The organism is Arthrobacter sp. 05T442, from assembly GCF_056395945.1.
Genome location: NZ_JBFTKM010000024.1, coordinates 1 through 42,607 on the forward strand (window position 1 = coordinate 1; position 42,607 = coordinate 42,607).

Consider the following 42,607-nt stretch of genomic DNA (forward strand, 5'->3'; position numbering starts at 1 on the left):
GATTCACCCTCAGGCGCCGTGCCCGGCGCCTGCGCGTTGCCGGTGCGGGGGTTGGTGGCGGTGTTCATGACCGTGAGGAGGTGCTCGAACTGGTCGGGGGTCGCGAAGATCTCCAGGCGGTGCAGGCCGTGGCGGTTCCGGCGGATGAAGGCGCCCTGGAGCTGGCGCAGCAGTTCCTCGGAGGGTTCGGCGCCGTCCTGGTCCATCGCGTCCGCCCAGCGGCGTGCGACCCGGACCAGGAAGTCCGCGTCGTTCCCGGCCGCGGTGCTCGTCAGGGCGTGCTCCATCCGGGCCGCGGCGTCCCCGTCGCAGGCGTGCCGGACCCGGTCCAGCGCGAGCGTGATGATCGTGGCGGCCCGGGACGCGACTTCCCCGGCCGCGACCGCGGCCCCGAGTTCCCCGCGCACGGCAGGCAGCGTCTCCCCGGCGAATCCCTGTCGGGGCAGGATGCTCTCGGCGAGGGAGAGCCGGCGCCGGGCCTCGGACGCTGCGATCAACAGCCGTGCCCGCAGGAACTCCACGGTGTTCCGGTACCCGTCATCCACCGGTTCCACCGGTTCCGCCGCACCCGACCGGGACGCCGCCCCGCCCCTAGAGACTCCGGCCGCCGTAACGGGCGAAGCACCATCCCCGGCCCGTGTCCCGCCAGCCGCGGTGGCCACAGCCGCCAACGTCGCCCCGCTCCCGCCGGAATCGTCCCGCCAGCCCGTCGTCCACGAGGCAGCACACTTCGCGGCGTCCGCCGCAGCCTGGCTCCGGGTCCGGTCCACCGCCGCGGCCGCCACGAGCTGGAGATACTCCACATGCCGCGACAGTTCCTCCACGCCGCCGGCGAACTCCGACGCCGCCCGGAAACCAAACAAAGCCGCGTCCTGCACCGCCGTCGAGCCCACGCGTTGGAGTGCAGCGAGAGCGCTGTCCAGGCCGGACGGTCCGGCAGGCGCGGTGCCCTGCATCGGGCCACGGTCCGCACCCTGCCCCTCGTCCTCAAAAGGAATGAAATCCCCGACGGCTTCCACAATCACAGTCTGCCAGTGGGCTCTGACAATAATGATGAAATGGCCGCTGTTGCGGCGTGACCGGCCGGCCTGACAGCAAAGAGACGGCCGTCAAGCGGGAAGCACCTTTGGGTGCAAGACACCCCGAGGCAATCGTCCAGGGCTTCGGCGCCAGACTGCCAGGCCGTGGGGCCGCACGGAGGGCCGCGGAAGCCCACACCCAGGCGAGGCCGGCCAGCCCCACCCTGACGGATCCGATGGCGAAAGCGGACCGGCCCTCAGGTGCAACTAAACTGGACTCGATTCCCTAGCCATCCACCGTGAGGACAGACTGCACATGGCCATTTTGAATATCCGCATCATCGGAGATCCTGTGCTGCGCACAGTCGCCGATCCCGTGACGGAATTCGGGCCTGAACTGGCGAAACTCGTAGCGGACATGACCGAAACCATGGAGGACGTCGACGGGGCAGGGCTGGCCGCGCCCCAGGTCGGCGTGAGCAAGCGCGTCTTCACCTACCGGATCGGCGGCGTAGAGGGTCACATCATCAACCCTGTGCTGGTGAGCAGCGAGGACTTCCAGCCGGACCAGGTCGAGGGCTGCCTCTCCATCCCTGGCCTCGGCTTCCCGGTCCGCCGTTACCGGCACACGACCGTCACCGGCGTCGACCTTCACGGTGATCCCGTCACGATCGAGGGGGAGGGCATGCTGGCGCGCTGTTTCCAGCATGAAACCGACCACCTGGACGGGATCCTGTTCACAGACCGGCTGGAAGGCGAGGACCGGAAGACCGCGTTGCGGGCCATCCGGAATGCCAACTACGACTCCATCACCGAGCAGACGACGGCGAAGCGCGCCAGGACAGTTGGATCGAGCTTCGGTTCCGGCGGCGCCGGGACGGGGAGTTTCGGCTCCTTCGGAAACTCACAGTGAGGGTACTCTTCGCCGGCACGCCGGCTGTCGCCGTGCCCTCCCTGGACGCCCTGGTCGACGCCGGCTTCGACGTCGTCGCCGTCCTCACCCGCCCGGATGCGCCGCTGGGCCGCAAGCGCATCCTCACGCCGTCGCCCGTCGCGGCCCGCGCCGCAGAGCTCGGTATCGACGTCATCCGGGCGTCCAAGGTCGACGCCGACGTGACGGCCAGGATTGCCGCAACGGCCCCGGATGTCGCCGCGATCGTGGCCTACGGGGGGCTTATTCCGCGCCCGGCCCTGGACGTTCCCCGCCACGGCTGGATCAACCTGCACTTCTCCCTCCTGCCGGCCTGGCGGGGAGCGGCGCCCGTCCAGCGGGCGCTCATCGCCGGTGACGACATCACCGGCGCTGTTACGTTCCTGCTCGAGGAAGGGCTGGACACTGGCCCCGTTTTCGGCACGCTCACAGAAACCGTCCGCTCCGATGACACTGCGGGGGCGGTGCTCGAGCGGCTCTCGCACAGCGGAGCCGTGCTGCTGACCCAGACGCTGTCCGCCGTCGACGCCGGCAAAGCTGCGGCCGTGCCGCAGCAAGGGGACGTGAGCCTGGCCCCGAAGCTGACCCTGGACGACGGCCGGCTCGACTGGCGGCAGCCGGCCTTGGCGATCGGACGGCGGGCCCGCGGGGTCACCCCTGAGCCCGGCGCCTGGACCACACTGGACGGGCAGCGCGTCAAACTGGAACCGGTCCTGCTCCGGCCCGAGGCGCCCGCCCTGAAGCCCGGCCAGTTGGAGATGGACGGGAAGAGCGTACTGGTGGGAACCGGCTCGCACCCGGTGGAACTCACCCGGATCCAGCCCTCGGGCAAGAAAATGATGACCGCAGCTGATTGGGCGCGCGGACAGGCAACACTTGAAAGCATGGTATTCGAATGAGCGAGTCGGGAACTAGTGGCAGCGACCGCGGCCGGGGCCCCCAGCGCGGAGGCGCCGGAGGCCAGCGCGGCGGCCAGGCCAGCCGCGGCCGGGATGGCAGCCAGCGCGATGCCAAGGGTCGGGAGCGCAACCGCGGCCAGCAGCGCGGATTCTCCGAGAGCGCCCCATCACAGCGCACCCGCAGCGCGGACCCTGCCAGGCTCGTGGCGTTCGAGGTCCTCCGCGCCGTCGCCGCCGAGGACGCCTACGCGAACCTCGTGCTTCCGGCCCGGATCCGGCATCACGGACTGGACAAACGCGATGCCGGCTTCGCGACCGAACTGAGCTACGGCGCCCTCCGCGGCCAGGGCACCTACGACGCGATCCTGGCACGCTGCGTGGACCGGCCGCTGGACCAGCTGGATCCCGCCATCCTCGATGCGCTCCGGATCGGCGTCCACCAACTGCTCGCCATGCGCGTCCCCGCGCATGCCGCCCTGGACCAGACGGTCGGCCTGGCCCGCGCAGTGATCGGGGCCGGGCCCTCGGCGCTCATCAATGCTGTGCTGCGCAAGGTCTCCGCCCGCACCCTGGCGGAATGGCTGGACCTGCTGACCGGCGAGGAGACAGACGAGACAAAGATCGCTGCCATCCGTTTCGCCCACCCGGAGTGGATTGTCCGCGCCATGCGGCAGTCCCTCGTGGCCCACGGCCGGCCTGTCGCCGAGATCGACGAGCTTTTGGAAGCGGACAATGCCGCACCGGTGGTCAACCTCGTGGCGCTGCCCGGACTCGGCAGCCTCGACGAGGCGCTGGAAGGCGGTGCCACCCCCGGGGAACTCGTCGAGGGCTCGGCACTTTCCAGTGGCGGAGACCTCGGCCGGCTCGCCTCCGTTCGGGAAGGCACCACCCGCATCCAGGACGTCGGATCGCAGCTCGTGGCCCGCGCGCTGGCCGCCGTCGACCTTGGAACCGGGGACGCTGGAAGCTCCAGCCCGGCCGGCGAACGATGGCTCGACCTGTGCGCCGGACCCGGCGGCAAGGCTGCCCTGTTGGGCGCACTCGCCCGGCAACACGGCGCCACGCTGCTGGCCAACGAACCGGCTCCGCACCGCGCCAAGCTGGTCCGGCAAGCCCTCGCCGCGGTGCCCCACGACGTCTGGCACGTGCGGACCGGAGACGGCCGCGAGATTGGCACGGAGATGGCGGAAAGCTTCGACCGTGTCCTTGTCGATGCGCCCTGCACCGGTCTCGGTGCACTGCGCCGGCGACCGGAGGCACGCTGGCGTCGCACGCCCAAGGACCTGACGGACCTCGGCCCGCTGCAGCGCGAACTGCTCAAATCCGCGCTGGCAGCCGTGAAGCCGGGCGGCGTCGTGGCCTACGTGACCTGCTCCCCGCACCCGGCCGAGACGACCGCCGTCGTGAGCGATGCGCTGCGCAAACGCGAGGACCTCGAGCTCCTCGACGCCGGGGCCGTACTGGACAGCGTCAGCCTCACCGGCCATCTGGAGGCGGGGCACGAACTCACCGCCCAGCTTTGGCCGCATGTGCACCGCACGGATGCCATGTTCCTGGCCCTCATCCACAAAAAGGCCTGATCAACAGGTGATACTGGGGTGCGAGTTGCCCGCGCCTTCAGCAGAACTTTCAGCAGAACGACAAGGAATTCTTATGACCCAGTGCTGCATCAACCCGAGCATCCTTTCCGCCGACTTCGCCAACCTTGAGGCCGAACTGCTCAGAATAAGCAACGCGGATGCCGTGCACGTGGATGTCATGGACAACCACTTTGTGCCCAACCTCTCGCTCGGGCTTCCCGTGGTCCAGCGGCTGCAGGAAATCAGCCCGGTGCCGTTGGACGCGCACTTGATGATCGAGCACGCCGACCGCTGGGCGCCCGCCTACGCCGACGCCGGTGTGGCCTCGGTGACCTTTCACGCCGAGGCATCGATCGCACCGATCAAACTGGCCCGCGAACTGCGGGCCCGCGGCGCCAAGGCGGGCCTTGCGCTCCGGCCGGGAAGCGCCGTGGAGCCTTTCCTGGACATGCTCGGTGAGCTGGACCTGCTGCTGATCATGACGGTGGAGCCTGGCTTCGGCGGCCAGGAATTCCTCGAGCTCACGCTGCCCAAGATCCGGCGGGCCCGCGCGGCAATCGACGCTTCCGGCTTCGACGTGGCGCTGCAGGTGGACGGCGGCATCACCGAGGAGACCATCTGGCGTGCCGCCGAGGCCGGCGCCGACGTCTTTGTGGCAGGATCCGCGGTCTACGGCGCCGCAGACCCGGCCAAGGCTATCGAGAGGCTCCGGGAGGCCGGCCGCCGCTCGTTCTGAGCCCGCTCCCGCGGCCTCGCTGGCGCGGCCAGTCCGCCGCGTCCTGTGCCAGGCGCCGTATTCACTGCGCCGCTCCTCGACATGACGCAGACCGTAACCTCCGGCAGCGGGAATAGCCTGGTGCGGCCTGAGGTTGTGTCAGAATAACAACACACATACGTGCTCCGGGGTCGGTGTAAGTCCGAACCGGCGGTTATAGTCCGCGACCCGCGCGCCGGCGCTTCCCCCAGGGGAAATGCCGGCAGACGGTTGAACTGGTGGAATTCCGGTACCGACAGTTAAAGTCTGGATGAGAGAAGCACGTACAGCTGTTACTGCGGCGTCCTATTGGCGCCGCAGTATTGTGCTGTCGTCTACCCCCGGAGCCATCGCGGTTCGTGAGGGAAGGAACGACACACACATATGAACTTTCTGCGATGGCTCTTCACCGACGCTGCTGGCGCCGGAGGCCCGGTGACGGGCAGATGAGCTTTGAACAACAACATGATGCCAGCCCTATGGGGGACGCCGGCACGGGTTTGTCCGGCGCCGGATTCAGCGCCGCCGAAACCGCAGCCATGGAGGCGGCACTGCTCGTCGCCGCAGAGGGCCCCCGCGGAGCGAACCCGCTCGTGGGCGCCGTCGTCATCGCCGCCGACGGAACGCAGCTGGTGTCCGGCCGCCACCGCGGGGCCGGCACCGCACACGCCGAAGCCGACGCGATCGCACAGGCGAAGGCCGCCGGTCATGACCTCCGCGGTGCCACGATCGTGGTGACCCTGGAGCCGTGCAACCACTGCGGACGCACGGGCCCCTGCGCGCAGGCCATCATCGACGCCGGAATCAGCGACGTCATCTACGCCGTCGACGACCCCCATGACCCGGCGGCAGGCGGCGCAGAGACGCTGCGTGCCGCGGGAGTCCGCGTCAGGTCCGGCCTGGCCGCCGACGCTGCGCTGGACCTCAACAGGCGCTGGTTCGCCGCAGTCGCCGCCCAGCGGCCGTTCGTCACGCTGCATATCGCGCAGACCCTCGACAGCCGCATCGCAGCCAGCGACGGGACCAGCCAGTGGATCTCCAGCCCGGAATCCCTCGCGGACAACCACGCGCTGCGCGGCCGGATCGACGCCATCCTCGTGGGCACCCAGACGGTCCTCGTGGACAATCCGCGGCTCACGGCACGCAATGCCGCGGGCGAAACGGCCGGCAAACAGCCGTTGCGCGCCGTCATGGGCTACCGCGAAATCCCCGAGGGTGCGGCCATCAATGGCGAGGACGGCAAGGTTCTGCACCTTGCCACGCGCGATCCCCGGGAGGCCCTGGACCAGCTGTTTGCCGCCGGCGTGCGGCATCTCATGGTGGAGGGCGGCTCCCGGATCCTGAGCGCGTTCCTTGCGGCCGGCCTCGTGGACGAGCTCATCGTGTATCTGGCCCCGACGCTCCTCGGCTCGGGCACCCCCGCCCTGGAGGACCTGGGCATCACCACCCTGGCCGATGCCCAGGAGTGGGAGTGGGATCCGGCGTCCGGGGGCGCGGTCAGGATGCTCGGCCGCGACCTGCGGCTGCACCTCCGCCCGGCCGGCCTCACGGCCAGCGGACCGGAGGGCCACCCCCAGAGCGGGCCCGCGAGCAGCCCTGACACCCGCGCCGGCATGCCCGCCGGCACCATAACTTCACCCGATTCCACCCCGCACCGCACTGGCGCGGACACCGCCGCAGGAGGCAACTGATGTTCACCGGAATTATCGCCGAGCAGGGAAAGGTGCTGTCCGTTGAGCGCAACGGCAACGCCAGCGCCACCGTTCGGCTGCACGCCCCCGGAACCACCGACGGGCTCGCCCTCGGCGGTTCCATCGCCGTCAACGGCGTCTGCCTGACCGCAACGCAGATCGACGGCAAGGACTTCAGCGTCGACGTCATGGGCGAAACACTCAACCGCAGCACTATCGGTGAACTCCTGGCAGGTGACCCGGTCAACCTGGAACGCTGTGTCCCGGCCGGCGGCCGGCTGGACGGCCACGTCGTCCAGGGCCACGTCGACGGCGTCGGCGAACTGCTGGAGCGGGAGGCGCTCGGCAACTGGGACCGGCTCCGCTTCGGCGTGCCGGCCGGGCTGGCACGCTACATCGCGGAAAAGGGCTCCATCGCCGTCGACGGCGTATCCCTGACGGTGACCGCCGTCAGCCCGGCGCCGGAACAGGCACCGTGGTTCGAAGTGGGACTCATTCCCACCACGCTGGCCGAGACCGGCCTGGGCGCGAAACCCCTTGGCGGCCGGGTCAACCTCGAGGTGGACGTGCTGGCGAAGTACACTGAGCGCCTGCTTGCCTTTGCGGGCGGCCCGGCACGGGCAGCCGGCACCCGGGCAGCAGCTCACGTGGAGGGAGGCGCCGAATGAACCAGATCAAGAACCTGTCCGGACACATCCTGGACGACGGCGCCCTGAACGGCGCCGCCTCGCACGAGGCCGCCGCCCAGAACGGCGCCGCCCACGAGGCCGCCCTGCCTGCCGCGGGGCTGAACCCGCGGACGGGTCTGGATCCCATCGAAGAGGCCATCAGTGCCATGGCGGCAGGACGCCCGGTCCTGGTCGTGGACAACGAGGACCGCGAAAACGAAGGCGACATCATTTTCGCCGCGCAGCACGCCACGGCCGCGTTGATGGGCTGGACAGTGCGGTACAGCTCCGGCGTGATCTGCGTACCGCTCGCCGCCGAACGGGCGGACGCCCTCGCGCTGCCGCCGATGGTGGATATCAATGAGGACGCCAAGGGCACTGCCTACACGGTGTCCTGCGACGCAGCCGTGGGAGTCAGCACCGGAATATCCGCCACGGACCGGGCCCTGACCGCCCGGATCCTGGCGGACCCCGGGAGCCAGCCGAATTCCTTGACCCGACCCGGGCATGTTTTCCCCCTTCGCGCCGTTAAGGGGGGAGTGCGGCAACGCCCCGGCCACACCGAGGCGGCAGTGGATCTCTGCCGGCTGGCAGGCCTGGAGCCTGTGGGAGTGATTGCAGAGCTGGTGTACGACAACGGAGAGATGATGCGGCTGGACGGACTTCGCAGCTTCGCTATCGAGCATGGCTGCCCCCTGATTTCGATTACGGATCTGGTGGCCTACCTGGATGCGGGACAGCATGCCGGCCACGCAGCGGATCCGGCCTGATGGAGGAGATACAAATGACGACGTCCGAGACACGAGAAGAGATGTCCATGGCACGCCAGCCGCATCCGGTCAGCGCGGGACCGATCGTCCAGCTGCCCACGGCTTTCGGCGATTTTGTGGCCCAGGCCTGGACCGATCTGGCCACCGGAGCCGAGCACCTCGCGGTCAGTTCACCGATGCTGCCGGTCGACGGCAAGGCGCCGCTGGTGCGCCTGCATTCCGAGTGCCTCACCGGCGACGTGTTCGGCTCCTACCGCTGCGACTGCGGCGAGCAACTGGCCTACGCGCTGGAGATGATCAATGAGTTCGGTGGCACGCTGCTCTACTTGCGCGGCCAGGAAGGCCGCGGGATCGGCCTGGCGAACAAGATGAAGGCGTACGCACTCCAGGAAGCGGGCTTCGACACCGTGGAGGCAAATGAGCAACTGGGACTGCCCGTCGACGCCCGTTGCTACAAGGCAGCGGCCCAGATCCTGGCGGAGATGGGACTCCATGAGGTGCGGCTCCTGAGCAACAACCCGGACAAACAGGACAGGCTCGCGCTGGCCGGAGTCCGGGTGGTGGAAATGGTTCCGACCGAGGTGCCGTCGCGGGAGCAGAATATCCGCTACCTGCAGACCAAGAAGGACCGGATGGACCATCTGCTGGTCCTCGACGTCCAGCCTGCGGCGCCGGCGGCGGGCCAGCGCGGTTTTGAACACGAACAAGACTGACCGCGGCCCGGCCACGTAGAGCAACACCCACAGCACCGCCCCGCAGACCGAAAACTACAGCAAGGATTCACGCATGAGTGGACACGGCGCACCCCAGATTGACCTCACCACGTTCCAGCCCGAAGAAACGTCCCGGCTGAAACTGGCCATTGTGGCCGCAAGCTGGCACACCAAGATCATGGACGGCCTGCTTGACGGCGCCCTGCGCGCGGCAAAGGACGCCGGCATCAGCGAACCGACGGTTCTGCGCGTTCCCGGCACCTTTGAGCTCCCCGTGGCCGCCGCCCGGCTGGCACCGCACTTCGACGCCGTCGTGGCGCTCGGCGTCGTGATCCGGGGCGGAACCCCGCACTTTGAATACGTCTGCGAGGCCGCCACCCTGGGCCTCACCGAGGTCAGCGTGCGCACTGGCGTGCCCGTGGGCTTCGGCGTGCTCACGTGTGACACGGAGCAGCAGGGAATCGACCGCGCCGGGCTTCCGGGCTCCACCGAGGACAAGGGGCACGAGGCCGTCACGGCCGCCCTGGCCACCGCCGTGACGCTCAGGCAGTTCAGCTAGCCGCATGTGTCTTCACTCACATCCTGCCCGTCATGCAAGGGGCCGGCAGGCACGGTCCCGCCCCGAACAAGTAGGCTGGAGCGTGTGAAGAATTTCGAGTCGCTGTTCGCAGAACTGAGTGAGAAGGCAGCCGCACGCCCGGACGGCTCCCGCACCGTCGCAGAACTGGATTCCGGAGTCCACGGCATTGGCAAGAAGGTCGTGGAGGAAGCAGCCGAGGTCTGGATGGCTGCCGAGTATGAATCCGATGAAGCCGCCGCGGAAGAAATTTCGCAGCTGCTCTACCACCTGCAGGTTCTCATGCTCGCCAAAGGACTCAGCCTGGAAGACGTCTACAAGCATCTCTAGCCACGTCAGCGGCGGACGCCGCCTGGACCATTCCGGGCAGAACCGTCGTGTTGCGTGGCCCGGTTTGCCTGCGTAGCCACTTCCTAACCCAAGAAAGACCCCCCAATGCTGAGAGTTGCCGTCCCGAACAAGGGATCCCTGTCCGAAGCCGCCTCCGCCATGCTCGCCGAGGCCGGCTACCGCCAGCGCCGCGACACCCGCGAACTGGTCATGGTTGACCCTGACAACGACATCGAGTTCTTCTTCCTCCGCCCACGTGACATCGCCGTGTACGTCGGCCAGGGAACGCTCGACGTCGGCATCACCGGCCGCGACCTGCTCCTGGACGCTGAGGTTGAGGCGGAGGAGCTGCTGCCGCTGGGCTTCGCGGCCTCGACGTTCCGCTTCGCCGGCCCGGTGGGTGACTTTGAGTCCGTCGAACAGCTCGAAGGGAAACGGCTCGCCACGAGCTACGACGGCCTGCTCCGCGGCTACCTCGCCGAGCGCGGCATCAAGGCCAAAGTGGTCCGCCTCGACGGGGCCGTCGAATCCTCCGTGCGCCTCGGCGTCGCGGACGCGATCGCCGACGTCGTCGAGACCGGCAACACCCTCAAGGCCGCCGGCATGGAGATTTTCGGCGAGCCGATCCTGCGCTCCGAGTCGGTGCTGATCGGCCGCAAGGGCGAGCAGAACCCGGCCGCCGAAGTGCTCATCCGCCGGCTCCAGGGCGTCCTCGTGGCCCGGCAGTACGTGCTCATGGATTACGACATCCGCAAGGAACTCATGGAACAGGCCGCCGCGTTGACGCCCGGCCTGGAATCGCCCACGGTCTCGCCGCTGCGCGATTCGGACTGGGTGGCCGTCCGGTCGATGGTCCCCAAGAAGGACACCAACCGGATCATGGACGAGCTCTACGACCTCGGAGCCCGCGCCATCCTGGTCAGCAGCATCCATGCCTGCCGGATCTGAGCCCAGCACCCCACCGGAGTTCCTTCAGCAAACATCAGGAGAAGTCATGACTGTTGCCGTGCGCGTCATCCCGTGCCTCGACGTCGATGCCGGCCGCGTGGTCAAAGGCATCAACTTTGAAGGACTCCGCGACGCCGGGGACCCCGTGGAGCTGGCCCATCGCTACGACAACGGCGGCGCCGACGAGCTCACCTTCCTCGACGTCACCGCCTCCTCGGGTAACCGGGAAACCACCTTCGACGTCGTCCGCCGCACCGCAGAGGAAGTCTTCATTCCCCTGACCGTCGGCGGCGGCGTCCGGGGCGTGGCGGAAGTAGACAGGCTTCTGCGCTGCGGCGCGGACAAGGCGGCCATCAACACCGCCGCCGTGGCCCGGCCGGACGTGATCGACGAGATCACCCGGCACTTCGGCTCCCAGGTCCTCGTGCTGTCCGTCGACGCGCGGCGCACCCGCCCCGGCTCCGAACCCACGGCTTCCGGCTTCGAGGTCACCACGCACGGCGGACGCCAGGGCACAGGGATCGACGCGATCGCGTGGGCGCGCGAAGCGGCCGACCGCGGGGTGGGGGAGATCCTGCTCAACTCGATCGACGCCGACGGCACCAAGGACGGCTTCGACCTCGAACTCATCCGCCTGGCCCGGGCCGCGGTCAAAGTTCCCATCATCGCGTCCGGCGGTGCGGGCAAGCCCGAGCACTTCCCGCCGGCCGTGGCCGCCGGTGCTGATGCCGTCCTGGCGGCGTCGGTGTTCCACTTCGGGCCCTTCGATATGATTGCCCAGGTCAAGGCCGCGATCCGCGAAGCCGGCTTCGTCGTCCGCTAATCCCCACCGGCCCTCAATCGGGCGTTGCTCTTGCTGGGGGAGGGTTTTAGAGTCCGACTTCTGCGGACTGCAGGAGCGCGACGGCGTCCGGCTGGCCTTCGAACGTCACGAGCGCGTGGCGGGTGCGGCCATGGGCGTGCATCAGGAGTTCGCCGGGCTCACCGACGATCGCCACCGAGACCGGTGCGCGTTTGGCCACATGCCGGGGACCGGAGGGGCGCACCAGTACGATGCCCAGGTCCACACCGCGGTAAAGGATGGCGGCACGCTTGATGAGCTCAGCCCACAAGGCGTCCGAGTAGGCCTCGTCCAGGGCCCTTGGCGCCCAGCGTTCCACTGCGCGGCGGACGTCTTCGGTGTGCACGAAGTACTCGATCAGGTTGGAGCTTTCGTCCAGGGCCTTGATCTTCAGGGGGGAGAGCGCCGGGGGGCCGGCACGGAAAGCGTTCACCAGCCGGGCGTAGTCTTCGGGGGTTTTGAGCTTTGCGGCCAGTTTTGCCGTGGCGGCGTCGGACGCCTTGGACAGCCGCTTGATCAGCAGGCCCAGACCGACGGCGGCTTTCCGCTCACGAAGGTAGAGGTGGGCGGCGAGGTCCCGGGTCAGCCACCCTTGGCAGAGCGTGGCGGAATCAGGGCCGGCTGCCAGCAGTGTTTCGGCCAAAACTTCTCGGGACGGATCGACGAAATGCATCACTTGTGAAACTAGCACGAGACGGCGGCGCCTGCGCACACGAACCCCGGCCGTTTTGCCCGCCGCGGCCCACCAGCCGGGATGTCTATCCGCATGTTACGTCCCGGCGTCACCGACCATGGCGGGCGGACAGACCGTCGCAGTGCCGGTAGGCACTAGACTTGACCTGATGTCTGAGCAGCCCGCCCCCGCCCCTGTTAATGGACCCGCCGTCAACGGACCCGCCGTCAACGGACCCGCCGTCAACGGACCCGCCGCTGGCGAAAGCACCGCCGGCGGAAAGGCCGTCCCCGTTCCGGCCGCGCCCTCGGGCCCCCTTCCGGCCGCACTTGGCGACGCCCTGAAGCGGGACAGCGCCGGCCTGGTGGCCGCGATCGTCCAGCAGTTCGACACAAACGAGGTCCTGATGCTGGGTTGGATGGATGATGAGGCACTTCACCGGACCATGACGACCGGACGCGTGACGTTCTATTCCAGGTCCCGCCAGGAGTACTGGCGCAAGGGGGACACCTCAGGCCATGTGCAATGGGTGAAGTCACTGGCCATGGACTGCGACGGCGATGCGCTGCTGGTCCGTGTCGACCAAGTCGGCGCAGCCTGCCACACCGGCACCCGGACCTGCTTCGACGGGCGCGATCTCGACGCCGTCATCGGCCAGGGCTAGCGCGCCGGCCCGCGGCTCCACACGCTGGAGCTGCAACCCCGCGGCCGATCGCCACTCAGCCACCCCCCACCTTCAGAACTGAAAGAACAGGCGGAAACCACAGCCATGCAGGACCTTGGAATCATCAGCCCGGGCCTGGAAGAGTTCCGTGAACTCGCAGGCCACAGCCGCGTCATCCCCGTCCGGCTGAAGGTGCTCGCTGACGCCGAAACCCCGATCGGGCTCTACCGCAAGCTCGCCCACGGCCAGCCCGGAACCTTCCTGATGGAATCCGCGGCTGTCGGCGGTTCCTGGTCCCGCTACTCCTTCATCGGCGCACGCTCCCGGGCCACGCTGACCACCAAAGACGGCCAGGCGCGCTGGCTCGGCGAACCTCCGGTCGGCGTCCCGCTGGACGGCAGCCCGGTCGACGCCGTCCGCGACACCATCGAGGCGCTCCGCACGGACCGCTTCGATGGGCTGCCGCCGTTCACGTCCGGCCTGGTCGGATTCCTCGGCTGGGAAACGGTCCGTCACTGGGAGAAGCTGACCAGCCCGCCGGAAGACGATCTTGAGCTGCCCGAAATGGCCCTGAACCTCGTGACGGACATGGCCGTGCACGACAACATGGACGGCACCGTCCTGCTGATCGCCAACGCCATCAACTTCGACAACAGCTCCGAACGCGTCGACGACGCCTGGCACGACGCCGTCGCCCGCGTCAGGGCGCTGCTGGCGAAGGTCAGCGCCCCCGTGGAGCAGCCCATCTCCGTCCTCGAAACCGCCGCCCTGGATTTCGCCTCGAGCGTGCAGGAACGCTGGGACGAGAGCGGGTACCTGGCCGCCCTGGACCGCGGCAAAGAGGCCATCATCGACGGCGAGGTCTTCCAGGTGGTGATTTCGCGCCGGTTCGAAATGGAATGCGGCGCCGACCCCCTGGACGTCTACCGGGTGCTGCGGAACACGAACCCCAGCCCGTACATGTACATCTTCAGCCTCGAGGACGCCGCCGGCCGTCAGTACTCGATCGTCGGCTCCTCGCCGGAGGCCCTCGTGACCGTGACGGGCGAGGAAGTCATCACCCACCCCATCGCCGGGTCCCGTCCGCGCGGCAAGACCGTCGAAGCGGACAAGGCCCTCGCCGAGGAACTGCTCGCTGACGAGAAGGAACGCGCCGAGCACCTGATGCTGGTCGATCTTTCCCGCAATGACCTCTCCAAGGTCTGCGTTGCCGGCTCCGTGGATGTCACGCAGTTCATGGAAGTGGAACGCTTCAGCCACATCATGCACCTCGTCTCCACCGTCGTCGGGAAACTGGCGCCGGGCGCCAAAGCCTATGACGTCCTCAAGGCCACCTTCCCGGCGGGGACGCTCTCGGGCGCCCCCAAGCCGCGGGCGCTGCGGCTGCTGGACGAGCTCGAACCGCACCGCCGCGGCATCTACGGCGGCGTCGTGGGCTACCTTGACTTCGCCGGGGACATGGACATGGCGATCGCGATCCGCTCGGCCCTCCTCCGGGAAGGCCGCGCCTACGTGCAGGCCGGCGGCGGCATCGTCGCCGATTCCGTCAACCCCACGGAAGCCCAGGAAACAGTCAACAAGGCCGCTGCCCCGCTCCGGGCCGTGCACACCGCCGGCTCCCTGCACAACATCACGGCCGACGCCGTTCCCGACGCCCGCCCCAGCGCCGGCCCCAGCGCCACCCCCTCCGGGGCGGACAACTGATGGCGGCCGAGGACAACTCCGCGGACTCCGGCCCGGGGATCGTGCCGGAGTCCATGGTCAAGAGCAGCAAGCCCCCCGCCGTCCCGCGCTGGGCCCGAAAAGGCACTCTCGTTCTTGCGATCGCCGCCCTCGCGCTGGCCGTGTTCGGCACCACCACGCAGACCTGGCTCACGGTCCACCTGGATCCCGGCCAGCTGGGCCAGGCCGTCAGCGGCCAGGACGGCCTGCAGGTCCAGGGCAGCAAGGCAGCCACCACCGTGACGGCGCTGGCCCTCGTGGCCCTCGCCGGGGGACTCGCCGCCTCGATTGCCGGCCGCATCGCCCGCTGGGTCATCACTGTGATCATCCTCCTGGCGGCCGCCGGCATCGTCGGCGCGGCTGCGGTGGTGCTGGCCGATCCGCTGGCCGCGTCGCAGGGCTCCATCGCCGCCGCCACCGGGATCAGCGGCAGCAGCGTTCAGGTGGACGTCACGGCGTTCCCCGTCCTCGCCGTCGTCGCCGGTTCCCTGCTGGGGCTCGGCGCACTGCTGATCGTGCCGGCGGGACGCTACTGGCGGAGCCGCACCAAGTATGACGCCGCACCCGCCGGCACCCCCGCGGGCAGTGCCTCCGCGCACGCCGGGCCGCCGGACGACATTGAGAGCTGGGACCGGCTCTCGCGCGGGGACGATCCCACCTGAGCCAACGCCGCGGACGCGACCAATAGCGCGGCCAAATAACGCCGCCAAAAAATGGCAGAATGTAAGCAGTATTCATCCTGAGGAGATTTCAATGAGCAAAGCCACTGTTTCCGCAACCACGCCCGCCGCGCCGGCAGGCGTCTACGACGACGTCGACCACAGCGAAGCCCCGGGTCACGGCAACAGCCCGGCCGCGTGGACGTGCGTGATCATCATGCTGGTCGGCGCGCTCATCGCCGCGATCGCCTTCGTCATCGCCAGCACTCCCATCTTCATCGCCGGCGCCGTTGTCATGGTGATCGGCCTGCTCGCCGGCTGGGTCATGCGCAAGGCCGGCTACGGCGTCGGCGGCAGCAAGCTGAAGAACTCCGGCCACTAAGGGTGAGCGTTCTCGACGACATCAACGCCGGTGTCAGGGAGGATATGGAGGCCCGCCAGCGGCTCGTCACGCTCGCAGAGCTGAAGGAGCGAGCCGCGGCGGCCGCTCCCGCCCGCGACGCCTGGGCCGCCCTCGGCGGCGCCTCCGCCCGGCGGGACCAGCTGAAGGTCATTGCCGAGATCAAGCGCCGCAGCCCCTCCAAGGGCGACCTCGCCAGCATTGTGGACCCCGCGTCCCTTGCCGTGCAGTACGCCGACGGCGGCGCCGCCGTGATCAGCGTCCTGACCGAACAGCGCCGCTTCAACGGTTCGCTGGCCGACCTCGACGCCGTCCGGGCCGCTGTGGACATCCCGCTGCTGCGCAAGGACTTCATGCTCGATGAGTACCAGATCTGGGAGGCCCGCGCCCACGGGGCCGACCTCATCCTGCTGATCGTGGCCGCCCTCTCCGACGCACAGCTGCGCGAGTTCACGGCCCTCAGCCGCGAGCTCGGCATGAATGTGCTCGTGGAGACGCATACAGCTGAAGAAATCCGGCGCGCCATCGCCGCCGGTGCGCGGATCATCGGCGTCAACGTGCGCAACCTCAAGACGCTCGACGTCGACCGCTCGGTCTTCGCCGAGCTCGCCGGAGGTATGCCGGCCGGGGCGCTCGTTGTCGCCGAGTCCGGCGTGCGGGATATCGAGGACGTCCGGCACTACGCGGCCAACGGCGCCAACGCGGTCCTGGTCGGGGAGGCGCTCGTCAGCGATTCGACGCCCCGCGAGCGGATCGCCGAATTCATGGCCGCCGGAGCGACGGCAATCGCCGCACGCGCCTGACATACCCGTCCGGCACGGGCCGGCCGTGGCTCTGCCGCTCCGGCGGCGGGCACCGGACCTCGGCACCGGACCGCAGGGCACAGGATTATCAGCGGGGCACAGGATTATTAGCGGATCTGCCCGGCAGATCCTCATAGCTAGCAGTGGAACAGGATGGTGAGACTGATGGTCGATGCGCCAGCAGCCGGCTCAGACGAAAATGCCGTGGACGCGTTTCTGCAGGGCGGACAGTCCTTGCGGCATGCCCCGGGACCGTACTTCGGCTCCTACGGCGGCCGGTGGATGCCCGAGTCGCTCATCGCGGCCCTGGACGAGCTTGAGGACACGTTCGAGAAAGCCAAAGCCGATCCCGGGTTCGTCGCGCAGATCGCCGATCTGAACAAGAACTACTCCGGCAGGCCCTCCCTGCTGACCGAGGCGAAGCGCTTCTCAGAACACGCCGGGGGAGTCCGGATCTTCCTCAAACGCGAAGATCTCAACCACACGGGCTCGCACAAAATCAACAACGTCCTCGGCCAGGCGCTCCTCGCCAAGCGGATGGGCAAGACCCGCATCATCGCCGAGACCGGCGCAGGCCAGCACGGCGTCGCCAGCGCCACTGCCGCCGCCCTGCTGGGCCTGGAATGCGTCGTATACATGGGCGCCGAGGACTGCCGCCGTCAGGCCCTCAACGTGGCCCGCATGGAACTCCTCGGCGCGACCGTCATCCCCGTGACCAACGGTTCCCAGACGCTCAAGGACGCCATCAACGAGGCCCTCCGCGACTGGGTCGCCAACGTGGACAACACCCACTACCTGCTCGGCACCGCCGCCGGCGCCCACCCGTTCCCCGCTATGGTCCGGTACTTCCACGAGGTCATCGGCGAGGAGGCCCGCGCCCAGATCCTGGAACAGACCGGCAGGCTGCCCGACGCCGTCTGCGCCTGCATCGGCGGCGGCTCGAACGCTATCGGCATCTTCCACGGCTTCCTGGATGACCCCGCCGTGAAGATCTACGGTTTCGAGGCCGGCGGCGACGGCGTCGAAACCGGACGCCACGCCGCCACCATCACGCTCGGCAAGCCCGGCGTGCTGCACGGCGCCCGCTCCTACCTGATGCAGGACGACGACGGCCAGACCATCGAGTCGCACTCCATCTCGGCAGGCCTGGACTACCCCGGGGTCGGCCCGGAGCACTCCTACCTCGCCGACATCGGACGCGTCAGCTACGAGCCCATCACTGACAGTGAAGCCATGGAAGCTTTCCGGCTGCTTTGCCGCACCGAGGGCATCATCCCGGCCATCGAATCCGCCCACGCCCTTGCCGGCGCCATCAAGGTGGGCCAGCGTCTTGCCGCCGAAGGTAACGGGGCAGGCAACGCAGCCGAGAAGATCGTGCTCGTGAACCTGTCCGGGCGCGGCGACAAGGACGTGGCCACGGCCGCGGAATGGTTCAACCTGCTGGACAAGGACTCGCCCGAAGCCGAAATCGCCAAAGAGGGGGAACAATTGTGAGCACCGTTGAATCCGGCACCAGCCAGACCGCATCCAGCCAGGCCAGCAAATCGGCGGCGGCCATCGACCGCGCCAAAGCGCAGGGCCGCGCTGCCCTGATCGGCTACCTTCCCGCCGGCTACCCGAGCGTTGAAGACACGATCGCCGCCGGCATCGCACTGGCCGAAAACGGCGCCGACCTCATCGAGATCGGGATCCCGTATTCCGATCCCGTCATGGACGGCCCGGTCATCCAGGCAGCGACCACCGAGGCCCTGACCAACGGCTTCCACGTCCGCCAGGTGTTCGACGTCGTGCGCGGCATCACGAGCAAGACCGATGCCGCCGTCCTTGTCATGACCTACTGGAACCCCGTTGTCCGGATGGGCGTAGACGAGTTCTCGCGCAGCCTGGCCGAGGCCGGGGGAGCCGGGCTCATCACCCCGGACCTGATTCCGGATGAAGCCGCCGAATGGATGGCGGCCTCGGACAAGTACGGCCTGGACCGGGTGTTCCTTGTGGCACCGTCGTCCTCAGCGGAGCGCATGAAGCGCACCGTCCTGGCCAGCCGCGGCTTCGTCTACGCCGTCTCCATCATGGGCGTAACCGGTGCGCGCACGTCCGTCAGCACCGCGGCCAAGGATGTCGTCGCCGCCGCGCACGCAGCCGGCGCCGAGCGTGTCTGCGTCGGCCTTGGCGTTTCCAACGCCGGCCACGTCCGGGAGATCGCCGCCTATGCGGACGGCGTGATCGTGGGCACCGCCCTCGTCGCGGCCATCCGCGACGGCGGCGTGGATGCGGTAGCGTCCTTGACCAAAGACCTCAGCACCGGCCTTACCAGGGAAGAAGCGTAAGCAATGCAGTCACTCCTCCACGCGGCGGCGATGATTCCCGCGAGCATTCCGAGCCCCAGCTGGTCCGGATTCGACATCCCGCTGCCGTGGGGGTCCGTGCGCATCCATGCTTACGCCCTGTGCATCCTGGCCGGCATCATCGCCGGCCTCTGGCTCACCTCCGTCCGATGGGCGAAGCGCGGGGCCCCGGAGGGCAGCGTCTGGGACATCGCGATCTGGGCGATCCCCTTCGGCATCATCGGCGGCCGGCTCTACCACGTGGTGTCCTCGCCGGACGCCTACTTCGGCCCCGGCTTCAACGGCACAGGTGACCTGTCCCTGATCCCGCAAATCCAGCGCGGCGGCCTGGGCATCTGGGGCGCCGTCCTCCTGGGCGCCGTCGGGGCCTGGATCGGCTGCCGCCGCGCCGGGGTCAAGCTGAGCGCCTTCATGGACGCCGCGGCGCCCGGGCTGTTGCTGGCCCAGGCGATCGGCCGGTGGGGCAACTACTTCAACCAGGAACTGTTCGGCGGCCCCACCACGCTGCCGTGGGGGCTGCAGATCGATCCCAACAGCCCGAACTTCCCCGCAGGCATGCCGGCGGACACGCTATTCCACCCGACGTTCCTCTACGAGTCCCTGTGGAACCTGGCCGGCGTCGTGATCCTGCTGGCCCTGGACCGCAAGTTCAACTTCCGGCGCAGCCGCCTCTTCTGGCTCTACGCCATCTACTACACGCTGGGCAGGGTGTGGATCGAGGCCATGCGCATCGACGACGCCGAACAGATCAGTCTCTTCGGCATCACCACGCGGCTCAACGTCTGGACCAGCATCTTCGTCCTCCTCGGCGCCGTCATCATCTTCGTTGTCCTTGGACTGCGCAAGCGCGCCGAACTGGACACCGTGTACCTGCCCGGACGCGAACCGGCAGCGGACGCGGAGGGCGCCGCAGCCACGACGGATGCCCCCGCCGAGGACACCGTCGAGGACGACGCCGAGGATGCCACCAAGCACGACGGCGCCGACGGCGTCGACGCCGCTGCCGAGAGGGTCGCGGTCCCTGTCCGCCATGCGGACTCCGCTGTCTCAGATAGTGAATCCCGTGATAATCTCCGAACTAACCAAAGCGGACCAGGCCACGCTTCCGCGCCAGCGGAAGCGTCACAGGAATCCACCGGCGGAGACAACCCCGCCACCGGAGTACCGGAGGCCGGAGTATCCGGCCACCAGGCCACCGGATCCGCGCCGGAGGCTGACGGCACCAAGTAGGTCAGCGCCGGCATCCGGGGCTGCGGAGCCACCGCTCGCAGCGCCCGTTTCCACAGCGTCGTGGCAGGAGGGCTTGTTACGGAAGCAGACAGCTGCCTTCCGCGCAAGCCGGGCCGGCGGCCCGCGTAACTGTTAGTTCAGCAGGCCGGGCTGGCCTACAATTCCAGTAAGTAAAACACTCTGTTGCGCCCGTCACGCCGGCGCCCTGAGTGGGGCCAATGTTGTCCCTCCCATACGCACGATCAGGAGGAAGGACGTCTCCCATGACCCAAACTCTTCACAGCCCCAGCTGGTCCGAGCCGGACCAGCCCGCGTCTGCCATGTCACCGTTCCAGCGCTTCGCGGCGATGCCGGCAGCAGCGGGGCTCTACAACCCGGAGAATGAGAAGGACGCCTGCGGTCTGGCCATCATCGCCACCCTCCGCGGCGAACCGGGCTACGACATCGTCGATGCGGCCCTGACAGCACTCCGCAACCTCGAGCACCGCGGCGCCGTAGGCGCCGACGAAGGAACCGGCGACGGTGCCGGCCTCCTCATGCAGGTGCCCGACGAGTTCTTCCGCGCAGTCACCGACTTCGAACTGCCGGCCCCCGGCCAGTACGTGGTAGGCACCGCATTCCTCCCGGCCGAGCAGCGCGAATCCGACGCCGCGAGGGCCGGCATCGAGGGGCTCGCCGCCGACGAAGGCCTCACGGTCCTCGGCTGGCGCGAGGTCCCTATCGTGGCGGACCTCGTCGGTGCCATGGCGCGGGCTTGCATGCCGCACTTCTCCCAGCCGTTCTTCGCCTCGAGCACCGGGGAAACCCTCGAGCGCAACGAGCTCGATTCGCGGGCCTGGCGGATCCGCAAGCGCGCCCAGAACAAGTTCGGCGTGTACTTCCCTTCCCTCTCCTCACGGACCATCGTCTATAAAGGCATGCTCACTACGGCCCAGCTGGAGCCGTTCTACCCGGACCTCTCGGACAAGCGCTTCAAGACCAAGCTCGCGATCGTCCACTCGCGTTTCTCCACCAACACCTTCCCGTCCTGGCCGCTGGCCCAGCCTTTCCGCACCATCGCCCACAACGGCGAAATCAACACCGTCAAGGGCAACCGCAACTGGATGCGGGCGAGGCAGTCGCAGCTGGCCAACCCGCTGCTGGGGGATTCCCCGGAAGAGCTCTACCCCATCTGCACCCCGGGCGCCTCTGACTCCGCGTCCTTCGACGAGGTGGCGGAGCTGCTCTGGCTTTCCGGCCGGCCGATCACACACTCGATCATGATGATGATCCCGGAGGCGTGGGAGAACCACGCCACCATGGATCCGGCCCGCCGTGCGTTCTACGAGTACCACTCCATGCTGATGGAGCCGTGGGACGGCCCCGCCGCCGTCTCCTTCACGGACGGCAACCTCGTCGGCGCCACCCTGGACCGCAACGGCCTGCGCCCCGGCCGGTTCTGGATCACCGAGGACGGGCTCATCATCTTCGCCTCCGAGGTCGGCGTGATCGACGTCGAACCTTCCAAGGTGGTCAAGAAGGGCCGCGTTTCGCCCGGCAAGATGTTCCTCGTGGACACCGAGGCCGGCCGGATCATCGATGACGCCGAGGTCAAGGCCGAGGTCGCCGCCGCCAACCCGTGGGCAGAGTGGGTCAAGGACAACCTGATCGACCTCAAGGACCTGCCGGAGCGCGAGCACGTCATGCACACCGCCGCGTCGGTGAACATCCGCCAGCGGACCTTCGGCTACACCACCGAGGAACTGAAGATCCTGCTCGGTCCGATGGCCCGCACCGGCGCCGAGCCGCTCGGCGCCATGGGGTCCGACACCCCGGTGGCCGTTCTGTCCAAACGCCCCCGGCTGCTCTTCGACTACTTCGTGCAGTCCTTCGCCCAGGTCACCAACCCGCCGCTGGACGCCATCCGCGAGGAGCTCGTCACCTCCCTGACCTGTGCGATCGGCCCCAACGGCAACCTGCTGGACACCAAACAGGTCCGCCAGCCCCAGGTTTCGCTGCCGTTCCCCGTGATCAACAATGACCAGCTCGCCAAGATCGCCAACATCGAGTCCGCCGAGGGCGACAGGGTCGCCATGAAGGTCCGCGGGCTGTACCGTCCCGAAGGCGGCGAGCACGCCCTCCGGGCCCGGCTCACCGAAATCTGCGAGCAGGTCTCCGGTGCCATCAACCGGGGTATCCAGTACATCGTGCTCTCGGACCGTGACTCGAACGCCCAGTGGGCGCCGATCCCGTCGCTGCTGCTCGTCAGTGCCGTGCACCACCACCTGCTGCGCAGCGCCAACCGCACCAAGACGGCGCTCGTCGTCGAGGCCGGCGACGTCCGCGAGACACACCACGTGGCCGTGCTTATCGGCTACGGCGCCTCCGCCGTGAACCCGTACCTGGCTATGGAGTCCGTCGAGCAGCTCATCAGCAGCGGCGACGTTGTCGGTGTCACCCCGCAGGACGGCGTCTACAACCTCATCAAGGGCCTCGGCAAGGGCGTCCTGAAGATCATGTCCAAGATGGGCATCTCCACAGTTGCCTCCTACACGGGTGCGCAGACCTTCGAAGCCCTCGGCCTTGGCCAGGACCTCGTGGACGAGTTCTTTTCCGGAACCCACTCCCAGCTCGGCGGCGTCGGGCTCGACGTCATCGCCGCGGAAGTCTCGGCACGGCACCGCATGGCCTATCCGGAGGGCGGCATCGAACTGCCGCACCAGCCCCTGATGGGCGGCGGCGAGTACCAGTGGCGCCGCGACGGGGAACCCCACCTGTTCAACCCGGAGACCGTGTTCCGGCTGCAGCACGCCACGCGTGAGCGCCGCTACGACATCTTCAAGTCCTACACCCGCGGCGTCGACGACCAGTCCGAGAACCTCATGACCCTCCGCGGGCTCCTGAAGTTCAAGTCCGGGCTCCGTCCCGCGGTGCCGCTGGAGGACGTGGAGTCCGTCTCCAGCATCGTCAAGCGCTTCTCCACCGGTGCCATGAGCTACGGCTCGATCTCGCAGGAAGCGCACGAGACCCTCGCGATCGCCATGAACCGGCTGGGCGGCAAGTCCAACACCGGCGAGGGCGGCGAGGACGTGGACCGCCTGCTCGATCCCGCCCGCCGTTCCGCGGTCAAGCAGATCGCCTCGGGCCGCTTCGGCGTCACGAGCCTGTACCTGTCCAACGCCGACGACATCCAGATCAAGATGGCGCAGGGTGCCAAGCCCGGCGAAGGCGGCCAGCTCATGGCGCAGAAGGTCTACCCGTGGGTCGCTCGTACACGGCACTCAACCCCCGGCGTCGGGCTTATCTCCCCGCCCCCGCACCACGACATCTACTCGATCGAGGACCTCGCGCAGCTGATCTACGACGCCAAGCGGGCTAACCCCTCGGCCCGGGTGCACGTCAAGCTCGTCTCCGAAGTGGGGATCGGCACAGTCGCCGCCGGCGTCACGAAAGCCAAGGCCGACGTCGTCCTGGTCTCCGGGCACGACGGCGGCACCGGCGCCTCGCCGCTGAACTCGCTCAAGCACGCCGGTGTCCCGTGGGAGTTGGGTCTCGCCGAGACGCAGCAGACCCTCATGCTCAACGGCCTGCGCGACCGTGTGGTGGTGCAGGTCGACGGCCAGCTCAAGACCGGACGCGACGTCGTGATTGCCGCGCTGCTCGGCGGCGAGGAGTTCGGTTTCGCCACGGCCCCGCTCGTGGTCTCGGGTTGCATCATGATGCGCGTCTGCCACCTCGACACCTGTCCGGTAGGCGTCGCGACGCAGAACCCCGAGCTGCGGTCCCGCTTCAGCGGCAAGCCGGAATTCGTGGTCAACTTCTTTGAGTTCCTTGCCGAGGAGGTCCGCGAGATCCTGGCGGAGCTCGGTTTCCGGAGCATCGAGGAAGCGATCGGCCACGCCGAGATGGTCGACACCCGTGGGGCGATCAACCACTGGAAGGCCGACGGGCTGGACCTGGACCCGATCCTGCACGGACTCGAGTTCGACGACGACGCCCCGCTGCGCAACCTCACGAGCCAGAACCACGAGCTCGACAAGCACTTCGACCAGCGGCTGATCGCCATGGCCGCCGAGGCCCTGAGCGACCGGACGCCGGTGAAGATCGCCGTCGACGTCATCAACACGGACCGCTCGGTCGGCACCATGCTGGGACACGTCGTCACCAAGACGTTCAGCACCGATGTACTTGCGACGGACACGATCGACATCACGCTGACCGGTACGGCCGGGCAGTCGCTCGGTGCGTTCCTGCCGGCCGGCATAACGCTGCGCATGTTCGGCGACTCCAACGACTACGTCGGCAAGGGGCTCTCCGGCGGGCGGATCATCGTACGGCCGGACCGCACCAACGTCTTCGCGGCGGAGCGCAACGTGATCGCCGGAAACGTGATCGGCTACGGCGCCACAAGCGGCGAGCTGTTCCTCCGCGGTCAGGTGGGCGAACGCTTCATGGTCCGCAACTCCGGTGCCACCGCCGTGGCCGAAGGAATCGGCGACCACGGCTGCGAGTATATGACCGGTGGCCAGGCGCTCATCATCGGACGCACCGGCCGCAACTTCGGTGCCGGCATGTCCGGCGGCACGGCCTACGTCCTGGACCTGCAGACCACCCGCGTCAACAAGCAGGCCCTCGAATCCGGCGAGCTGCAGCTGCGCGAGCTCGACGCCGAGGACCGCGAAATCGTCCACGGGCTGCTCGTCAAGCACCGCGAGGAGACGGAGTCGCTCCTCGCGGCCCGCCTGCTCGAGAACTTCGATGACACCGCAGCCCGCATTACCAAGGTCCTGCCGCGCGACTATGCGGCCGTCCTGCAAACCCGTCTTGACGCCATCGAAGAGGGCCTGGACCCTGACGGCGAAGAAGTTTGGTCTCGAATCCTGGAGGTGACCGGTGGCTGACCCACGCGGATTTCTGAAAGTACGCCAGCGTGAAACCCAGCCACGCCGCCCCGTTCCGGTCCGGATCATGGACTGGAAGGAAGTCTACGAGGCCCAGGAAAAGGGTGTCCTGAAGAGCCAGGCCGGCCGCTGCATGGATTGCGGTGTCCCGTTCTGCCACCAGGGCTGCCCGCTGGGCAACCTCATTCCGGAATGGAACGACCTCATCTGGCGGGACAAAGGCGAGGAAGCAATGGAGCGGCTGCATGCCACCAACAACTTCCCCGAGTTCACGGGCCGCCTGTGCCCTGCGCCGTGCGAGTCGTCCTGCGTGCTGGGCATCAACCAGCCTGCCGTGACTATCAAGCAGGTCGAGGTTTCCATCGTGGACCAGGCCTTCGAGAACGGCTGGGTCAACCCGCTGCCGCCCGCGCGCCTCACCGGCAAGACAGTCGCCGTCGTCGGATCCGGCCCCGCCGGGCTCGCCGTCGCACAGCAGCTGACCCGGGTGGGCCACACGGTCGCCGTCTATGAGCGCGACGACAAGATCGGCGGGCTCCTGCGGTACGGGATCCCCGACTTCAAGATGGAAAAAGAGCACGTGGACCGCCGGCTCGAGCAGATGAAGGCCGAAGGCACCCGCTTCCGGACCGGCGTCGCCGTCGGCACCGATGTGACCTGGGAGCAGCTCCGCCGCCGGTACGACGCCGTCGTGGTCGCCACCGGCGCCACCGTCCCGCGTGACCTCCCGATCCCGGGCCGGGAATTCGAGGGCGTCCACTACGCGATGGACTACCTCGTGCCGGCCAACAGGGTCGTGGCGGGGGAGAGCGTGGAGAACCAGATCCACGCCGCGGGCAAGCACGTGGTGATCCTTGGCGGCGGTGACACCGGAGCGGACTGCCTTGGCACCGCGCACCGGCACCAGGCCGCCTCCGTGACCACGCTGGCCATCGGCAAGCAGCCGCCGGTCGAGCGGGCCGGCCACCAGCCGTGGCCCACGTTCCCCACGTTGTTCGAGGTCGCCAGCGCGCACGAGGAAGGCGGCGAACGCACCTATCTCGCCTCCACCGTGGAGTTTGTCGGCGACAACGGCAAGGTTACCGGCGTGAAGGTTGCCGAAACCGAATTCGTGGACGGCAAGCGCCTCCCGAAGGCCGGAACCGAGCGGATCATCCCCGCCGACCTCGTCCTGCTCTCGCTGGGGTTCACCGGCCCCGAGCCCGCCGGCATTGCCGAGCAGGTCAGCGCCGAATTCGACGGCCGCGGCAACGTGGCCCGCGACGGCTACTACATGACCAACACGGAGGGCATCTTCGTCGCCGGAGATGCCGGCCGGGGCCAGTCGCTCATTGTCTGGGCCATCGCGGAGGGGCGCGCCTGCGCCGCCGCGGTGGATAAGTTCCTGATGGGCAGCACCATCCTTCCGGCCCCCGTGGCCCCGACCGACCGGGCGATGGCCGTCCTGTAGTCCTTCCGGTCACTGGTTTCTTCAGGCCATCAGGGATTCACACTCGCTTCAACTCAATCCAAGCAACAGACCACTAGGGTAGGTATATGAGACGCGCTAAGATCGTGGCCACTTTCGGACCGGCAATCGCAAGCTTTGACAACACGCTTGCCGTGCTGGAAGCCGGAGTCGACGTGGCACGCATGAACATGAGCCACGGCGATTATGCCGTGCACGACAACACCTACGAGAACGTCCGCAAGGCTGCCGGACAGCTCGGCAAGGCCGTGGCCATCATGGCCGACCTGCAGGGCCCGAAGATCCGCCTCGGCCGCTTCGTCGACGGCCCGCACCTCCTCTCCGTCGGTGACACCTTCACCATCACCACCGAGGACGTTCCGGGCACCAAGGACATCTGCTCCACGACCCTCAAGAGCCTCACCGAGGACGTCAACCCGGGCGACGCCCTGCTGATCGACGACGGTAAGGTTGCCCTGCGCGCCATCGAGGTCGACGACGTCAAGGTGGTCACCCAGGTGATCGTCGGCGGCATGGTGTCCAACAACAAGGGCATCAACCTGCCCGGCGTCGCCGTCAACGTGCCCGCGCTGAGCGAAAAGGACGAGGACGATCTGCGCTGGGCCATGCGCCGCGGCGTGGACATGGTTGCCCTGTCCTTCGTCCGAGACGCCTCCGACATCAAACGCGTACACGAAATCATGGACGAGGAAGGCCGCCGCGTCCCGGTGATCGCGAAGATCGAAAAGCCGCAGGCCGTGGAGCAGCTGCCCGAGATCATCGACGCCTTCGACGCCATCATGGTGGCCCGTGGCGACCTCGGCGTGGAACTTCCCCTCGAGGAAGTGCCGATCGTGCAGAAACGCGCCATCGAACTGGCCCGCCGCTGGGCCAAGCCGGTCATTGTGGCCACCCAGGTGCTCGAGTCCATGATCGACAACCCGCGTCCGACGCGCGCCGAGGCTTCAGACTGCGCCAACGCGGTGCTCGACGGCGCCGACGCAGTCATGCTTTCCGGCGAGACCAGCGTGGGCAAGTACCCGATCGAGACCGTCAAGGTCATGGCCCGGATCATCGAATCCACCGAGGTCCACGGCCTGGAGCGCGTACCGCCACTGGGCACCAAGCCCAAGACCCGCGGCGGCGCCATTACCCGTGCCGCCGTCGAGATCGCCGACCAGCTGGAAGCGAAGTACATCTGTACCTTCACCCAGTCCGGTGACTCGGCCCGGCGCCTGTCGCGACTGCGCCCGATCCGGCCGGTGTTCGCCTTCACCCCGGTGGAGCACGTCTGGAACCAGCTTGCCCTGACCTGGGGCATCCAGCCGGTCCTGGTCCCGATGGTGGGCCACACCGACGAGATGACCGCCCAAGTGGACCGCAGCCTGCTGGAAATGGACCTCGTGGAAGATGGGGACATGGTGGTCATCGCCGCCGGTTCGCCTCCCGGGAAGGCAGGTTCCACGAACCTGCTCAAGGTCCACAAGGTCGGCGACCTGGCTGACGCCGGCAGCCACGGCGAGGCCGCCGTGACCAAGGACAAGCTCGGCCCGTGGCCGGAAAAGAAGAAGAAGAACAGGGTCCAGCCCTCGTTCTGAGCCGTTGAACGCAAAAGGGAGGATCCCCGCCGGTGGGCGGGGATCTTCCCTTTTTTGGCTAGTTTAGTTTTTTTGCTGCGGCCGGGCCGCGGCCAAAATGGCGGCTATCCGGTCCGGGAGACGCTAGTTGACCTGGTTGATGATGGTCTCGGCGACCTCGCGCATGCTGAGGCGGCGGTCCATGGACGTCTTCTGGATCCAGCGGAAGGCCTCCGGTTCCGTGAGGCCCATTTTGGTGGTCAGGAGGCTCTTGGCGCGCTCCACGAGCTTGCGGGTGGCGAACTGCTCCTGGAGGTCGGTGACCTCGCTCTCGAGAGCCTTGATTTCCTCGTGACGGGAGAGCGCGATTTCAAGTGCGGGGATGAGGTCCGCCGGGGTGAAGGGCTTGACCACGTACGCCATGGCGCCGGCGTCGCGGGCGCGCTCCACGAGTTCCTTCTGGCTGAAAGCGGTGAGCAGGACCACCGGTGCGATGCGGGCCTTGACGATCTTTTCGGCGGCGGAGATGCCGTCCATGATGGGCATCTTGACGTCCATCAGGACCAGGTCAGGCCTGAGTTCCTCGGCGAGCTGCACGGCCTTTTCGCCGTTGTCCGCCTCGCCGACGACGTCGTAGCCCTCGCCCCGCAGGATCTCGATGATGTCCAGGCGGATGAGGGTCTCATCCTCGGCGACGACCACGCGGCGCGCCGGCTGGGAAGTGGGGTTTGACTCCGTCTGTTCTGACACGGGAACTCCTTGGAAAGGGTACGGCGGGACTACACCATCATAGGTTTTTGCCGCTGGTGTACTTGGACCTGCTTGGTTCGATGCGGCGTCACTGGCGCGATTCTGGGATTCAGCCTATCTGCATGTAGAGTAATTCCGCGCACTGGAAGCGATCGCGTTGCTCACAGCACCGTGGGTCTGCGAATATTACTTCCGGTGTTATCCGCGCCCGAGTGGCGGAATTGGCAGACGCGCCGCACTCAAAATGCGGTATCGAAAGGTGTGTGGGTTCGAGTCCCACCTCGGGCACGTGTTTTCCCTGTTCAGGGGCTTGTAGACCTCTGAATGTGCACAAACTGTTCGTTTATGGCCCTCTTCGGGGCCCTTCTTGTTGGTGGCCACGGTTGTGGCCGGGTGGCTCCTTCTCTTGATATTCCGCGGTGGCGGCGCTGCTTGCTCCTTCATGGGCGGGAGCTCCAGTAACTGCATGACTGGATTCAGGGTTGGGGCGCAGCGCTGCCTTTGCTGGGTTGCATGTCTTGGTGTACTGACTTTTCATGGCGCCGCTACCAGGCAAGTGCATGACTCGGTGTGTCTTGTCGACGGCGGCTAGCGCTTCCTTGAGCCCCGGGTGCGGCAGGCCTGGCAGCCAGGGCCAGGAACTCGGCTTCATCGGTACGATGCCGGCGCCCAACTGCATTCGTATGTCGGACGTCAACCCGAATTCACTGTAGGTGTTCAAAGCTCATCCCAGTAGTCGGCTACGGGCTCGTTGATTCTTTCTAGTAGAATTTGCTGTGCTTTTTCTTCGGCGCAGCGAAGCTCGTCATTCGTTTCCGACTCCAAGGCGAGTTCAAGTGCGGCTAGTGCCGACCGGAGCTCGGGCGACCCCGAGTTGTTTCCGCTCCAGAAGTGGGGGGTGAGGTGCTGTGAGACCCGGTTCAAGGTGTCCTTGCGGTGATATTCTCCGAACGTGCGGGCGTGCTCGGTGAGCCGACGAACCAGATCGATGTGATGGGCGGCCCACGCGTTCAAGGAGGCCAGGATTCCGAGAAGGTTTTTGAGTTGCTGCTCGCCAAGGCCGCCAACGGCGGCGCACAGCTCATCGGTGACGTCTTGAGCCAGCCGGTCTCCTGCCAATTGGGTCAGTACCGCCGCGACTTGTCCGGGGTCGTCGCTTTCGCTTCCGTCTAGAATCCAGGCCGCGACCTCTTTGGGCTGCTCGGCATAGGCGGTCCGTAGGCTGTCGTGCCCACAGTAATGGAGAAGGTGGCGGAGGGATCGAATCCCGGTCATTCGGTCGAGAACCAGCCGGGGATGCACTCTTGCGATGTCGGTGATCGGTTTCTCGGTCTCCCAGGTGCCGGCCTGGATGATGGCAAGAAGGTCGAGCACCGCAGCCGCTTGTTCATGGTTGAGGTTCCGGTACCAGTCCTTGCCGGCGCCGCCTAAGGGAATGCGGAGGATGTCATAGATGGTGGTGTCGGTGGCTTTCCCGGCGATCAGGGTATTGACAACGGTGATTGGATCCTGGACGAGGGGCAATGCTGTGAGGAATGCTTGACGAACACGCTCTGACGGGTCCTCTATTCCGTGGGTGATCGCCTCGGTGTAAGGGACCCCGAGATTAGCCCAGGCGAAGTATCCGGCGGACCGTCCGATTGCCCATCGGACACCTTCACGTTGGGTCGCGGTCCCGGCCACGAGCTGGTCGACAAGGGCATTGTTCGAGGACTGGAGGGAATCCAAGAGGATTGGCAGGCCAGCATCGAGTGGGCCGTCGGAGAGACCGATGATGTCCGCAACGATGCCTGGCACGCGTTCAGCATGCTGTTTGACGGTCAGCTGTAGGAGGGTGATGAGCTGGTAATTGGGTGTGCTCTTTGAGGTTTGGAGGGCTTCCCGTAGTTCCACGTCAAGACGGTCTACGCTTGCTTTCGTATTGGTATCGGGCCCCCAGAGCGACTCGGCAAGTCGGCTCAGCCTCTGGTGGGAGCGGTGCTCGTGTGCTTCCGCTCGGTCCCTGAATTCGGCGTCACCCTCTGCCGATTGTTTCGAGTCGTCAGCAGCAGCTTTCTCAACACACCAGGCAAGCGTCGGCGCCACTTTCTCTCGCTGAGGGTCAATGTTGATCAATCGACCGCCGCCCAGCAGGTGATCGCTGAGGTCGTCGTCTTCGCGCTGGTCGAGCTGGTGGAGGAGTGAGAGGGCTGCGTGCATCACTTCCGGCGAGGTGGAGTAGCCCGCTGGGGTTTCGATGGCGCGGCACACTGTTCTCCGCATGGTGGACTTCGCCGTGGTTTCGGCGATCGTTCGCAGGGCGGCGATGGTCTGGAGATCGTCTTCCGCCCAGGCATTTCGCTGTTCAACGGGAACGTTTTGTCCGAAATAAGCTTGAGGTGGCCGGACAGCACCTTCGAGGAGCCGGATGATTTCCGCCGTGAGTGAAAGGTTCTCGTCGTTGGCATATTTCACGCACAGGGCCCGGACAGCGTCCCGGTGCGGGCGGGCCCATGATGGGTTGACTTGGAACTGGCCCAGCGAAAGGGCACGAGGATCCTGCATCTCGGTTGTCGTTCCTTCTTTGGCAAGGAACGGCCCGAGTACCGCTAGTGGCGTGACGGCGTCACGGGGTTCCAGCGTCGCGAGCCACAGCCCGGCTCTCGCGATGATGCGTTCGGCGTAGGACGGATCGGGAAGCCGGTTCACCTGGCAGAGCTGATCGATGATGATTCTCAGGGGGTGATCCAGTGCCGAGTCGACGGGGCGCGAGTCTCGGCGGCCGAGTTCCCAGAGAGCGTCTAGCGCTGTTTCGAGTCCTGCGGCACTGGTGGCTGCACAGGCACCGTAGGGGACTGCCAGCCTCCGTTCCACGGCGGTCCGATCAATTTCGCCCGTTCCGAACAATGATGCGATCGCAGCGTCGCCAGGCAGATTCGCCGGTCGTTGACCTGGTTCAACACGGTCGAGTTCATCCAGTCGGTGTCGGATCCTGCCGAGCAGCTCTAGCGTTTTCGCCGGTTGGGTGAGCGGGAGTGATCCGAGGTGGCCCGCCAGTGTATAGAGGTCTCCGTAGCTGCCACGACCAATGGTTGCCTCGATGCTTGCCCACACGGGTTGCATTACCTGTGGGCCGTCGCGATGGGTAAGCCGCCACTGGAGACTTCCGATCGAGGTGAAGAGGTCCTCGCTGGCCAGGTCGCCGAGGGCGTCCCAGAGCTCCTTAACGAATCCCGTGTCGGTTTCGGAGATCGATGAACCCTGCTCCAGAACCTGATCGGCGAACAGCTCGGGCATGACGCGCGCCCTGCCGTTTTCTTCGATGACGATCCCGCGGTTGCGAAGTTGTTCGCGGAGGCGAAGATAATTGGACAGCGGGATGCCTGCCAGGCTCAGTATCCTCGATCGCACCACTTGGTCGTCGGGGTTGATCGTGCCAAGCGCTGACAATGTCGCGAGCACTTTTTTGAGGGGTTCGGGTCCGACAGCATCAATGCCTTCGGTCAAAATGTCCCCATAGCGGACCAAGACTTGCTCCCGCAGATCGTTGTTGAGGGCCAGATGTCCTGTCAGTTGGCCTCGTCTGATCATGTTCAGCGTCAGGACAGCCATGAAGGGTGTATCGCGTGCTTGTCGAGCAAGTGCTTCCAAGAGGTAACGATTGAGGGCGAGCCCATCGGCAAGAGAAGCCACAAGCTCGCGACTTTCAGGCAAGCTGAGTCTTCCTACGGTGATTTCACGGAGCTGTTCCTGGCGGAAGCCGATCCTGATCACCTCGTTTCGAATGGCCTGTGCTTCCAGACCCCTGACACCGAGCACGAGCTGCGTTCCAGAGTTCTCCGCGGCGTAGTTGAGAAGAATCGCGAGATCCGCTGGGCTACGGTGAGCATCATCTACAACGATGACCGCCGGTGTTAGAGGCAGCAGACCGATCGCGTCTTTATCGAGGCCATGCCCGGGGGAGAGCCAGAGCACCTGGACCGCGGGATTGGCTGCCTGGAAGGTATAGAGGCAGTCGATCATGAGTCGAGTCTTGCCGACACCGCCGATCCCGTTGACGATGACGGCGCGGGGCCAGTCGGCGGACCGATCCAGCGCCGTGGAGAGCTTCGTCGTTTCTGATACGCGGCCAACGCCGGGTCCAAGGTCGTTCAGGAGGTCTTCACCCGTGTGCCTCCGCTCTGAGACTTCCTCGATACCGAGGAAGGAATCCACACCAGGAATCTGGACGAAAAGGCGGCGGAACGTCTGACCCCAGAACGCGTCGAGGATCTGACGTTGCCTCTGTAGTGGGAGGCTTTTCAGCATCTGGGTCAGGCCGCGTTGGTCGATGATGTCCCAGCCTTTGTGCTTCTTCGCTTCTTGCCGTGCTGCTGATGACGCCTCACCGGAGTAGACGATGTAGTACTCATCAGCGACGTACGTGCAGTCCTTCACGAACTTGCGAACATTGGCGGCTGTCAGATCGTCAAGGCGTTTGCACTGCCACGCAACTGTCGCACCGTCGGCCCACGTGCCCTCGAAATCGATACCGTGCTGTGGATCGCCGCGACGACCCCACCTCTGGACACGCTTCACACGTCGAGCAGGCTCAGCTACGGACATTGTGGCCACAAGAAGATCCTCAGTGAAATCCTCAAACCGATCCGGAAGCAAGCCATCCGTAGGTACCAGATCAGCACGACGTCCTCCAGGAATCCCAGACTTTTCGGGCAGTTGTGCATCGTGACTCATGAACCTATTCTGCAATGCTCAAGGCGCAGTCCAGCGGATCTACACTGGCCAACAGAAAGCGTCGGTAGGCGACCGATTTCGAGGAGCTGCTGTCGCACTTCGACGAAAGGCACGCCGTGCTCAACGCGGATGTGCCTCATCCTGACACACGAAGGGTGCCCATGCCGTGGGCCGACCGCCTTATGGCGAGTTGGCTCAATCCGTCGCCCGTTGAGCGAGTGCTCGGACACCTGCGGCGAACTCCTCAGGGCTCAGCCGGAAACGGCTTCCACGCGGTAGCTTCTTTCCTCCACGGAGGTCTTCGTACTTGAAATCGATAAGACTCGAAGGAACAAGGCGTGGCATAGTGCGGTTGACCCAGGGCCATCGCTCCGAGTCCTCGCCCTCGCGGTAAGCAGCCCATTCGACGTAGTCCCCCGGCAGAAGCTCCGGATCTGTTGTTACTTCGACTACGACATAGCAGTCCTTGGTCCCTGTCGCGCAGATGAAGACAAGATCGCCGGTCTTTATAGAGGGTTCTCCGATCCATTTGTCTCCCCGTTTTGAACCGGGGTTCGCAAATCTCCACTCTTGCCTCCACTGGTCCAAGGCCGGAGCGCCGCCCTCAACCTTTACCCAGAGAGATCGTTCCGGTTCCCGAGCATCGGCCAGGAGCCTTTCGACGTCAAGAAGCGCTGAGTCATCGTCCTGACCCCTCAGTATCGGAGGGGGCGTCGGTAGCTTCTTGGCTTGCACGGCCAGGTCGTCGAGATCGCCATTCGACACGGGACGGCAGGGCCAGCTGGACATTGTCTTCCGGGCCTCCTCGATCTGACTAGAATCCAGCTCGACACCAAGCTCACGATTCACTTTCACCGAGCTACCCAGTCCGGCCCCAGTGAGGTTGGCCGATCCGAGCATTCCCCGGCTTCCCAGGATGAAGCATTTGGCGTGAAGCCGGTCAACGTGGAGGACTTCGACTCCCGCGTTGAGCATGAGCACCAGTCCCTGGACAGAGAGGAACGAGCTCGCGACGGCGAACGGATCCAGCGTCGTGTAAAGAGTCCATGTGCGGGAGGAACCGAGCGCCGCGTTGGCGATGCTCCTGCATACGTCATAGGAGAGGTAGGGGCTCGTGAGGACGACATCGCCGTCGGGGTCCGCTAGGGCCGAATAAAGCCAGTCCGAGGCGGTGTCGAGTACTCGCAGTTGAGAGGTCATGTAGCCAGCCTAATGAGATTCTCCGACAGGTCCCGGAGCCGGCTAAACGAAAAGCGCCCCACCGCTCCCGAAGGTGGCCGGCGAGGCTCGATCTGTGCACGATGCGGACCGTGCATGAGAAAGGTCAGACCCATAGGTAAGTATTGGTCCATGACTACTCCGAGCATTCCTTCATCGCTCGCCGAGGCCCTCGAGAGTGAGCTTCGGCCGCAGAACTCTTTTCCGTGGACTCGGGAGCCGTGGCGCAAGCAGTGCCACGATCTTCCGGAGGTACTTTCGCTCCTTGAGCGTCTTCCCGAGCGTGTGAGCCGGGAAACGACACTGGCAACTGCTACTGAGGAACTCGACGCCGGTCGTGTCCTCCCGGCATTCGTCGCCGTGATGGTGTGGGGTTGGGGGCCGGGCGGTCTTGGTGCTCTCCGTACACGCTGGATCCTTACTCAAACCACAGACACCTCGGCGGACGTCACCTCACTGCCGATCGATCCGGTGGTTGCAGTCAAGCTTGAGGCAGCGGCCAAGTCCGTGCGGAACGACGGCGCGCGGGATGCGTTCTACTTGATGAACAACGAGGGCGCGCTCCGTAATCTTGGCCCGTCGTACTTCACGAAGTGGCTCTACTTCTGTTCGGCGGTGGACGGGGCCGACAGTTCCGACGCTGCTCCCATCTTTGACAAGCAGATAGTTGGATGGCTTAAGAGCGCCGCAGAGGCTTCCCTGGACAGGACCAAGACACCCTCCTACGAGCGTTACCTCGTAATCCTGGAGGAAAAATGTTCGAGAACACTTTTGGCGAATTCTGCCGCTTCTCCTATGTGCTCCAGGCGCCGACCAAGCCGGTCGGGGCCCGCGAGAAGCTCTACCAGACGACGACGTCGGCGCCCGCAGCAATGTTTCGTGCCGTCTCGATGTCGTCCGGGTCGCCGAAGTCCAATGCGATGGATCTCTAATTCCTGTTGATGGAGAGGTAGTAGGGGGACTGGCCGTCGAAGACCGGCGGCTTCCATGCCCGGGTTTCGTCGCCGGAGGGGCTCTCGACCTTGATGACCGTGGCACCCATGTCCGCCAGAATCATGGTGCAGTAAGGGCCTGCGAGGACCCGGCTTAACTCGGCGATGACGACGACGGCCAAGGGGCCGCTGGCTTCGCGGCCGAAGGCGTCCTGGCGTGCGTGTGCGGGTTGGTCGTCGTGGGCAGCCCCCGGAGCCAGCGGAGCGGCGCTGCTGCTCAGCAATGTCATGGGTCCTCTTTCATAGGGGTTCGTTTTCACTATCCCACCGGCGATTACCGGGCGTCCAATACTTATTAGCTGCCTGATTATTGATGCTTCTGTAATATTGACGGAACGGAAATTCAGCAACTGCGTGTGTTCCTCGCAGTGGCCGAGGAACTGCATTTCGGCCGGGCGGCCGAGCGGCAGCATCTCGCGCAGCCGCCGGTAAGCCGCACGGTGCGGCAGTTGGAACGTGTCCTGGGCACCGACCCCTTCATCCGCAGCACCCGCAATGTCCAGTTGACCGCGGCATGAACCTCACTGATGGTTCCTGCGCGGGAGGAGATCCTCGCTGCGGCGGAGCGTGCCAAGGCCAGTGCGCTCGCCGCCGACCGTGGGGAAGTGGGAACGGTCAAGCTTGCGTATGCGGGGGCATCGACCCACCTACTGATGGGGATGCTCGCCCGGGAAGTCCGGAGGGTTCATCCGAGCATCGAAGTCCGCTTAAACAGCCAAGACTTCGCGCTTCCGGCCCTCGCTCGCGTTCTCCGCGGGGAGGTTGACGTTAGTCTCGGCCCGTGGGATTTCGTGCCCGCCGGCGTGAAGTCTCGCATTATCGTGGAGGAACACCTCGTGATGGCCGTCCCGGCATCGTACCCACTGGCTTCACGGGGGATATCCACCTCGGGGAACTTGCTGGCGAACCGTTTGTTGCGCTTCCCCCGCATGAAGGCTCTGTCCTCGGTGACCGCCTCCGTCGGCTGAGCCTGGGTGCCGGGTTCGATCCTGACATCGTGCAAATAGCACCAGACTCCTTGACCGCGATGGCTCTGATCGGAGCAGAAGTGGGATGTTCCCCTAACGGTTTCATCTGTCGCCGAAAACATAACCGATGCGCACGTACGGTTCTTGCGGGTGCTCGATGAGACCCTGCCGATCTACCTGAGGATGGCCTGGCGGGGGATTCGGACAACCCCGCCCTCCCGCCGGTCGTCTCTCTTGCCGAACGAGTCTGGCCCGGCTGATCTCACAGGTTCTTCCAAGAGATCTGTAGAAAAGACTGTCTATGAACGGCGGCTTTGGCTAGCATCGGATGAACAACGCACGTCCGGGGTGTATGACAAAAGGAAATCGAGGCACCGCCATGGCCACCGAAACAGGTTCGGGTTCGCGTACCGGCGACTACACCGAAGTTCATAAGTGTTCTGGCTGTGGAAGAGCATTCTGGGTGAAGTCCAGTTGGGACCGCGTAACCGTTTTGTGCCCTCATTGCGGACATTCAAACTAGATGTAGGAGGCTGCGTTCGAGGACGTCCAACTGGTGATCCTCATCGATAGACTCACACTGGTCCTCATGGTTAGAGATAACCCGCCATGTTCACGGTTTATCCCAAGCAAACTATGTCGGAGATATCCTTGTGTTGTCGTTTCCCGTTTTCGGACCCACGGGGCGGGCGGAGTAGTTTCAAGAAGAAAATTTGACAAGCATGCTCACTTTGCATCACGCGACTCCACAACACCGCAAGTTACATGCGGGCAAAGATTCTGGGCGGTCCAACCTTGCCGTCGCCCCGAGCCTTACTTCGGGATTACCTTTCCTCAGCAGGGACGGCAACAATTCCGCGGGGACCCCCATTTTCATGCATTTCGCCAGGATTGTGGGGAGTAGGGAGACTCCCGAGAGGCAAGGGGTCCTGGTCTCGGAGCTGTCGATGTTAGATTCCGGCAGGAATTCTGCGTGTGGACCGACAGTGTCTTAGTACAGAAATAACGCCTGCAGGGGGGGCACATATGACTAGTTCGCTCACTGAAGATTGGACGCACACGGCTATCGTGCTATTGCTGCCCGCCGAAGGAGCCACACGGCACATCGTGAACTCCATTGAGGACGCTGTTGAGGAGGTACTCGCCTCACCCGAGTTTGATGAGGTCAGCGTCCACCTCGTTATCTCAACACTTGGCAACCATATGCTGACATCGCCTTCGCTGGATGCCGTGCTGCTCAAAGTAATCGCTGGCACCGAAGCATCCACGATTTCCCTCGTGTGGTGCACGGATGAGGACGTTGAGGATGGGTCTCTTTCTCGTGATCTTGATGCCCTGCATGCCGTTCACGTCAATGTCCCGATTCTTGGTCCCCTTGAACACGCGTCACCATTTACGAACATCAGCACGGTGATACGTGACATTGTTATCGGCGCCCTTGATGCGGCAGATGGTGCCGGGGGAGCTCCGAGCGCTGCCATTAAAGCAGCGGTCACCGGATTTAACGAACCAAGCCAGCAACCCCTGGAACATCCTGCTAACGCAGCAATTTACGGCGGCAGGGAGCCGACGCGATCGGCCTTTAACGGAGCCCGCGACCTTTCGTCCCCGTTGGGCTTACCCACTAGTGTTGAGTCCAGCCTTCAGTTCTCAGCCCATGAGAGGTTCCCTAGCTCGAGGGCATTCGATGCACGAACGGAGCAGGACGAGTTCGCGGAAGGCTGGCCCGAGCTGAATCGGGGCGACGACGCTGCGCACCACAGCGAGCCCCTCGCGCCTAAGGAGCCGGACCGGTACCGGCTTCAGTCGCATATTCCAAATGAGGACTTTGACGTCACGGGAAGTACTGCTGACAGTTTCCAGCCGCTTTTTCATGACGCGGGAGCTACTGCCGCTGAAGACCCCGACGCTAGTACAGGTCCGTCGATCAGGAGTTTCTCGTTTGACCATGCATATGATGCTGAAGACAATGCGGTGTTGCCAGGATCGGTCGCCTCGCCGTATGCGCAGCCTGATTCGGAGAACTCTAAATGGGTCCCTCCGGTCGTCCACAATGTTGTCAGTTCGGTCACTTCACAAGTTGACCAGTGGCGTGCCCGCCGCACAAAGGTGCGCCGGGCCGAGGAGCAGATTGGGATCTCTGCCCTGGCGCACCTGCCTGTCTACCCGGAAGTTCCTCGCCCGTTGATCTATTTAGCGCTGGCTGCATCGACCGAGTGGGATAAGAAAGCCGTCCGCACCCGAGACGCAGCGCTGACCCTTCTCTCTGATGCGCTAGATCACAACTGGATTGCCGTCGTCCTTAATCTAGGCAGCACTTTGACCCGCGTCGCCGGTCCCGGTTCGCCCAAGCACGTGACTCATGACTGGCGGCGGATCGAGCGGAATAATGACTTTGACCTTGGCAATGCAGCCGCAGAACTGTCGACGCAGTTTTCCCGCGACAAAGCTTCATTGCGCTTGCGGGGGCACGAGGTAGACGCGCCCCACGTCGTGGTATTTGCTACTGAACCGCCCTATGTGGACTCGGTCGCACACAGCGCGTACCTTGCGCTGTTACGCGATGTGCAGTCCGTGACTTGGCTGCTGGTCGGGGACTCCAATTGGATGGAATTTCCCCCGGAACTGGACGAGGGGTCCTCTCGAGTTCTCTATGCTGAGCAGGACGGGGTGGCGCTACTCCTGAGTGAGGTGCTCGCCCCGCCCGAGGTCATTCCGCCCGAGCAGGATGGCGTGTAGTCTGCTCCCCGGAGTGTCAGGGCTCTAGATCGATAATCATAGGTGCGGCGCTGGCCGATCGCAGGTGCACGATTGCACCTCGACTTGTCATCGGCAGATTCATAATCTCACCGGGACCTAACATCGGCTGCATCTGGTGCGACACGGTCGGCTCCCATGCGCCTTTAGGTCCGGCGGAGTGCGAGAGGACTGGAGCCGACACATGCCCGAGACGATCCCCAACCATTTTAGCTGTGGTTGGGGAAACGCCTTTAAGGGCTATAAGCGTATCGCAGCTCGCCAGGGTCGCCGCGGCTTTGTCTGAGTCACCAAGGTGCTGCACGTCCTGGACCGCGATGCAGATGGCGGAGCCCGCTCCGCGCATGACGTCGAGCATCTCCTGGAGGCTGATTCGCTCTGCGTACCGGCCAGCCTCGTCAAGGGTCCAGAGGATCGGAGTGGACAGCCGTCCAAAACGTTCCATGGCGCGGAGCTTCAGCAGCGAAATAAGCATTGAAGAGGAGGCCCAAGCGAGTTCTCCGAGAGCCATGCGTGCACCAATGATGAATATTCCGCCGCTGGTGAGTATCTCGTCGATAGTGATCGCGTTTGATCCATTCCCGGCAAGCATGTGCTCGAATGTTGGGTCCGCCAACCATGACAGGCGGTTCGTAAGCCCCGCGGTAGCAGCAGGATAGTCGGCTGTTGGAAGCTGTGCCATATCAAGCACCTCATTCGCCGGGCTTCCGACGGCTGCAATGTACTGCTTGAGATAGGACTGGCTCACCGCCATGCGGTATAGCTCTTTCGGGTGCGGCGGAGTTCCGTGCTGAGCAGCAAGAATGCGAAGCAGGCCGCGGAGCCACCTGTGGTCCCGCTCCTCGAAGAAACGGTTTGTGCTGCGGGGGTCGACCGGCCCGAGAAGGGCCTGTGCGACTTGTGCGGCGTCCTGCATGGAGCGAACCTCACCGATAGGGTTCCATGACCTGGACTTCTGCGGAGCGCCAATGTCCCAGCGTCTGACGCGAAACGTTCCTTGGGCCCCGAGTGCCCTCTTGGCGTCTCGAATTGTCTCCGAGAGGTCGCCCTTGACGTCGACGTTGATTGTGGTCAAGCCATGGATGGTTGCCTGTACGATCCACGGAGCGATGAGGAATCGAGACTTACCGGACCCGGGCGGACCGATGATTGCCGTGTGTTTCTCAAAGTTGCCCCAATTCAAGTAGATCGGGAACTCAGGTCCGCGCCGCTGTGGGTGCACTACCGTCCCCAGGGGGAATGTCCCTTGCGCCAGTGCACGGACCTGTTTGGGCAGGAGCACGTACCGGAAGTCCCAATACGTGTGTCGAGCCCCGGATGATGGCGGGTCGTCGGGGCCGAGCACGCCGCTACGACGAGCGTGTCGCCCAGGCCGAACTCCATTGGCTGCGGCTGCGGCAGCAATTGCACCGCTTAGACGATCCACGCCGTGCCCAATTGCTCCGGCGGCGCGCCAAGCGCCAGCTCCCCAGCCTCCCAAAGCTGCTAACGCCCTCGTTCGCGAGGGCGTTCCTCGCGCGTGTCGGGCTCTCTCAGCGAGAAAGACTCCTCGAAAGCTTGTCGACGCTGCTCTTCCTGAAACCGTTCGTTATGGTCGGCGAAATTCTGCGCCTGCTGCTGAATACCTGATGGATTATCGATTTGCCACGAGATAGGGGCATCTCTCGACTGATCAAGACTTGGTTGCTCGGCAACGGGTACCGGAGAGCCCAGCGTCGTCCAAGCAAGTTCAGCGGCGAGGGCACTGTCGCGGACAGCGTGTCCGACCCTCTTGGACTGCCCTACAAGCTTCCCTCGTGCCTCTTCGAAGTCCGTCGCCACCCACCTCCAATTGAGCTTTCCGATATTGATACTTGCGCGGGTTATCGATTACGGCTTCCCTGCCTCAAGCTGGACTATCTGCCTGGTGAGTTCTTGGATAGTTTGTCTGTATGCAAGGGTCTGTGCGTTCGGGAGCACATTAGCGCCCCCGAAGGCAATGAACTGCTCCTGCAGGCTCGTGATTAAGGTGGGACCAAGTGAGGACATCTCGGGCAGCGAAAGGGAGCCAACAAGGTCGGCCCCAAGCGAGGGTACGCCAGAATCACGCATCGCGTTCAGCACGGCGGTACTGATCGCCTCTGACGACGGTGATATGGCTTCAAGGGTCGGGAACCCGTCGGCAAGGTCCTGCATCGGCACCGGCCATGCGGGGAGAGGCAGTTCAATGTCGCGACGAAGAACACTCGGGACGGTGAAGGCGGGAAGCTTCGGGATCTGCGGCACCGGAAGCATTCCGACTTGCACGTCAAACGGAGGTAGCTCGTAACAGTCAATATCGCCGACAAGGTGGGTGACGCTCGCATACTTCGTTCGGATCTGGAGGATTACGGGGCCGGCACCAGTCACCCTGACAGCAAAAGTGTTGACGCCTGCCGGAACCTGAGTCCGCTGTGCACCAGGACCTAATATCTCTACTTCGTACGCGCTTCCTGCATCGATGGACCATGAGGCGATGACGTCGCGTCCACGTAACGCCACCAGTTTGTTCAGGCTTGCTTGTGTTACCACCGGCGCGGCCACCAACGACCGAACGGCATCCTCGGTTGCCTGGCGCAGTTCCCCCGCAGTCGGTCTCGCGGCAGCCGTTGAGTCGAGCGCGCTTTGGATAAGGGCTGAAAGCTGCGGCGTGACAGCCGACGGCACAGGAGATGGGAGTGCCAAACGCTGGGTCGCCCCGGAGGCCCCATCAACGTATCTCACGAATGCGAGTCCGAGCTTGTAAACGTCGGTAGCGAAGTCTTGAAGCTTTTTGGGAGCCGCAGCCTTGTCAACCATCTCGGGCGGTGTCCATCGGGGGAAATGTCCCTGACGCGCCGCACGGGAGCCGTCTGAGATGTGCGCAACTGCGTCGCAGTCAAGGAGCAGCACTCCCGCAGGCGCGAATGAGAAGACCTCGTTGTTCGGGTTGAGATCTCCAAACACCAGCCCATGCCGGTGAAGCAGCTCGATCGCGCCGGCGAGCTTGGAGAGTACGTGCAGCCTGAGCGCATCGTCATGGAAGTCGGGACTGTCGTAGCCGATCTCGTTACGCCTCGTCACCGGTGCA

At 65.4% G+C, this 42,607-nt stretch carries 35 protein-coding genes, 1 tRNA gene, 1 pseudogene and 1 riboswitch; of the genes and pseudogenes, 29 read left to right on the forward strand and 8 right to left on the reverse strand.

Translation table 11 applies throughout. The features are described 5' to 3' along the window. Positions 1–1,019: DUF222 domain-containing protein (locus AC1DES_RS17190; protein WP_476896917.1), on the reverse strand; the 1,019-nt coding region annotated here is incomplete at its 3' end. A 316-nt stretch (positions 1,020–1,335) separates the two neighbouring features. Between AC1DES_RS17190 and def the strand changes: the two genes are divergently transcribed. The 12 genes from def (at position 1,336) to hisF (ending at position 11,703) form a co-directional block, all read left to right on the forward strand. After that, positions 1,336–1,932 (forward strand): peptide deformylase, encoded by a 597-nt coding sequence (gene def / locus AC1DES_RS17195; protein ID WP_476896918.1) that lies wholly within the window; start codon positions 1,336–1,338, stop codon positions 1,930–1,932. After that, positions 1,929–2,849 carry a methionyl-tRNA formyltransferase gene (gene fmt / locus AC1DES_RS17200; protein ID WP_476896919.1) on the forward strand — a complete coding sequence of 307 codons (921 nt, stop codon included), beginning with the start codon at positions 1,929–1,931 and terminating at the stop codon, positions 2,847–2,849. Before def ends, fmt begins: the two co-directional genes overlap by 4 nt. Continuing rightward, positions 2,846–4,429, forward strand: coding sequence for an RsmB/NOP family class I SAM-dependent RNA methyltransferase (locus AC1DES_RS17205; protein ID WP_476896920.1), 1,584 nt, complete (start codon positions 2,846–2,848; stop codon positions 4,427–4,429). The genes fmt and AC1DES_RS17205 overlap by 4 nt, the downstream gene beginning before the upstream one ends. Before the next feature lie 73 nt (positions 4,430–4,502). Then, positions 4,503–5,165 carry a ribulose-phosphate 3-epimerase gene (gene rpe, locus AC1DES_RS17210; RefSeq protein ID WP_476896921.1) on the forward strand — a complete coding sequence of 221 codons (663 nt, stop codon included), beginning with the start codon at positions 4,503–4,505 and terminating at the stop codon, positions 5,163–5,165. Positions 5,166–5,320: 155 nt separating this feature from the next. Further along, positions 5,321–5,471: riboswitch (FMN riboswitch) on the forward strand. A 191-nt stretch (positions 5,472–5,662) separates the two neighbouring features. Beyond that, the gene (ribD, locus tag AC1DES_RS17215) at positions 5,663–6,874 is read left to right on the forward strand and encodes a bifunctional diaminohydroxyphosphoribosylaminopyrimidine deaminase/5-amino-6-(5-phosphoribosylamino)uracil reductase RibD (protein WP_476896947.1); all 1,212 of its coding nucleotides are present in this window, start codon (positions 5,663–5,665) and stop codon (positions 6,872–6,874) included. Beyond that, complete coding sequence (locus AC1DES_RS17220) at positions 6,874–7,542, forward strand: riboflavin synthase (RefSeq protein WP_476896922.1); 669 nt, start codon at positions 6,874–6,876, stop codon at positions 7,540–7,542. Before ribD ends, AC1DES_RS17220 begins: the two co-directional genes overlap by 1 nt. Further along, entirely contained in the window at positions 7,539–8,312 is a 774-nt protein-coding gene (gene ribB, locus AC1DES_RS17225; protein WP_476896923.1) for a 3,4-dihydroxy-2-butanone-4-phosphate synthase, read from the forward strand. The genes AC1DES_RS17220 and ribB overlap by 4 nt, the downstream gene beginning before the upstream one ends. Before the next feature lie 14 nt (positions 8,313–8,326). Beyond that, positions 8,327–9,025 (forward strand): GTP cyclohydrolase II, encoded by a 699-nt coding sequence (gene ribA / locus AC1DES_RS17230; protein ID WP_476896924.1) that lies wholly within the window; start codon positions 8,327–8,329, stop codon positions 9,023–9,025. Positions 9,026–9,098: 73 nt separating this feature from the next. Continuing rightward, positions 9,099–9,584, forward strand: coding sequence for a 6,7-dimethyl-8-ribityllumazine synthase (gene ribH / locus AC1DES_RS17235; protein WP_476896925.1), 486 nt, complete (start codon positions 9,099–9,101; stop codon positions 9,582–9,584). Positions 9,585–9,668: 84 nt separating this feature from the next. After that, positions 9,669–9,932 carry a phosphoribosyl-ATP diphosphatase gene (locus AC1DES_RS17240; RefSeq protein WP_211878609.1) on the forward strand — a complete coding sequence of 88 codons (264 nt, stop codon included), beginning with the start codon at positions 9,669–9,671 and terminating at the stop codon, positions 9,930–9,932. A 105-nt stretch (positions 9,933–10,037) separates the two neighbouring features. Then, a complete protein-coding gene (hisG, locus tag AC1DES_RS17245; protein ID WP_476896926.1) occupies positions 10,038–10,880 on the forward strand; it encodes an ATP phosphoribosyltransferase in 843 nt (280 codons plus the stop codon). A gap of 46 nt (positions 10,881–10,926) precedes the next feature. Beyond that, positions 10,927–11,703 carry an imidazole glycerol phosphate synthase subunit HisF gene (gene hisF / locus AC1DES_RS17250; protein ID WP_476896927.1) on the forward strand — a complete coding sequence of 259 codons (777 nt, stop codon included), beginning with the start codon at positions 10,927–10,929 and terminating at the stop codon, positions 11,701–11,703. 46 nt (positions 11,704–11,749) lie between these two features. On the opposite strand, the gene AC1DES_RS17255 is transcribed toward hisF, so the two are convergent. Then, on the reverse strand, positions 11,750–12,394 hold the full coding sequence (locus AC1DES_RS17255; protein WP_476896928.1) for a TIGR03085 family metal-binding protein: 645 nt from the start codon (positions 12,392–12,394) through the stop codon (positions 11,750–11,752). Between the two features lie 169 nt (positions 12,395–12,563). Here AC1DES_RS17255 and hisI point away from each other — a divergent pair, with 169 nt between their 5' ends. From hisI to pyk, 11 genes are all read left to right on the forward strand, one after another. Next, positions 12,564–13,058 carry a phosphoribosyl-AMP cyclohydrolase gene (gene hisI, locus AC1DES_RS17260; RefSeq protein ID WP_476896929.1) on the forward strand — a complete coding sequence of 165 codons (495 nt, stop codon included), beginning with the start codon at positions 12,564–12,566 and terminating at the stop codon, positions 13,056–13,058. A 105-nt stretch (positions 13,059–13,163) separates the two neighbouring features. Beyond that, a complete protein-coding gene (locus tag AC1DES_RS17265; RefSeq protein ID WP_476896930.1) occupies positions 13,164–14,762 on the forward strand; it encodes an anthranilate synthase component I in 1,599 nt (532 codons plus the stop codon). Between the two features lie 53 nt (positions 14,763–14,815). Continuing rightward, positions 14,816–15,442: a Trp biosynthesis-associated membrane protein gene (locus tag AC1DES_RS17270; RefSeq protein ID WP_476896948.1), complete on the forward strand. Its 627-nt coding sequence runs from the start codon at positions 14,816–14,818 to the stop codon at positions 15,440–15,442. Between the two features lie 91 nt (positions 15,443–15,533). Further along, entirely contained in the window at positions 15,534–15,821 is a 288-nt protein-coding gene (locus tag AC1DES_RS17275) for an HGxxPAAW family protein (RefSeq protein ID WP_476896931.1), read from the forward strand. 2 nt (positions 15,822–15,823) lie between these two features. Continuing rightward, positions 15,824–16,642: an indole-3-glycerol phosphate synthase TrpC gene (gene trpC / locus AC1DES_RS17280; RefSeq protein ID WP_476896932.1), complete on the forward strand. Its 819-nt coding sequence runs from the start codon at positions 15,824–15,826 to the stop codon at positions 16,640–16,642. Between the two features lie 165 nt (positions 16,643–16,807). After that, entirely contained in the window at positions 16,808–18,136 is a 1,329-nt protein-coding gene (trpB, locus tag AC1DES_RS17285) for a tryptophan synthase subunit beta (protein ID WP_476896933.1), read from the forward strand. Further along, positions 18,133–18,969: a tryptophan synthase subunit alpha gene (gene trpA, locus AC1DES_RS17290; RefSeq protein WP_476896934.1), complete on the forward strand. Its 837-nt coding sequence runs from the start codon at positions 18,133–18,135 to the stop codon at positions 18,967–18,969. The genes trpB and trpA overlap by 4 nt, the downstream gene beginning before the upstream one ends. A 3-nt stretch (positions 18,970–18,972) precedes the next feature. Next, positions 18,973–20,217, forward strand: a complete 1,245-nt coding sequence (gene lgt, locus AC1DES_RS17295) for a prolipoprotein diacylglyceryl transferase (protein ID WP_476896935.1) — start codon at positions 18,973–18,975, stop codon at positions 20,215–20,217. Between the two features lie 263 nt (positions 20,218–20,480). Continuing rightward, a complete protein-coding gene (gene gltB, locus AC1DES_RS17300; RefSeq protein WP_476896936.1) occupies positions 20,481–25,097 on the forward strand; it encodes a glutamate synthase large subunit in 4,617 nt (1,538 codons plus the stop codon). Next, on the forward strand, positions 25,090–26,547 hold the full coding sequence (locus tag AC1DES_RS17305; RefSeq protein WP_476896937.1) for a glutamate synthase subunit beta: 1,458 nt from the start codon (positions 25,090–25,092) through the stop codon (positions 26,545–26,547). The genes gltB and AC1DES_RS17305 overlap by 8 nt, the downstream gene beginning before the upstream one ends. A gap of 86 nt (positions 26,548–26,633) precedes the next feature. After that, positions 26,634–28,142 carry a pyruvate kinase gene (pyk, locus tag AC1DES_RS17310; RefSeq protein WP_476896938.1) on the forward strand — a complete coding sequence of 503 codons (1,509 nt, stop codon included), beginning with the start codon at positions 26,634–26,636 and terminating at the stop codon, positions 28,140–28,142. Between the two features lie 123 nt (positions 28,143–28,265). Here pyk and AC1DES_RS17315 read toward each other — a convergent pair whose 3' ends face one another. Then, positions 28,266–28,871, reverse strand: a complete 606-nt coding sequence (locus AC1DES_RS17315) for an ANTAR domain-containing response regulator (RefSeq protein ID WP_476896939.1) — start codon at positions 28,869–28,871, stop codon at positions 28,266–28,268. A 206-nt stretch (positions 28,872–29,077) separates the two neighbouring features. Between AC1DES_RS17315 and AC1DES_RS17320 the strand changes: the two genes are divergently transcribed. Then, positions 29,078–29,159, forward strand: a tRNA-Leu gene (locus tag AC1DES_RS17320). Positions 29,160–29,588: 429 nt separating this feature from the next. On the opposite strand, the gene AC1DES_RS17325 is transcribed toward AC1DES_RS17320, so the two are convergent. Together AC1DES_RS17325 and AC1DES_RS17330 are read right to left on the reverse strand one after the other, a co-directional pair. Next, a complete protein-coding gene (locus AC1DES_RS17325) occupies positions 29,589–33,584 on the reverse strand; it encodes a hypothetical protein (protein WP_476896940.1) in 3,996 nt (1,331 codons plus the stop codon). A gap of 195 nt (positions 33,585–33,779) precedes the next feature. Next, positions 33,780–34,784: a hypothetical protein gene (locus AC1DES_RS17330; protein ID WP_476896941.1), complete on the reverse strand. Its 1,005-nt coding sequence runs from the start codon at positions 34,782–34,784 to the stop codon at positions 33,780–33,782. Positions 34,785–34,934: 150 nt separating this feature from the next. Here AC1DES_RS17330 and AC1DES_RS17335 point away from each other — a divergent pair. Then, positions 34,935–35,543 (forward strand): annotated as a pseudogene (locus AC1DES_RS17335) (8-oxoguanine DNA glycosylase OGG fold protein); the annotation flags it as partial. Positions 35,544–35,557: 14 nt separating this feature from the next. Continuing rightward, on the forward strand, positions 35,558–35,734 hold the full coding sequence (locus tag AC1DES_RS17340; RefSeq protein WP_476896950.1) for a hypothetical protein: 177 nt from the start codon (positions 35,558–35,560) through the stop codon (positions 35,732–35,734). Here the strand turns inward: AC1DES_RS17340 and AC1DES_RS17345 are convergent. Beyond that, positions 35,731–36,024, reverse strand: coding sequence for a CoA transferase (locus AC1DES_RS17345; protein ID WP_476896942.1), 294 nt, complete (start codon positions 36,022–36,024; stop codon positions 35,731–35,733). The genes AC1DES_RS17340 and AC1DES_RS17345 overlap by 4 nt on opposite strands. Before the next feature lie 138 nt (positions 36,025–36,162). On the opposite strand from AC1DES_RS17345, the gene AC1DES_RS17350 reads away from it, so the two are divergent. The 3 genes from AC1DES_RS17350 to AC1DES_RS17360 all read left to right on the forward strand — a co-directional run bounded on the left by AC1DES_RS17350 (position 36,163) and on the right by AC1DES_RS17360 (position 39,501). Then, complete coding sequence (locus AC1DES_RS17350) at positions 36,163–36,312, forward strand: LysR family transcriptional regulator (protein WP_476896943.1); 150 nt, start codon at positions 36,163–36,165, stop codon at positions 36,310–36,312. Positions 36,313–36,447: 135 nt separating this feature from the next. Beyond that, entirely contained in the window at positions 36,448–36,762 is a 315-nt protein-coding gene (locus tag AC1DES_RS17355) for a LysR substrate-binding domain-containing protein (protein WP_476896949.1), read from the forward strand. Between the two features lie 1,026 nt (positions 36,763–37,788). Then, positions 37,789–39,501, forward strand: coding sequence for a hypothetical protein (locus AC1DES_RS17360; RefSeq protein ID WP_476896944.1), 1,713 nt, complete (start codon positions 37,789–37,791; stop codon positions 39,499–39,501). 16 nt (positions 39,502–39,517) lie between these two features. Here the strand turns inward: AC1DES_RS17360 and AC1DES_RS17365 are convergent, their stop codons facing one another. Together AC1DES_RS17365 and AC1DES_RS17370 are read right to left on the reverse strand one after the other, a co-directional pair. After that, the gene (locus AC1DES_RS17365; protein ID WP_476896945.1) at positions 39,518–40,945 is read right to left on the reverse strand and encodes a type IV secretory system conjugative DNA transfer family protein; all 1,428 of its coding nucleotides are present in this window, start codon (positions 40,943–40,945) and stop codon (positions 39,518–39,520) included. A gap of 443 nt (positions 40,946–41,388) precedes the next feature. Continuing rightward, on the reverse strand, positions 41,389–42,607 hold a 1,219-nt coding region (locus tag AC1DES_RS17370; protein WP_476896946.1), incomplete at its 5' end, for a serine/threonine-protein kinase.

Excerpts from the sequence above, each read along its gene's own strand:
- ribA (WP_476896924.1), top strand. The coding sequence starts at position 8,327 with ATGACGACGTCCGAGACACGAGAAGAGATGTCCATGGCACGCCAGCCG.
- AC1DES_RS17220 (WP_476896922.1), top strand. The coding sequence starts at position 6,874 with ATGTTCACCGGAATTATCGCCGAGCAGGGAAAGGTGCTGTCCGTTGAG.
- AC1DES_RS17275 (WP_476896931.1), top strand. The coding sequence starts at position 15,534 with ATGAGCAAAGCCACTGTTTCCGCAACCACGCCCGCCGCGCCGGCAGGC.
- hisI (WP_476896929.1), top strand. The coding sequence starts at position 12,564 with ATGTCTGAGCAGCCCGCCCCCGCCCCTGTTAATGGACCCGCCGTCAAC.
- pyk (WP_476896938.1), top strand. The coding sequence starts at position 26,634 with ATGAGACGCGCTAAGATCGTGGCCACTTTCGGACCGGCAATCGCAAGC.
- AC1DES_RS17330 (WP_476896941.1), bottom strand. The coding sequence starts at position 34,784 with ATGACCTCTCAACTGCGAGTACTCGACACCGCCTCGGACTGGCTTTAT.
- lgt (WP_476896935.1), top strand. The coding sequence starts at position 18,973 with ATGCAGTCACTCCTCCACGCGGCGGCGATGATTCCCGCGAGCATTCCG.
- hisG (WP_476896926.1), top strand. The coding sequence starts at position 10,038 with ATGCTGAGAGTTGCCGTCCCGAACAAGGGATCCCTGTCCGAAGCCGCC.
- def (WP_476896918.1), top strand. The coding sequence starts at position 1,336 with ATGGCCATTTTGAATATCCGCATCATCGGAGATCCTGTGCTGCGCACA.
- AC1DES_RS17340 (WP_476896950.1), top strand. The coding sequence starts at position 35,558 with ATGTTCGAGAACACTTTTGGCGAATTCTGCCGCTTCTCCTATGTGCTC.
- AC1DES_RS17270 (WP_476896948.1), top strand. The coding sequence starts at position 14,816 with ATGGTCAAGAGCAGCAAGCCCCCCGCCGTCCCGCGCTGGGCCCGAAAA.
- ribD (WP_476896947.1), top strand. The coding sequence starts at position 5,663 with ATGGGGGACGCCGGCACGGGTTTGTCCGGCGCCGGATTCAGCGCCGCC.
- AC1DES_RS17255 (WP_476896928.1), bottom strand. The coding sequence starts at position 12,394 with ATGCATTTCGTCGATCCGTCCCGAGAAGTTTTGGCCGAAACACTGCTG.
- AC1DES_RS17360 (WP_476896944.1), top strand. The coding sequence starts at position 37,789 with ATGACTAGTTCGCTCACTGAAGATTGGACGCACACGGCTATCGTGCTA.
- AC1DES_RS17265 (WP_476896930.1), top strand. The coding sequence starts at position 13,164 with ATGCAGGACCTTGGAATCATCAGCCCGGGCCTGGAAGAGTTCCGTGAA.
- ribH (WP_476896925.1), top strand. The coding sequence starts at position 9,099 with ATGAGTGGACACGGCGCACCCCAGATTGACCTCACCACGTTCCAGCCC.
- trpB (WP_476896933.1), top strand. The coding sequence starts at position 16,808 with ATGGTCGATGCGCCAGCAGCCGGCTCAGACGAAAATGCCGTGGACGCG.
- AC1DES_RS17345 (WP_476896942.1), bottom strand. The coding sequence starts at position 36,024 with ATGACATTGCTGAGCAGCAGCGCCGCTCCGCTGGCTCCGGGGGCTGCC.
- AC1DES_RS17205 (WP_476896920.1), top strand. The coding sequence starts at position 2,846 with ATGAGCGAGTCGGGAACTAGTGGCAGCGACCGCGGCCGGGGCCCCCAG.
- rpe (WP_476896921.1), top strand. The coding sequence starts at position 4,503 with ATGACCCAGTGCTGCATCAACCCGAGCATCCTTTCCGCCGACTTCGCC.
- AC1DES_RS17325 (WP_476896940.1), bottom strand. The coding sequence starts at position 33,584 with ATGAGTCACGATGCACAACTGCCCGAAAAGTCTGGGATTCCTGGAGGA.
- ribB (WP_476896923.1), top strand. The coding sequence starts at position 7,539 with ATGAACCAGATCAAGAACCTGTCCGGACACATCCTGGACGACGGCGCC.
- AC1DES_RS17355 (WP_476896949.1), top strand. The coding sequence starts at position 36,448 with ATGGGGATGCTCGCCCGGGAAGTCCGGAGGGTTCATCCGAGCATCGAA.
- gltB (WP_476896936.1), top strand. The coding sequence starts at position 20,481 with ATGACCCAAACTCTTCACAGCCCCAGCTGGTCCGAGCCGGACCAGCCC.
- hisF (WP_476896927.1), top strand. The coding sequence starts at position 10,927 with ATGACTGTTGCCGTGCGCGTCATCCCGTGCCTCGACGTCGATGCCGGC.